53 protein-coding genes and 1 tRNA gene (1 of these 54 cut by a window edge) are annotated in these 57337 nt (G+C 61.8%); 13 read left to right on the forward strand and 41 right to left on the reverse strand.

Annotated features, from left to right (window positions below; all coding sequences use genetic code 11):
• Positions 1–250: 250 nt before the first annotated feature.
• From I2H36_RS11180 to I2H36_RS11230, 11 genes are all read right to left on the reverse strand, one after another.
• A tRNA-Lys gene (locus I2H36_RS11180) sits at positions 251–326 on the reverse strand.
• A gap of 146 nt (positions 327–472) precedes the next feature.
• Complete coding sequence (tgt, locus tag I2H36_RS11185; protein ID WP_196263987.1) at positions 473–1654, reverse strand: tRNA guanosine(34) transglycosylase Tgt; 1182 nt, start codon at positions 1652–1654, stop codon at positions 473–475.
• 58 nt (positions 1655–1712) lie between these two features.
• Positions 1713–2789 carry a tRNA preQ1(34) S-adenosylmethionine ribosyltransferase-isomerase QueA gene (queA, locus tag I2H36_RS11190; RefSeq protein WP_196263988.1) on the reverse strand — a complete coding sequence of 359 codons (1077 nt, stop codon included), beginning with the start codon at positions 2787–2789 and terminating at the stop codon, positions 1713–1715.
• 115 nt (positions 2790–2904) lie between these two features.
• Positions 2905–3372, reverse strand: a complete 468-nt coding sequence (locus tag I2H36_RS11195) for a peptidylprolyl isomerase (RefSeq protein ID WP_196263989.1) — start codon at positions 3370–3372, stop codon at positions 2905–2907.
• A 116-nt stretch (positions 3373–3488) separates the two neighbouring features.
• On the reverse strand, positions 3489–3995 hold the full coding sequence (locus tag I2H36_RS11200) for a cell envelope integrity TolA family protein (protein ID WP_196263990.1): 507 nt from the start codon (positions 3993–3995) through the stop codon (positions 3489–3491).
• Positions 3995–4543, reverse strand: coding sequence for a peptidylprolyl isomerase (locus tag I2H36_RS11205; RefSeq protein WP_196263991.1), 549 nt, complete (start codon positions 4541–4543; stop codon positions 3995–3997). The genes I2H36_RS11200 and I2H36_RS11205 overlap by 1 nt, the downstream gene beginning before the upstream one ends.
• Before the next feature lie 30 nt (positions 4544–4573).
• Positions 4574–5074: a pantetheine-phosphate adenylyltransferase gene (gene coaD, locus I2H36_RS11210; protein WP_196263992.1), complete on the reverse strand. Its 501-nt coding sequence runs from the start codon at positions 5072–5074 to the stop codon at positions 4574–4576.
• A gap of 273 nt (positions 5075–5347) precedes the next feature.
• Positions 5348–6751: a calcium-binding protein gene (locus I2H36_RS11215; RefSeq protein ID WP_196263993.1), complete on the reverse strand. Its 1404-nt coding sequence runs from the start codon at positions 6749–6751 to the stop codon at positions 5348–5350.
• 266 nt (positions 6752–7017) lie between these two features.
• A complete protein-coding gene (gene gyrA, locus I2H36_RS11220; RefSeq protein WP_196263994.1) occupies positions 7018–9795 on the reverse strand; it encodes a DNA gyrase subunit A in 2778 nt (925 codons plus the stop codon).
• Between the two features lie 1037 nt (positions 9796–10832).
• Complete coding sequence (locus I2H36_RS11225; RefSeq protein WP_210331048.1) at positions 10833–11582, reverse strand: SIMPL domain-containing protein; 750 nt, start codon at positions 11580–11582, stop codon at positions 10833–10835.
• A gap of 118 nt (positions 11583–11700) precedes the next feature.
• Positions 11701–12555 carry a PP2C family serine/threonine-protein phosphatase gene (locus tag I2H36_RS11230; RefSeq protein WP_196263996.1) on the reverse strand — a complete coding sequence of 285 codons (855 nt, stop codon included), beginning with the start codon at positions 12553–12555 and terminating at the stop codon, positions 11701–11703.
• A 69-nt stretch (positions 12556–12624) separates the two neighbouring features.
• Between I2H36_RS11230 and I2H36_RS11235 the strand changes: the two genes are divergently transcribed.
• Positions 12625–13263, forward strand: a complete 639-nt coding sequence (locus tag I2H36_RS11235; RefSeq protein WP_196263997.1) for a MarC family protein — start codon at positions 12625–12627, stop codon at positions 13261–13263.
• Here the strand turns inward: I2H36_RS11235 and I2H36_RS11240 are convergent.
• Both I2H36_RS11240 and I2H36_RS11245 read right to left on the reverse strand, forming a co-directional pair.
• Positions 13260–13631 (reverse strand): GNAT family N-acetyltransferase, encoded by a 372-nt coding sequence (locus I2H36_RS11240; protein ID WP_425523301.1) that lies wholly within the window; start codon positions 13629–13631, stop codon positions 13260–13262. The genes I2H36_RS11235 and I2H36_RS11240 overlap by 4 nt on opposite strands.
• Before the next feature lie 98 nt (positions 13632–13729).
• On the reverse strand, positions 13730–14848 hold the full coding sequence (locus I2H36_RS11245) for a M20 family metallopeptidase (protein ID WP_196263998.1): 1119 nt from the start codon (positions 14846–14848) through the stop codon (positions 13730–13732).
• Between the two features lie 194 nt (positions 14849–15042).
• On the opposite strand from I2H36_RS11245, the gene I2H36_RS11250 reads away from it, so the two are divergent.
• The gene (locus tag I2H36_RS11250; RefSeq protein WP_196263999.1) at positions 15043–16473 is read left to right on the forward strand and encodes a calcium-binding protein; all 1431 of its coding nucleotides are present in this window, start codon (positions 15043–15045) and stop codon (positions 16471–16473) included.
• Positions 16474–16539: 66 nt separating this feature from the next.
• Here the strand turns inward: I2H36_RS11250 and I2H36_RS20330 are convergent, their stop codons facing one another.
• The 5 genes from I2H36_RS20330 to I2H36_RS11275 form a co-directional block, all read right to left on the reverse strand.
• Positions 16540–19323: a cadherin domain-containing protein gene (locus I2H36_RS20330; protein ID WP_196264000.1), complete on the reverse strand. Its 2784-nt coding sequence runs from the start codon at positions 19321–19323 to the stop codon at positions 16540–16542.
• 206 nt (positions 19324–19529) lie between these two features.
• Complete coding sequence (locus I2H36_RS11260) at positions 19530–19757, reverse strand: DUF6894 family protein (RefSeq protein WP_196264001.1); 228 nt, start codon at positions 19755–19757, stop codon at positions 19530–19532.
• A gap of 228 nt (positions 19758–19985) precedes the next feature.
• The gene (locus I2H36_RS11265; protein ID WP_196264002.1) at positions 19986–20750 is read right to left on the reverse strand and encodes a sensor histidine kinase; all 765 of its coding nucleotides are present in this window, start codon (positions 20748–20750) and stop codon (positions 19986–19988) included.
• A gap of 244 nt (positions 20751–20994) precedes the next feature.
• The gene (locus I2H36_RS11270) at positions 20995–22101 is read right to left on the reverse strand and encodes a helix-turn-helix transcriptional regulator (RefSeq protein WP_196264003.1); all 1107 of its coding nucleotides are present in this window, start codon (positions 22099–22101) and stop codon (positions 20995–20997) included.
• Between the two features lie 293 nt (positions 22102–22394).
• Positions 22395–22928: a single-stranded DNA-binding protein gene (locus tag I2H36_RS11275; RefSeq protein WP_196264288.1), complete on the reverse strand. Its 534-nt coding sequence runs from the start codon at positions 22926–22928 to the stop codon at positions 22395–22397.
• Between the two features lie 200 nt (positions 22929–23128).
• Here I2H36_RS11275 and I2H36_RS11280 point away from each other — a divergent pair, with 200 nt between their 5' ends.
• Positions 23129–24463 carry a calcium-binding protein gene (locus I2H36_RS11280; protein ID WP_196264004.1) on the forward strand — a complete coding sequence of 445 codons (1335 nt, stop codon included), beginning with the start codon at positions 23129–23131 and terminating at the stop codon, positions 24461–24463.
• A gap of 206 nt (positions 24464–24669) precedes the next feature.
• Positions 24670–27666 carry an excinuclease ABC subunit UvrA gene (gene uvrA, locus I2H36_RS11285; RefSeq protein WP_196264005.1) on the forward strand — a complete coding sequence of 999 codons (2997 nt, stop codon included), beginning with the start codon at positions 24670–24672 and terminating at the stop codon, positions 27664–27666.
• A gap of 32 nt (positions 27667–27698) precedes the next feature.
• Here the strand turns inward: uvrA and I2H36_RS11290 are convergent, their stop codons facing one another.
• Both I2H36_RS11290 and I2H36_RS11295 read right to left on the reverse strand, forming a co-directional pair.
• Positions 27699–28763 carry an NAD(P)H-dependent flavin oxidoreductase gene (locus tag I2H36_RS11290; RefSeq protein WP_196264006.1) on the reverse strand — a complete coding sequence of 355 codons (1065 nt, stop codon included), beginning with the start codon at positions 28761–28763 and terminating at the stop codon, positions 27699–27701.
• 180 nt (positions 28764–28943) lie between these two features.
• Positions 28944–30059 (reverse strand): NADH:flavin oxidoreductase/NADH oxidase, encoded by a 1116-nt coding sequence (locus I2H36_RS11295; RefSeq protein WP_196264007.1) that lies wholly within the window; start codon positions 30057–30059, stop codon positions 28944–28946.
• A gap of 186 nt (positions 30060–30245) precedes the next feature.
• On the opposite strand from I2H36_RS11295, the gene I2H36_RS11300 reads away from it, so the two are divergent.
• The 3 genes from I2H36_RS11300 to I2H36_RS20430 all read left to right on the forward strand — a co-directional run bounded on the left by I2H36_RS11300 (position 30246) and on the right by I2H36_RS20430 (position 34135).
• Entirely contained in the window at positions 30246–30986 is a 741-nt protein-coding gene (locus I2H36_RS11300; protein ID WP_196264289.1) for a DUF4336 domain-containing protein, read from the forward strand.
• Positions 30987–31060: 74 nt separating this feature from the next.
• The gene (locus I2H36_RS11305; protein WP_196264008.1) at positions 31061–31870 is read left to right on the forward strand and encodes a class I SAM-dependent methyltransferase; all 810 of its coding nucleotides are present in this window, start codon (positions 31061–31063) and stop codon (positions 31868–31870) included.
• A 135-nt stretch (positions 31871–32005) separates the two neighbouring features.
• On the forward strand, positions 32006–34135 hold the full coding sequence (locus I2H36_RS20430) for an ATP-binding protein (protein WP_196264009.1): 2130 nt from the start codon (positions 32006–32008) through the stop codon (positions 34133–34135).
• Positions 34136–34230: 95 nt separating this feature from the next.
• Here I2H36_RS20430 and I2H36_RS11315 read toward each other — a convergent pair whose 3' ends face one another.
• Together I2H36_RS11315 and I2H36_RS11320 are read right to left on the reverse strand one after the other, a co-directional pair.
• A complete protein-coding gene (locus tag I2H36_RS11315) occupies positions 34231–34458 on the reverse strand; it encodes a DUF6894 family protein (protein WP_196264010.1) in 228 nt (75 codons plus the stop codon).
• Positions 34459–34542: 84 nt separating this feature from the next.
• Positions 34543–34953 (reverse strand): hypothetical protein, encoded by a 411-nt coding sequence (locus tag I2H36_RS11320; RefSeq protein WP_196264011.1) that lies wholly within the window; start codon positions 34951–34953, stop codon positions 34543–34545.
• A 471-nt stretch (positions 34954–35424) separates the two neighbouring features.
• Here I2H36_RS11320 and I2H36_RS11325 point away from each other — a divergent pair, with 471 nt between their 5' ends.
• Complete coding sequence (locus tag I2H36_RS11325; RefSeq protein ID WP_196264012.1) at positions 35425–37161, forward strand: right-handed parallel beta-helix repeat-containing protein; 1737 nt, start codon at positions 35425–35427, stop codon at positions 37159–37161.
• Between the two features lie 20 nt (positions 37162–37181).
• Here I2H36_RS11325 and I2H36_RS11330 read toward each other — a convergent pair whose 3' ends face one another.
• Entirely contained in the window at positions 37182–38306 is a 1125-nt protein-coding gene (locus tag I2H36_RS11330) for a GGDEF domain-containing protein (protein ID WP_196264013.1), read from the reverse strand.
• 194 nt (positions 38307–38500) lie between these two features.
• Here I2H36_RS11330 and I2H36_RS11335 point away from each other — a divergent pair, with 194 nt between their 5' ends.
• On the forward strand, positions 38501–39052 hold the full coding sequence (locus I2H36_RS11335; RefSeq protein WP_196264014.1) for a DUF2231 domain-containing protein: 552 nt from the start codon (positions 38501–38503) through the stop codon (positions 39050–39052).
• A gap of 142 nt (positions 39053–39194) precedes the next feature.
• Positions 39195–39404, forward strand: coding sequence for a porin (locus I2H36_RS20495; protein WP_210331049.1), 210 nt, complete (start codon positions 39195–39197; stop codon positions 39402–39404).
• 30 nt (positions 39405–39434) lie between these two features.
• Here the strand turns inward: I2H36_RS20495 and I2H36_RS11345 are convergent, their stop codons facing one another.
• Positions 39435–39758, reverse strand: coding sequence for a hypothetical protein (locus tag I2H36_RS11345; RefSeq protein ID WP_196264016.1), 324 nt, complete (start codon positions 39756–39758; stop codon positions 39435–39437).
• Positions 39759–40018: 260 nt separating this feature from the next.
• Complete coding sequence (locus I2H36_RS11350) at positions 40019–40840, reverse strand: hypothetical protein (RefSeq protein WP_196264017.1); 822 nt, start codon at positions 40838–40840, stop codon at positions 40019–40021.
• A gap of 462 nt (positions 40841–41302) precedes the next feature.
• On the opposite strand from I2H36_RS11350, the gene I2H36_RS11355 reads away from it, so the two are divergent.
• Entirely contained in the window at positions 41303–41458 is a 156-nt protein-coding gene (locus I2H36_RS11355) for a DUF1127 domain-containing protein (protein WP_196264018.1), read from the forward strand.
• A gap of 68 nt (positions 41459–41526) precedes the next feature.
• Here the strand turns inward: I2H36_RS11355 and I2H36_RS11360 are convergent, their stop codons facing one another.
• Positions 41527–42285, reverse strand: a complete 759-nt coding sequence (locus I2H36_RS11360; RefSeq protein ID WP_196264019.1) for a glucose 1-dehydrogenase — start codon at positions 42283–42285, stop codon at positions 41527–41529.
• Positions 42286–42370: 85 nt separating this feature from the next.
• On the opposite strand from I2H36_RS11360, the gene trmFO reads away from it, so the two are divergent.
• Positions 42371–43789, forward strand: coding sequence for a methylenetetrahydrofolate--tRNA-(uracil(54)-C(5))-methyltransferase (FADH(2)-oxidizing) TrmFO (gene trmFO, locus I2H36_RS11365; protein WP_196264020.1), 1419 nt, complete (start codon positions 42371–42373; stop codon positions 43787–43789).
• A 275-nt stretch (positions 43790–44064) separates the two neighbouring features.
• On the opposite strand, the gene I2H36_RS11370 is transcribed toward trmFO, so the two are convergent.
• The 5 genes from I2H36_RS11370 to yajC all read right to left on the reverse strand — a co-directional run bounded on the left by I2H36_RS11370 (position 44065) and on the right by yajC (position 48224).
• Complete coding sequence (locus I2H36_RS11370; protein ID WP_196264021.1) at positions 44065–44907, reverse strand: phytoene/squalene synthase family protein; 843 nt, start codon at positions 44905–44907, stop codon at positions 44065–44067.
• 1 nt (position 44908) lies between these two features.
• The gene (locus tag I2H36_RS11375) at positions 44909–45295 is read right to left on the reverse strand and encodes an Mth938-like domain-containing protein (protein ID WP_196264022.1); all 387 of its coding nucleotides are present in this window, start codon (positions 45293–45295) and stop codon (positions 44909–44911) included.
• A 4-nt stretch (positions 45296–45299) separates the two neighbouring features.
• Positions 45300–46238: a protein translocase subunit SecF gene (gene secF / locus I2H36_RS11380; RefSeq protein WP_196264023.1), complete on the reverse strand. Its 939-nt coding sequence runs from the start codon at positions 46236–46238 to the stop codon at positions 45300–45302.
• Positions 46239–46250: 12 nt separating this feature from the next.
• Entirely contained in the window at positions 46251–47858 is a 1608-nt protein-coding gene (secD, locus tag I2H36_RS11385; RefSeq protein ID WP_196264024.1) for a protein translocase subunit SecD, read from the reverse strand.
• An 87-nt stretch (positions 47859–47945) separates the two neighbouring features.
• Positions 47946–48224, reverse strand: a complete 279-nt coding sequence (gene yajC, locus I2H36_RS11390) for a preprotein translocase subunit YajC (RefSeq protein WP_196264025.1) — start codon at positions 48222–48224, stop codon at positions 47946–47948.
• 368 nt (positions 48225–48592) lie between these two features.
• Between yajC and I2H36_RS11395 the strand changes: the two genes are divergently transcribed.
• Entirely contained in the window at positions 48593–49468 is an 876-nt protein-coding gene (locus I2H36_RS11395; RefSeq protein ID WP_196264026.1) for an ATP-binding protein, read from the forward strand.
• 86 nt (positions 49469–49554) lie between these two features.
• On the opposite strand, the gene I2H36_RS11400 is transcribed toward I2H36_RS11395, so the two are convergent.
• The 10 genes from I2H36_RS11400 to I2H36_RS11445 form a co-directional block, all read right to left on the reverse strand.
• Positions 49555–50595, reverse strand: coding sequence for a peptidoglycan DD-metalloendopeptidase family protein (locus tag I2H36_RS11400; protein WP_343234439.1), 1041 nt, complete (start codon positions 50593–50595; stop codon positions 49555–49557).
• Between the two features lie 168 nt (positions 50596–50763).
• The gene (locus I2H36_RS11405; protein ID WP_196264028.1) at positions 50764–51450 is read right to left on the reverse strand and encodes a protein-L-isoaspartate O-methyltransferase family protein; all 687 of its coding nucleotides are present in this window, start codon (positions 51448–51450) and stop codon (positions 50764–50766) included.
• 13 nt (positions 51451–51463) lie between these two features.
• On the reverse strand, positions 51464–52225 hold the full coding sequence (gene surE, locus I2H36_RS11410; protein ID WP_196264029.1) for a 5'/3'-nucleotidase SurE: 762 nt from the start codon (positions 52223–52225) through the stop codon (positions 51464–51466).
• A gap of 3 nt (positions 52226–52228) precedes the next feature.
• Positions 52229–53590: a serine--tRNA ligase gene (gene serS, locus I2H36_RS11415; RefSeq protein ID WP_196264030.1), complete on the reverse strand. Its 1362-nt coding sequence runs from the start codon at positions 53588–53590 to the stop codon at positions 52229–52231.
• Between the two features lie 98 nt (positions 53591–53688).
• Positions 53689–54492 (reverse strand): twin-arginine translocase subunit TatC, encoded by an 804-nt coding sequence (gene tatC, locus I2H36_RS11420; RefSeq protein WP_196264031.1) that lies wholly within the window; start codon positions 54490–54492, stop codon positions 53689–53691.
• Positions 54489–55049 carry a Sec-independent protein translocase protein TatB gene (gene tatB / locus I2H36_RS11425; protein WP_196264032.1) on the reverse strand — a complete coding sequence of 187 codons (561 nt, stop codon included), beginning with the start codon at positions 55047–55049 and terminating at the stop codon, positions 54489–54491. Before tatB ends, tatC begins: the two co-directional genes overlap by 4 nt.
• A 72-nt stretch (positions 55050–55121) precedes the next feature.
• Positions 55122–55364 (reverse strand): twin-arginine translocase TatA/TatE family subunit, encoded by a 243-nt coding sequence (locus tag I2H36_RS11430; RefSeq protein ID WP_181052297.1) that lies wholly within the window; start codon positions 55362–55364, stop codon positions 55122–55124.
• A gap of 58 nt (positions 55365–55422) precedes the next feature.
• A complete protein-coding gene (locus I2H36_RS11435; RefSeq protein WP_196264033.1) occupies positions 55423–56547 on the reverse strand; it encodes an ABC transporter ATP-binding protein in 1125 nt (374 codons plus the stop codon).
• The gene (gene scpB / locus I2H36_RS11440; protein WP_425523302.1) at positions 56544–57263 is read right to left on the reverse strand and encodes an SMC-Scp complex subunit ScpB; all 720 of its coding nucleotides are present in this window, start codon (positions 57261–57263) and stop codon (positions 56544–56546) included. The genes I2H36_RS11435 and scpB overlap by 4 nt, the downstream gene beginning before the upstream one ends.
• A 13-nt stretch (positions 57264–57276) precedes the next feature.
• Positions 57277–57337, reverse strand: the 3' end of a protein-coding gene (locus tag I2H36_RS11445; protein WP_196264035.1) for a segregation and condensation protein A. Its footprint extends 740 nt past the window's final position; the window shows 61 of its 801 coding nt (coding positions 741–801); its start codon lies beyond the right edge, outside the window; it ends in the stop codon at positions 57277–57279.

Genomic DNA, 57337 nt, shown 5'->3' on the forward strand with positions numbered 1-57337 from the left:
GCCCTCCGAAAAAGCGACAGGAGAATGGAATCACGCCAACCCAGCCCAATCAATGCCCGACTAAATCAACACTATCTGGCTGATTACTGACGTTTTCTGATTCTGGCAGTAGGGTTCGACCTGCGGGTGAAACTGATGCGATAGCAGGGGAAAAGCTCACTCAGTCGAGCTTGCTTCCCATCCGCTTCCCAATCCGGTTTTCTGGGAAGCATGACCAAACCCATTCAGCAGCTAAGTGCTTGATAAAGTTTGGTGAGCGCGCTGGGACTCGAACCCAGGACCCTCTGATTAAAAGTCAGATGCTCTACCGGCTGAGCTACGCGCTCCCAGGGGTGAGCCCGAGATAGGGGGTCTTAGGTCCTAGGTCAATCGAAAAGCCCTGCCTTGCAGTCGTATTCCTCAGGCGCAGAGCCCTAAAGGGCTAAGGCCCGGACACTCTTTCGCGAGGAAACAGCTTGGTGTCGGCCTAAGCTTAGTCTTCCGCCGCCATGGCCGTATTATCGGCGTGCTGACCTACTTCCGCTTTACTGTCCCGCTCACCCTTGGCCCAGCCTTCCTTGACCTCGCCGATATAGCTTTCGAGGCGGCCATCGGTGATGGCCTTGCGCAGGCCGGCCATCAGTTCCTGGTAATAGGCCAGATTGTTCCAGGTCAGCAGCATCATCCCTAAGATCTCGTTGGAGCGGACGAGATGGTGAAGATAGGCCCTGGAATAGGTGTTGGAGGCCGTGCACTTCGATTCCGGATCGAGCGGGCTCGTATCCTCGGCGAAACGGGCGTTGCGCAGGTTCATGCGCCCGTGGCGCGTGAAGACCTGGCCGTGGCGGCCGGCGCGGGTGGGCATGACGCAGTCGAACATGTCGACGCCACGGCGCACCGCCTCGACGATGTCATCCGGCGTTCCCACGCCCATAAGGTAGCGGGGCTTCTCCCTGGGCATATGCGGCTCGACCGTTTCGATCATCCGCAACATGACTTCCTGCGGCTCGCCCACGGCAAGGCCGCCGATGGCATAGCCCTTGAGGTCGAGATCAGCGAGTTCCCGGGCGCTCTCAATGCGCAGCCGCGCCACTGCCCCGCCCTGGACGATGCCGAACATAGCCTTACCGGGCTGCTCGCCGAACGCGACCCGGCAGCGCTCCGCCCAGCGCAGAGACAGGCGCATCGCCTTCTCGGCCACGTCGTCGGGGCACGGCAGCTTCACGCACTCGTCGAGTTGCATCTGGATATCGGAGCCGAGTAGGCCCTGAATCTCGATGGAGCGCTCGGGCGTCAGCGCATGGGTCGAGCCATCGATATGCGACTGGAAGGTTACCCCCGTCTCGTCGATCTTGCGCAGAGCCGACAGGGACATGACCTGGAATCCGCCGGAATCCGTCAGGATCGGGTAAGGCCAGTTCATGAAGTGGTGCAGCCCACCGAGCCGGGCGACCCGCTCCGCGCCGGGACGCAGCATGAGGTGATAGGTATTGCCGAGCACCACGTCGGCGCCAAGCGCTTTCACCTGGTCGGGATACATGGCCTTCACGGTCGCGGCCGTGCCGACCGGCATGAAGGCCGGCGTGCGGATGACGCCGCGGGGCATCCGGATTTCTCCGGTGCGGGCCGTTCCGTCGGTTTTGTTGACGTTGAAGGTGAAGGTCTCGGTGGTCATTCAGAAGCTCGGTCTAAGAGTGGATCCCCTTCCGCACGCCGGGGACAGAGATGGAACATCAACGCCGGAACAGAAGACTCGCATCGCCATAGGAGTAGAAGCGATAGCCTGCCTCAATTGCATGTGCATAGGCCGCCCCCATGCAATCGAGCCCTGCAAACGCCGAAACCAGCATGAACAGGGTCGAGCGCGGGAGGTGGAAATTGGTCATCAGGACATCCACAGCCTTGAAACGGTAGCCGGGGGTGATGAAGATCGCCGTATCGCCCGAAAACGGCGCGATGGTTCCGTCCTCCTGGGCTGCGCTTTCCAGCAGGCGAAGGGACGTGGTGCCCACCGCAACGACGCGCCCTCCCCTGGCCCTTGCCTCGTTGAGCGCGTGGGCAGTCTCCTCCGAGACGGAGCCCCATTCCGCATGCATCCGGTGCTCTTCCGTGTCCTCGGCCTTCACGGGCAGGAAGGTCCCTGCTCCCACGTGGAGCGTCACGAAATGCCGAGTGACGCCGCGATTGTCGAGGCGACGGAAGAGATCGTCGGTGAAATGCAGGCCGGCCGTGGGAGCCGCAACGGCGCCTTCGTCCTTGGCATAGACGGTCTGGTAATCCGCAAGGTCCTTGTCGTCGGTCGGTCGCTTTCCTGCAATGTAGGGCGGCAGCGGCAGTTCTCCGAGCCGGGCGATCGCCTCGTCGAGAAAAGCTCCAGCGAAGGAGAAGCGCAAAGCCACGTCGCCCCCCTCGCCTTTCTCCTCCACTTCCGCATCGAGCCGCACGAGCTCGCAGGCAGTGCTCTCGGAATCCTCGCCGAAGCGGATCCGGTCGCCCACATTCAATTTTTTTGCCGGCCGCGCGAAGGCACGCCAGCGGTCGGCGCCCTCGCGCTTGTGCAGCATGATCTCGACACGAGCGGCGGTCTCTTCGCGCACCCGAAGACCGTAGAGCCTGGACGGGATGACCTTGGTGTCGTTGAGCACCAGCACGTCGCCTGGCTGCAGCAGATCCGGCAGGTCGCGGACGATACGGTCCTCAAGACCGGATGCCGGCCGGACGACGAGCATGCGCGCAGCATCGCGCGGCTCCACGGGGCGGAGCGCGATGCTGGTTTCAGGAAGGTCGAAATCGAATAGGTCGACGCGCATTAGCGGCTTTTCTCCTCGTCATGGCCGCACTTGATGCGGCCATCCACGTCTTAAAGCGACAAAACGTGGATGCCCGGGACAAGCCCGGGCATGACGGATGAAGGTTGACTAGGTCTCAAGCCGCGTCCGCCGCGACCTTCATGGAGACGATGCGATCCGGATCGCGCACGGGCTCGCCGCGCTTGATCTTGTCCACGTTCTCCATGCCTTCGGTCACCTTGCCCCAGACGGTGTACTGCTTGTCGAGGAAGCGGGCATCGTCGAAGCAGATGAAGAACTGCGAGTTCGCGGAATGCGGGGCGTTCGTGCGGGCCATCGAGCAGGTACCGCGCACATGCGGCTCGGCATTGAACTCGGCCTTCAGGTCAGGCAGGTCGGAGCCGCCACTACCTGTACCGGTCGGATCGCCCGTCTGAGCCATGAAGCCGTCAATCACCCGGTGAAAGACCACACCGTCGTAAAAGCCCTTGCGGGCGAGCGTCTTGATGCGCTCCACATGCCCTGGAGCGAGATCGGGGCGCAGTTCGATAACCACGCGGCCCTTGCTGGTCTCCATGATGAGAGTGTTCTCGGGATCTGCCATGTAAATCTCCTTGGAATGGCTTGTATTTAGGGGATGCGGCCGCCGGTCTCCAGAGCATCGGACCAAAAGTGAGTTCCGCTTCTCGGTAACGCAGACCTTCGGCTCCGCAGGTTGCGTTAAAGGGGCTGGAATCTTTCCGTGGCTGGGGAATCGACGAAGCGGAAGGTGAACGGGCGACCAGCCACCGCCGCTCCGAGCTTGTCCGTGAACGGCATTGGCGAGCAACGTACCAGGGCCTCCCGCACGGCTCGCGTGAAGGCGTCCCGGTTGGCCGAATCCGGTTCGCCCTCCCGATAATGGGTGATCATGGGTTTGCCGAGCACCTCGCCGTTTCGCTTGAAGCTGATGCGGATCGTCACTGATTGGCCGGTATAGCCTACGCTCGTCGGCCGCCAGCAGGCCTGCATCGCACGCACGATGTCGCTGAGGGTGTCGACCCGCGTCGGGACTTCCTCGCCATTCGGGGGATAGATAATGCCGTTGAAGCTCTGCGGCAGGGACGGAGGCAGCTCGCGCCGGTCGTCGGGATCGCCGAACAACCCCTGGGCAAGCGCCGGCGGAGCCGGGCTCAGGCCCAGGAGAAATACGGCGATCCACGCTCCGTATGATCGCAGGTCGCGCATCACTTCGCGTCGGCGGCGAGCTGCATCTTCACGATCTTGTCCGGGTTCGACACCATGCCGTTGGCGGCCTGATTGCCCTTCTTGATTTTGTCGACCACGTCCATGCCGGACACGACCTCGCCGAACAGCGTGTACTGGCCGGTCAGCGGGCCGCAACCATCATAGCAGATGAAGAACTGGCTGTTGGCCGAATCCGGACTCTGGGACCGGGCCATACCAACCGAACCGCGCTTGTACTGGGTCTGGGAGAACTCGGCCGGGATGTTGGGCAGGTCGGACTTGCCGGTGCCGGTACCGGTCGGATCGCCCGTCTGGGCCATGAAGCCGTCGATCACCCGGTGAAAGACCACGCCGTTATAGAAGCCGCGCTTGGTCAGAGCCTTGATCTGCTCAACATGCTTGGGAGCAAGATCCGGGCGCAGGCGGATGGTGATGCGGCCGTCCTTGGTGTCGAGAAAGACCGTATTCTGCGGGTCGGCGGCCTGCTGGGCGGCAACTGGTACGAGGCCGGCGAGCACGAGCGCTCCGGCTGCGAGCAAACGCTTCATGGATGGATGTCTCCCTGTGGATGATGAAACTTATGGCCGCTTGAATCTGGCCGCCAGGCGCTCGGCGACAAGCCCCGGCACGAAGGCCGAGACATCGCCGCCCATCCCGGCGATCTGCCGCACAAGCGTGGCGGTGATGGGGCGCACAGCGGGCGAAGCCGGGAAGAAGAGGGTCTGGACCTCCGGCGCCATGGTGGCATTCATGGAGGCCATCTGGATCTCGTAATCGAAATCCGTGCCGTCCCGCAGGCCCCGCACGATGAGGCTTGCGCCGTGCCGGCGGGCGGCCTCGACGGCCAGATCGTTGAAGGTAACGACCTCGAGCGCGACGCCCCTCGCCTGCAGCATCGGCCCGCAGACGGCCTGGAGCATCTCGGCCCGCTCCTCGGCCGGGAAGACGGGCGCCTTCGAGGAATGGACTCCAATGGCGATCACGATCCTGTCCGCCACGCTGCAGGCCTGGCGGAGAACGTCCAGGTGGCCGTTGGTGACGGGATCAAAGCTGCCGGTATAGAGGGCGGTGCGTGTCATGAGGCCAAGGCGTAGCCGGATTGGGGCCGCCCTGCAAGCCGTGCGGTGGCACACTGCGGGCCGGACGGGAGCGTGGAATATTCCAGCTAACCTAAAGTCAAGGTTTCAGGAGAGCACCATGATCTTCCGCCTCTGCATCGTATTTGCCACCGCCGTAGCCGTACTGAGCCCGGCTGCCCTGGCGAGCCTGAGTTAAGCGCAAGCAACGAAAAGCCAGCCTTCAAGAATACTCAAAGGCTGGCTCAATCCATATCTCCGTCTAATCTTCAATGATCAAATCACGAAGAAATCCTTGTAGGTCATGGTGAGCTTCTTGGAGAGCGTGGCGATCTCCACCGCCTTGCCCTTCCCCGAGCCGTCGGCATCGTAGTAGAGTACGCCCTTGGTCTTGTCGTAGACGATGTAGTCGTTCTTGTCCTTGGCCTTTGACCCAATGGTGAAGAAGTCTTTCTTCATCTGTGAAGGCTTCTGCTCCGAACCGCTCTTGCCGAGCTTGGCGAAGACCTTGTTGTCGAGCCAGATCGAATCGTCCTTCACCTTGAAGTCGACGAGTTTGTCCCGGTTCGTGTTCTTGTTAGCCTTGGTGTCGAACACGAAGATGTCGCGGCCCGCATCACCCCTGAGCGTATCGATGCCCGACCCGCCCCAGATCCGGTCGTTGCCCGCACCGCCATCGAGGTCGTCGTTACCTGCCAAACCTTTCAGGATGTCGTCGCCAAGCAGCCCTTTGAGGATGTCCTTGCCTCCCGAGCCATTCAAGGTATCGTTCCCATCCGTACCGGAGACGGGGTCCGGCTGCGGAGTAGGCTCAGGGCCGAAGCTGATGCTTGAGGTGGCCTTGGCAACACGTCCTCCGGCATCCTGCAGGGTGAACTCCACCTTGAGCGAGCCTGACGATGGAGGGGTAAGATCATATGAATAACTGATCGATCTGATAACTTCCTGGACATGTCCGACCGTGGCATGTCCGTTGAAGCTGAAGTGCAGGCTTCCTTCGAATGTTTCACGAAAGACGCTGCCGATCTCAACATTATCGTAGAAAAGCCTGTTCTCGCCCGCGGAATTCGTCCCCCCGATCTTCAGGTGCGAACTCAATTCCATGTCGAGAATATCGAAGATGCCGTGCTTTCCGACGAGCTTGACGACCAAGCTTTTCAGATGGCCCTGAGACGTGAGAGCGGCATTGGATCCCACATCGACGATCGCTTCGCCGCCCTTGTAGGAGATCGCGTCACCATCGAGCGCCGTCAGGACCGGCCCCGATGCCGTCGAAACCCCCGCGGCATCGGTGATGATATCAATGCCCTGGTCATAGAGAGCAACGCGCTGCTCTGGCGTCAGCGTGCCGTTTTGAATGCGGACATGGGTTCCGCGTACCGCAGGCTTGATCAAGCTCGCGGTGGCGAAGTCGGAGACATCGATTTCCGCATTGGCCGTCTCCGGCTGGATGACGAGATTGCCGATGAAGCTCTTCCCGAGCAGATTGATCTTCGATCCCACGATCATCACTTGATCGAGGTGCTCGGAACCATCGCTGTCGATGGTGGTCACGTCCGCCAGCTGATCCGCGCGGATGCGTATCTTCGCTACCTCGATAACGCCTTTGATGATTTCAATGTTCTTGAATGTCGTCAAAGTGGTGAAGTCGAAGGTCTGCGGGTAGAGAAGGTCTCTCAACTCCAAAGTGTCAATTCCACCACCACCATCGATCGAACCGCTGCTAAGCTCAGCTCCCCGCACCGAAAAGATCTGGGATTGATCGGTTCCTACAATATTGACCGGCATGTTACGCCCTTATAAAAAACAAGCTGCCCATGAAATGCTACACTGTTTCTTATAACGCAACCTTTATCGCTCCTCAAAGGTTGTGGCGCGGCATCGCATCACAAAAAACCCGCCGGCTTACGCCAGCGGGTTTCACAGTCTTGAACGAGTAGAAGATCTTACTCTTCCGCAGCCTCACCACCCTCGGTCGCGGCGTCATCGACGCCTTCGACCTCCTCGGCGTCCTCGCCCTCGATGTGCTCCACCGAGACCACCTTTTCCTTGTCGCGAGTGGAGAAGACAGTGACGCCCTGCGAGTTGCGGCCGACGACGCGGATGCCTTCGACTGGCACGCGGATCAGTTGGCCGCCGTCGGTGACGAGCATGATCTGGTCCGAGCTCTCCACCGGGAACGACGCCACCAGCTTGCCGTTGCGGCTGTTGACCGCCATGGCCGTGATGCCTTTGCCGCCGCGGCCGGTGATGCGGTACTCATAGGACAGCGTCCGCTTGCCGTAGCCCTTCTCAGACAGGGTCAGGATGCACTGCTCCAGCGCGCTCATCTCGGCATAGCGCTCCTGCGAGAGCGAGACGTTCTCGGCTGAAGCTTCCTCTGCCTCATCCGAGGCATCGGCATCCGAGCCCATCTGCTCGCCGGTGACCGCGCGGCGCATCTTGAGATAGGCCGCCCGCTCCTCGCCGGTCGCTTCCACGTGGCGCAGGATCGCCATGGAGATGATGTCGTCGCCCTGGGCCAGATTGATGCCGCGCACGCCCATGGAGTCACGGCCCTTGAAGACACGCACGTCCGTGACCGGGAAGCGGATGCACTGACCCTTGGCCGTGGTAAGCAGCACGTCGTCGTTCTCCGAGCAGATCTGCACATCGACGATATGCTCGCCTTCATCCAGCTTCATGGCGATCTTGCCGCCGCGATTGACCTGGACGAAGTCCGACAGCTTGTTGCGGCGAACCGTGCCGCGGGACGTGGCGAACATCACGTCGAGCTTGTCCCAGGACGCCTCTTCCTCGGGCAGCGGCATGATGGTGGTGATGCGCTCGCCCTGCTTGATGGGCAGCATGTTCACCAGGGCCTTGCCCTTGGCGTTCGGAGCCGCCAGCGGCAGGCGCCACACTTTCTCCTTGTAGGCCTGGCCCTCGGACGAGAAGAAGATCACGGGCGTGTGGGTATTGGCCACGAACAGGCGCGTAACGAAATCCTCGTCGCGCGTGGTCATGGCGGAACGGCCCTTGCCGCCGCGGCGCTGCGCCCGGTAGGTCGAGAGCGGCACGCGCTTGATGTAGCCGGCATGGGACACGGTGACGACCATGTCCTCGCGGGCGATCAGGTCCTCATCGTCGAGATCGGAATCCCAATCGACGATCTGCGTCTTGCGCGGCGTCGCGAAGGTGTTGCGGACATCCGTCAGCTCGCCCTTGATGATGCCCATGATGCGCTCGCGCGAGCGCAGGATGTCGAGATAATCCGAGATTTCGGCAGCAAGCTTCGACAGTTCGTCGCCGACCTCGTCCCGGCCCAGAGCGGTCAGGCGCTGCAGGCGCAGGTCGAGAATGGCACGGGCCTGGGTCTCGGAGAGACGGTAGGTGCCGTCCTCATTGATCCGGTGGCGCGGATCGTCCACCAGCGCGATCAGCGGCGCAATGTCGTGCGCCGGCCAGTCGCGGCCCATGAGGGCTTCGCGGGCGGCGTTCGGATCCGGCGCGGTGCGGATGAGGCGGATGACCTCGTCGATATTGGCGACCGCGATCGCCAGACCGCACAGCACGTGGGCACGCTCGCGGGCCTTGTTGAGCAGGAACTTGGTCCGGCGCGACACGACTTCTTCGCGGAAGTCGACAAAGGCCTGGATCAGGTCCTTCAGCGTCATCAGCTCGGGACGGCCGCCGTTGAGCGCCACCATGTTGCAGCCGAAGCTCGTCTGCAGCGGCGTGTAGCGATAGAGCTGGTTGAGCACAACGTCGGCCATGGCGTCGCGCTTGATCTCAATCACGATGCGCATGCCATCGCGGTCCGACTCGTCGCGCAGGTCCGAGATTCCCTCGATCTTCTTCTCGCGCACCAGCTCGGCGATCTTCTCGATCAGCGAGGCCTTGTTCACCTGATACGGGATCTCGGTGAAGATGATCGCCTCGCGGTCCTTACGGACCTCCTCGATCTCGGACTTGGCCCGCATGATGACAGAGCCGCGGCCCGTGGTGTAGGCCGAGCGCGCGCCGGCGCGGCCGAGGATCAGAGCGCCGGTCGGGAAGTCCGGTCCGGGAATGATCTCGATCAGCTCTTCCGCCGAGATGCCGGGATTATCGATGAACGCCAAGCAGCCGTCGATCACCTCGCCCAGATTGTGAGGCGGCATGTTGGTGGCCATGCCGACCGCGATGCCGCCGGCGCCGTTGACGAGCAGGTTCGGGAAGCGCGCCGGCAGAACCGACGGCTCGTCCTTCGACTCGTCGTAGTTGGGCGTGAAGTCGACCGTGTCCTTGTCGATATCGTCGAGAAGCGGCATCGCCGCCTTGGCCAGACGGGACTCGGTGTAGCGCATGGCCGCCGGCGGATCGCCGTCCACGGAGCCGAAATTGCCCTGCCCGTCCACGAGCATCAGGCGCAGCGAGAAGTCCTGCGCCATGCGCACCAAAGCGTCATAGATCGCGCTGTCGCCGTGCGGGTGGTACTGACCCATCACGTCGCCGACGATGCGGGCGGACTTCACGTATTTCTTGTCGGGCGTGTAGCCGTTCTCGTGCATCGAGTAGAGGATGCGCCGGTGCACGGGCTTGAGGCCGTCGCGCGCATCGGGCAGAGCGCGGCTCACGATCACGCTCATGGCGTAATCGAGATAGGAGCGCTTCATCTCATCGACGATGGAAATGAGCTTGATGTCGCTCGCCGGCTGGTCCCCGCCGGGGCCGCCGGGGCGGATATCGTTCGGATCGGTCAAGGTTGGTCTTTCTTAAAACGGTCTGCCCTTTCGCGAGAGGCGGCTTATCGATGCCGCTTCGTCAAGCCATTCGGCAGGCCCGCGAATCCAATTGAAATCAGGCTCTTACATGGGGGAGAACGCCGCGTTTTTCAAGCTTTTTGACGGGTTTTCCAGAGGCAACGGGAGGGCGAAAATCCGTTTACGTTTCAGCAACTTATTGTCTGACGACGCACTACTGAGCGCCAGCATGCGCCTGTGACCATTTCGCAGAGCTGCAGATGGGCTGAAAACCTGTCTGAGACGTTCCACTTAAATCATTGTTTTAATTGAGATCTGCCATACCGTCTGCCGGACGGCGCGAGCCGATCCGAGGTTGAGAATAGGATCAAGTGCCGGACCCTCCCGCTGTGATCTCTGCAAAGGCGGGGATCCAGAACCACGCCGTCTCAAGAGAGGGCGAGCAGCGTCGCGCCTGTGCCGCATCGTCAGTGGCTATGGATCCCGGACTCGGCTGTGCCGCCCTGGGATGGCGTGCTTTGCTGGGCTTGCGCTCCCGGATCGGCTTTGCCGTCCGGAGTGACGCGGGTGGTTGGGGTGTCAAACAGCCAGCACCTTTTGGCCCGCAGCCTAAGCTGCGAGCCTGAAGGTTGGTCGAGGGTGGCGCTCAGGGCAGCCCGGCTCGCTTTGGATGGAAGATGTAAGAGCCGAACTGCTCTTCGCGCACGGTTTGTTTCAGCGGACCTGGATCAAGCCAGGATCGGCCACCCGCGATCACAGGGGTGCGAGCCCTGCGGCGGGACCGTGTCTGCTCCCACACTGCGACGCCTCGCGAGCGCGCCCCTCACAGGAACAGATCTAAGCAACCTTATAGCCGAGCTTAGGACAACTGTCAAGAACAAATAGAGAACAAAATTTCGCCGTCATGGCCTGGCTTGTCTTGGCCATGATCGTCTCTAGGACCGTGGCGTCTCAAAGACATAGATCATCGGAACAAGACTTGGCCGACATTTATGATGCTCTTCTGAATGCCTTAAGCTGAAAAATGGGATTTGCCCTTACTTCTCGTTCTCACCGATGCGCCAAGTGACATTGACTGATGCTGAAAATTCCAAGGTAGCAGGCGGGACGATCTGGACCGTGTAAGGGCCATCCGCCCGTCTCAAAGGGAGATCAGCCATCCCGTCGATAGGCCGCGCCTCACCATCGGTGATGGCTATGATTTGTCCAAGCTTCAGATTCACAGGCTCCGCATAGGCTTGGGCCTGCTCACGAGCGTCCAGCATAGCAGCCCGACGCGCCTGATTGAGAGCGGCACGCTCGTTGCGTACATAAAACTGAACACTCGAAATCTCGAATAGACCGGTTTCCGCAAGCTTCGATATACTCTGGTTGAGTTTATCGAGTGACGACATGCCGACGGAAAAGGTGGTTACTGCTGTATAGCCCTCGACAAGCGACTCTGGACGTCTTCCTTGTGTGACTTCTGCTGGTGTCAACTGGCGCGGGACTCGCCGCTCATTGACCCTGAAATTACTTTTCTCGATGGTCAGGCCATCGGCCTGCAAGCCCTGCAACGCCTTTAAAGCGCGTGAGGCACGCTCCTCATGCTGCTTGGTTGCTGCGTCAAGCGTGCGTCCATCTGTCGAAACGGTTGCTCGGAAACCAGCTTCCTCGGGCCTGGCTTCATAAGTTCCTTTGCCGAGCACAGTTAGGACGGGCTGCGTCTCAGATTGCGCAAAACTCGGGATAGCAAGGGTGAGGACGGCAAGAACAGCAAGGCAGATTGTGCGAACCACGAGATTCATCCGATGAACAGCAGCATAGGTCGAGAGCTTTCAGTCATCTCAACTTATATGTAATTGGATTACACAACAACCGCTGTCATGCCTTGGTAGCCACAAGGCAAAATAACCCTAGAAGGATCTAAACCTTCAGCAGGATTGCCGTCGTATCGTCGCTAACCTTGAAGCGCGGGTAGAGCTTTCCATCCGGGTCGCGCTGGGTCTCGACCTCTCGCGCCAGCTTTGCCAAAGGCTCAAGGCCGGACGTGAGCGCTGCTTCTATCAGCGCCTTGGCATCCATAGCCCGATAGAGATCGACCAGGGCTGAGAAGCCATCTGACGCAAGCAGGATCACCGCGCCGTCCCCACAGGGCGCCGTCTCGTGTCGCAGGCGGTCGACGGCGTCCGGGTTGAGGCTCAGCAAGGCCTGCAGATTGCCGCCTTTCCGCTGCCGCTCGCGGCGCTCCCCGAGCCAGGCGAGGAAGACGGGCTCGGCGAGGATGGCCGTGGGCCGGGAGCCTGCCTGCCGCATCAGCTCGGCCGCCTTGGCGGCCTCCGCCTCGCGCAGGCCGGAGGCATCGCCAAGAACCTGCAAGGACCCGTCAGGCTGGCGGACATAAGCCGTGGTGTCGCCGAAGGTCCAGGCATCGAGCACGCTCCCTCTGCGGCGCACCAGCGTCATGGCCCCGAGCGGCCAGGCGACGAAATCCTCATGCCGCTCAGCAGGCGCGATGGCCCGATAGATCGTCCGGGCTTCCTCCATGACATGGCGCAGAAGGGTCACGCCGTCCTCCGCATGAGGCGCGAGGTCCGAGAGCCGCTCGTCCGCGAAGGTTGCGAGCCATGTGGCATCGCTGGCCCCGTGCATGACAGGCGTCGTCCCGGGAAAGATCGACGTGTCGATCACCCAGGCCCAATCGCCTGAGACGCCGCAGATGTCCTCATTGGGCTTGTCCGGATGACCCGGCCAGCTGATCCGATCCAAAACCGTGAACATTATCGCTCCGCCCCTCGCCAAACATCCTCGAGAACGCCATAACGCAAAGCTTGAAGGAAGGTCCAGCCGATGCTCCTCGACTATATCTCCGCCGCCCTGGTGACCATGCTCGTCACCCTCGACCCGCCAGCGCTTGCGCCGATCTTCGTCTCGCTGACCCGGGGGATGAACGCGGCGGAGCGGCGCCGGGTGGCCGTGCGGGCGAGCCTGATCGCCTTCGGCATCCTGGCCTTCTTCGGCCTCGGGGGCGAGGTTCTGCTGCGCCTGCTCGGCGTCGGCATTCCGGCCTTCCGCATCTCGGGCGGCCTGCTGCTGTTCTGGATCGCCTTCGAGATGGTGTTCGAGCGCCGCAACGAACGCAAGCAGCACACGGCCGACATCGCCATCACCGAGGACCACATCCGCAATGTCGCGGCCTTCCCGCTCGCCATCCCGCTCATGGCCGGGCCCGGCGCCATCACGGCCGTGATCCTGCTCGCCGGCCGCGCCAACGGCAACGTGGCCTATCTCTCGGCCCTACTCATCCTCATCGCGTTAGGGATTTTGATCTGCCTCGTGGTGTTCTCTGCCGCCGACCGCGTCTCCCGCTGGCTCGGCGTCACCGGCAACGTGGTCCTGACCCGGCTGCTGGGCGTGATCCTCGCTGGGCTCGCCGTTCAGTTCATCATCGACGGCGTGCTGGCGCTGATCCGCGACTGGGCGACTTAAGCCTGTCGCGCGGGGGCGTCCCTGGTCAGGATCGACATCCCATCGTCGATCACTTCGAGCATGGACCAGCCCAGCCGCTCGTAGAATGAGCGCCGGTGCGGTCCTGACAGGAGGTAGACCCGCCCTGCCCCGGAGCGGAACACGAATTCGGCAGCCCTTTCGACGAGTGCCGCGCCTATTCCCCGTCGCCGGTCTTCCGGCTCGACCCAGAGCGCCGCAACCCATGGGGTGTATTGCGGCCTCGTGTCCTCGTCAGAGGCAATGATCGAGACGGTGCCGACGAACCGATCCCCTTCATGAGCCACCAGGGCCGTGGGGATCGGGCCCGGTCCGAGGTTTTCCTGCACGAGACCCGTGAGCAGGCTCAATGGGTGACCCTTGTCTTTCCAGAAGGCACGCCAGACGCGATCCGCGACCGCCTTGGCGAAGTCCGGCCGGTCACGCAGATCGCTGATCGCGATGCTGCTCAGCGCAGGGTCTCCAGCAGGCGTGTCATGAGCCTTTGGCGCGGGGCAATGGAGGAGATGAGGCCGTACTCCTGGAGGGTGTGGGCGCCGTCTCCGTCGATGCCGAGGCCGTCGAGGGTCGGGATGCCGAGCGCTGCCGTGAAGTTGCCGTCCGATCCACCGCCGACCCGGGGCGCGGAGACGAGATCGAAGCCGATCTCGGCGGCCAGCGACTTGGCGTGGTCGAAGAGTTTGGACGTCGCCTCATTGCGCTCATAGGGCGGCCGGTTCATGCCGCCGGTGATAGTGATCTTGAAGTCTGGATTCTGGGGCTTCAGTCCCAGGATCGCCGCCGTCACAGACTCACCGTCCGCCACGGTCTCGACCCTCAGGTCCACCGGGAAGCGGCAATGCTGCGGAATGGTGTTCATCGCCGTGCCGCCGGATACCATGCCCACCGTTGTGGTGATGCCGCGCGCGTAATCGGTCATGGCCTCGATGGCCAGAATCTGGCGCGCCGCCTCGTAGATGGCATTGCGGCCGTCCTTGTGGCGCGAGCCTGCATGGGCAGGCCGGCCTTCCACATGCACGTCGAAGCGCCCGACGCCCTTGCGGGCCGTGACGATCTGGCCGCCGTCGCGGGCAGGCTCGGTCACGAGGGCATAGGCCGAGCGGCGCCCGAGTTCCTCGATCATCGGCCGGGTGATCGGCGAGCCGATCTCCTCATCCGGCGTCACCAGGAAGGTGATGGGCCGCGCTGCGGTACCCCGGCGCGCCACATCCTTGAACGCCTCGAGGCAGAACCAGGCCCCGCCCTTCATGTCGTAGATGCCGGGCCCATAGAGCCGATCACCCTCGACCCGCATCGGCAGATCGTGCTCGATGGTGCCGACCGGATGAACCGTGTCGAGATGCGACATGACCAAGATACCTGGCTCGCTCGTCTGAGGGCCAGCCCGCAGCATCAGCACATCGCCCAGGCCATCCGTGCCCGGAATGCGCTCGACCGCCACCGGCGCGTCCTGCATCTGCGCGACAACGAGGTCCATCATCAAATTGACGCCGGCCCGGTCGCTGGTCGGGCTCTCGGTGCGGATCCAGGTGAAAAGCGTGTCGAGGGATGGGGAGGAGCGGCTCATGATCTCTTCGTTCCGATCGGTCATTACCCTGGCTAATCTTCCCTGGCGGGAACATCAAGCCCGCGAACGGATCATGGTGGGCATGCATGTTAGGAAAGTACGTCCATATGACGCAGCTGTGCTTTCCCGCTACCTTATTACGCTAAGGTGAAGTAAAGGACGAAGCATAGCAGCCTCACAAGGTTTCAAGAAAAATGGCACGCAAGATTGGTTCTCTCAGCAGAAATTTTCTCGAAGGAACAAGTGTTTCCGACACGATCTACGGCGACAGCAGCGGCACCCGCAGTTCAGGCACTACCGCAGGCGATTCGCTTCATGGCTATCATGGTGCAGATTATCTTTACGGCGATGCAAGAACGCTCCGGCTGACGGCGCGAGCAGGCGGCGATTCGATTTGGGGTGGCTTCGACGGCGACACTGCCTATGGCGACGCGTATACCATGAGCTATTCGGCCAGGGGCGGTTCGGACAGGATCTGGGGCGAGTACGGCTACGACAAGCTCTATGGCGATGCCCGCACGATGTCCGGTTCCACACGGGGCGGCGCCGACAAGCTCTATGGCGGTTACGACAACGACATTCTGTTCGGCGATGCCTATACCATGTCGTCAACGGCGGTCGGAGGTTCGGACAGCCTTTATGGGGAGAACGACAATGACTCCCTCTACGGCGATGCACACAAGCTGACCGGCTCCGCCCGGGGTGGCGCAGACCTCCTGTCCGGCGGAAACCACGAGGACAGGCTCTATGGCGACGCCTATACTCTGGCAAGCCGCGCCATCGGCGGAGCGGACACGCTGAACGGCGACAGCGGAAAGGACGTTCTCTACGGAGATGCCCGCTCGCTCATCAACTCTGCCACAGGCGGAGCCGATACTCTCAAGGGCGGCAGCTCGGAAGACGACCTCTATGGTGACGGCTCTTCCATGCGCGAGTTCGCCATCGGCGGCAGCGACAGGCTCTATGGCGGCTCCAGTAACGACCGCCTTTATGGCGATGCCTATACGATGTCCGAGTATGCGATCGGCGGTTCCGACTATCTTTCCGGCGAGAGCGGCAACAACCTGCTTTATGGCGATTCCTACAGCATGATCGGCGCGTCGGCCGGCGGGAACGACTCACTCTATGGGAGCACAGGCAAGGATACGCTCTATGGCGATGCCGTGTCCCTGAATGACCAAAGCCGCGGCGGCCACGACTACCTCAATGGCGGCTCGGGCGACGATGTGCTCTACGGGGACGCTCAGGTCACGGGCGCTTATGCTGGATACGGAAACGATTCAATGTATGGCGGCGCTGGAAACGACCGCCTCATTGGCGACTCGTCCTACGGAGGGACGGGTGCGGATTACCTGAACGGCGGCAGCGGCAACGACACCATGGATGGCGGCGGTGGCCGCGATCTCTTCGGGTTCGACCTCTCGTCCGGCAGGGATACGATCCAGTACTTCCGGCCAGGAGAGGATCAGATCGACCTGCGAGCCTGGCGCTTCGCCTCCTTCGAGGCGCTGAGCATTGCTCAAAAAACGGACTATTCTGTCGTCTACCTGTCTGGGACAAGTCACTACATCAAGCTCGAGAAGGTCTTGAAAGCACAGCTTACAGCCGTCGATTTCATCCTCTGAACGAAAAGGCCCGGATACTCTCCGGGCCTTTTGCATATCTGCACGACGCAAGCGCCGGTCTATTCACTAGACCACGAAGAAGTCGTGGTAGTACAGTTTGGTCTTGTTGGTGATGGTGGCGATCTTTATCTGCGCCTTTGCGCCGGTGCCGTCCTGGTCGTAGTACAAGGCACCGGTCTTCTTGTCGTAGACGATGCGATCCTCGGCATCCTGGGCCTTCTTGCTCTCAGTGAACATGTCCGACTTGAACTTCTTCGGCTTGGAGAACGTGCCGGAACCCAGCTTGGTGAAAACCTTGTTGTCAAGGTAGATGCTGTCGTCCTGGTAACGGAAATCCATCACCTTATCGACATTGCTGCTCTTGTTGAGCCGGCTGTCGAAAACGAACACATCCTTGCCGCGATTGCCGGTGAGTTGATCGTTACCACCACTGCCGTAGATGGTGTCGTGGCCATTCTCGCCGCTGAGCACATCCGCGCGGGCGGTACCGCGGATGGTGAACGGGGTGGTCTCGCCCGTGTCATTGGTCACGGTGATGTTCATGTTCAGGCTCGTCACCCCGCCAAAGCCGTCGCTGGCCTGGATCGTCACCTGGTGCACGGGCTTGGTCTCGAAGTCGAGCGGACCATTGACCACGAGCTTGTTGCCGTTGATGGCGAACGAGCCGCTCGATCCAGGAACTAGGCTGTAGGTGAGCCTGTCACCGTCTGCGTCTGAGGCGGCCAGCGTACCCACTTCCACATTCCTAGGTGCGTTCTCCACGATGCTAGCCTGCGACAGGGACAAACTGGTCGGCGCAGCGTTTTTGAAAGCCTCAACACTATCCTGGAACTGAAGCACGCGCACGTTCTTCAGAACATCAATGCCATCCGCCCCAGTGACAGTCACATCGAGACTGCCGTCTGTCTTACGGTTGATCTGATATTGTGAGCGATTGCCGGAGAACACGGCCGTGTCCGACCCTCCTCCCCCGTCCAGGGTGTCGTTGCCGGCTCCGCCGATGAGAGTGTCGTTGCCGTCGCCGCCATGGAGGTCGTCATTCCCACCCGCGCCATTGAGAAGGTCCATGCCTTCCAAACCCGATAAGGCATTGCCCTGTCCATTGCCGGTCAGGGAGTCGCCGTAATTCGAACCCTGTAAGCCGCTGATCTCGATATAGACGTCACCCGCAGCAGCCTCGCCCCTGTTGAGCGCGCTGTTCGACAGGTTGGCCGTCACACCCGAGGTCGCATCCATGTAAGAGGCCCAATCGAGGCCGTCGTCGACCTCTTCACCACCAATCAGGGTATCGGCCCCACTACCGCCACGCAGGATGTCATCGCCTGCCCCGCCATGGATATGATCGTTGCCGCCGCCTCCATGCAGCACGTCGTTGCCGCCGAGACCAGATAGGGAATTGGCCTGTCCATTGCCGGTCAAAGAGTCTCCATGGTTTGACCCCTGCAAGTTACTGATCTCGATGTAGATGTCGCCTCTAGCTTCATTGTTGTCACCGACGTTATTATTGCGATCCGATAGATCCGCCACTACACCTGAGGCTGCATGTATATACGAGGCCCAGTCGAGACCGTCGTTCACTTCATCGCCACCGATCAGGGTGTCTGCCCCAAGACCGCCAATCAGAATGTCATCGCCACCGCCGCCGAGCAGCGTGTCGCTTCCGCCAGCGCCATTGATGATGTCATTCTCACTTGAGCCAATATAATGCTCTTCCAATCCAGAGCCCGTCCAGTTCATTCCGTCGCGGGAATCCAGGATTTGCGCGCGCAGGCTCGTTGATGCACCAGCGCCCTCATTATTCCATCCAACGATGAATCGCCCATCGATCAGCACCGTGATCGTCGGCTCGGTCTGCTTGTCCTCTACATCATTGTGAACCAGAAGCGGCTGCCCATCGGGCACGCCGTCGGACTTATATGTCCGGGCCCAGATATCGTTGTTCTGTCTGTAGGCAAGCGCAAAACCGCCGTTGGGCAGGGCAGCAATCACTGGGTCACGGATTTCAGAATTTGCCGCGACCAGATCATAGGCAGCCTGTGAATTGCCATTGGATCCGTAAACTATCGCCCTGACTTTGTGGATACTATTTTCTTGGATTTCTTTCCAGGCAACCATGAAGCGTCCACCCGGCAGAGCCGCCACAGATACACTATCCGTGAGCGGAGCTATATCGATCGAGCGATAAGTTACGCCTCCACCGGCTGAGTGAATCTGAACGAGAATTTGATCCAGTGCCGTGTCCAGGGCAGCCGTAATGAACTTGCCTTCAAGGGTCGATCCTGCCGGCGCGCCAACGATGGTAGCGCCCCCATACGATTGAAAGTTCGTACCGGGAAGGTTAAAATTCCGGGGCTCACCCTGTCCATCGAAGAATTGCGCGCCGACGCCCTCGCCGGCGCCGCCATGCTTAGCCATGACCACGAAGCTGTCGCCAAAGGATTCGATATGGGCCGCGATGTAGCCCCCCTCGGGAGGGCGCGAAACATCGTGGATCGCAATGCGCTCCGCAGACGTAGGGTTCCCATCCGCATCTAAGGTTCGCACCCTAATGTCGGAGTTACCCCCGTTTTCGAAGTCGAGCCAAGCAACGGCAAACCCACCATTTTTCAGAGCGGTGACAGCCGGAAACATTTGATTCGAGGGTGTTTCATCAACATCGTTAATTTTGAAACTTGGCCCTCTACCGGAGCCATCGGCATTGTAGAGCTGCGCATATACATCGAACTCGCCGTCGTTGAATTCGCTCCAAACCGCAACGAAGGTCCCATTCGCGAGTGCAGCCACTTGCAGATTGTACTTTTCGCCACCGCCGACATCTATGCGATCTCCCCACTTTGAGAGCGTAGCCATTACAAGTTCCTCCAGCTATCCCGACAGGGTCATAAATCTATATAACATTGCGTCAATCGTTCATTCTCAGATTTCTGAGAGTGCCGATGTGCGACGTCGCACAACCCTATGTCGTCGGAATATTCTACCCTAGATGGAAAGAATGAAGGGTTGGATGGCTTAGAACTGGAGTTCATATAGGGATATGAACTCGATACTACACGCGCTCAATGCTGTGCCGCATCCAGCGGGATCGACAGCAGGACCCTGCCCGCTTCATCGACGACCTCCAGCTGCCAGCCATGCCAGTCGACATCGTCGACTTCGCCTTCCTGCTTTAATTCCTGGATAGCTTTCAGAGCTTGGTAATGGGCTGCTTCGAGATCCGAGACCTCGATGCCGGTCTCGTCGAGGATCCGTTCGTGCGTGTGCACAAGATGAAAATAACAGTGCACGCCAGAGCAACCTCAGCGATGTTCACTCAACCTATGAACTACTCATAAATGAGCAGTTTCCATGCATTGACGCAAGGTAAGTTTTCAGTTTCGCATCGAGCTAGTTATCGGATCGAAGAGTTTCGTCCTGAAACACCGTCTCACCGATACAGCGCCCAAGCTTAACAATGAGCGTATCTTCACATCAAGCTTACAAATATTTTTTTCCTGAAGTTGGCGGGCTGAACATTATGGCTCACCATCCTGACCCGCCAATGAACCTTCCATGGGCAACATTACGGTGAAAGTCGAGCCTCTTCCCTCCTGGCTCACGACATGGATTTTCCCGCTATGAGCATTCACAATCTGATTGGCCAGGGCTAATCCCAGTCCCACGCCATTGACAGAGGTTGTGCGTCTTGAGCGAAAGAACGGTCGGAACAGGAGTGGCAAGTCCTCCTCAGGAATGCCAACGCCATGATCCTTAATAGCAATCGCGAAATTACCGCCGACGACAAACCCTTCAATTTCGATGGCGCTTTCGAGAGGGGAATACTTCGCCGCATTGCCGATCAGAAGCTCGAACACCTGCTCCAAGAGGAGAGGATCGCATCGGACGGATGCGCTCTTTCCCTTCTTGATCTTGAAGCGTCGTTCCGGCTGATGAGTGCGAACCTGCTCACATGCGATTGAAACCAGTTCGGTCCAGTCGCATTCACGCTGTTGAAGCTTGGTGCGTCCGTCCAGCTGAACCCGGCGGATCAAGGATTGAACCAATGCAGACAGTTGAGCCACAGCCTGTCTCATGCGGGTCGCCCGGACTATGATCTCGTCGGGTGTCATCTGACCAGCACTGTGAATCATCCGTTGCGCGGAGGAATCAACCTGGGTCAGCGGAGCAATGAACTGATGGGCGAGGAGCGACAGAAGATCCGGCAAAGGCACATCATGAGTATGGGTCGAAGGCTCCAGCTGGCGGGCCGCACCTCCTGGAATGCAGCTGACCTCTGGCATTGCATCTTCGAACTCAAACGAAGACGAACACCTAGGTCTTCTGACTATCGGTTCCGATTGAAGCCCCTCTGCCACGGCAGCACCTTCTCCCATCCGAGCCGGTTGAAATGGTTACCTTATGGGACAGGACACCACATCACCCATTCGGGTGAAATTCCCCTCTTTTCAGAGAGGCAAGTGCGATGAGAGAGGCAAGTGCGACAAGAGCGGCCTTCGAGGTTTTCTTTGCTGTTTGATCGCCAGTTCAGTCAGCAGATCGCAAGCGAAGCATGGTCTGACTGAGGGCCAACCTGATGAGTTCGGCTTGCCGCGATGTGTTGGTTTTGCTGAAGAGGCTACTCATTTGAGTTTTGACTGTATTGCGGCTCAAACCTGTCCGATTGCAGTAGTCGGCGACACTTTCGCCTTCACAGAGAGCTCGTAGAAGGCGCTCTTCGGCAGCCGTGAGTTTGTAAGCTGTCCGGAGACGCTGGAGCGAGGCTAAATCGTCAGCAACACGGCTCTGAACGACCAGGACTGCCCCAGGCGAACTTGACCAGAGCACATTTGAGGAAAGAGGATTAAGGAAAGCCTGGACCATCGTCCCATCACTCTGGTGGATCATGAAACTCGTGCCGGTACGGCTGTCGAGCACCTTTCGCACGAGGTCCGTGAAGTTTTGTCCTTGATTCAACTGAAGATGGAGCCGGCCCGCGTGAAGGCGAAAAGTCCCTTGATTACGCATTAGCCTGAGCGCTGCTGCATTCGTCTCAAGAACGACGCCTTGGCGGCTAACCAAGAAAACCGCTGCTTCGAGGTGTTCGAGAGCAATGCGCCCAGCGGATGCGGCAGCTTTGCCAAGTTCCAGCTTCTGCGTAAGTCGGGCTGCCCTGCCGACATGCGGCAGCAAACTTTGAACGAAGGCCACTTCCTCAGGCGTGAAGCGCCCCAGGCGCGACGACCGGTTGTAGCCTGCAACGATGCGTGCGTTTTCGTCTATCGGGATCCAAACACCACAAGCATGGTGGAAATCCTGTGGAGCCGCCCAGTCGTTATAGTACTCGCTCCTATGCAACTCATCCTTATCGACCATATTGACGTCCAAGACCACTTGAGCCGGCGGCACCTTCCCGATCAGCCGCGGGTAGAGAACACTGACCTTGTAATAGTAATCCTGATAGATCGAGAAATACCGCTCATCGAGACTATGGCTCAGGAAGAGCTTGGATTGCGGCGGCGGCAGACCAGAAACATACAAGCCATGGGCACTGTGGAGCAGAGCTCCGGTTCGGCGCCCAAAAAGATCCCAGCTACCAGGCTCCAGGGAGTAAATGATTTCGAGCAATTCGTTGTAAGCGTCATTGAGGTTCATGGGAGCCACCAGAACGAATGACGCAATTTGAGCGAAGGCGCGTTGAAAGAACAAGTCAGAACTGAAATTCTGACAGTGGAGAGATGCGCTGACGCTCTTACTTTTTGGTTCCTTCAACCTACAGTTTTGCTATCGAGGATAAGTCGACCTCCGGAACTGGGCGGATATCTCTTCTCCATCAGGATGCTTTCCGAGCAACGCGACCTCAAGAACTGTGCAATTCTGCAGCATATCGATCGTAAGTCACTGCAAAGGCTGCCCCAGAGGGCAGCCTTTGTATCAGAGCAGGACAACTAGAACGGGATGTCGTCGTCGAGATCGTTGTAGCGCGAACCGCCGCCGCCACCGCCGCTGCCACCGCTGCCACCGGCAGACGGAGCCGGACGCCGGTCCTGCGAGGGCGAGGATCGTCCGAAGTCGCCGCCACTTCTGATCTGGCCCGGCTCCTCGTCGCCGAACTCGGACCCGCCACCACCGCGGCTGTCCAGGATCGTCAGTTCACCGCGGAAGCGCTGCAGCACCACCTCGGTGGAGTACTTCTCCACCCCCTGCTGGTCGGTCCACTTGCGCGTCTGCAGCTGGCCCTCCAGGTACACCTTCGAACCCTTCTTCAGGTACTGCTCGGCCACACGGGCCAGGTTCTCGTTGAAGATCACCACCGAGTGCCACTCGGTCTTCTCCTTGCGCTCGCCGGATGCCTTGTCCTTCCACGTCTCGGAGGTGGCAATCCGCAGGTTAACCACCGGATCCCCGCTGCCCAGCCGGCGAACCTCCGGGTCGCGCCCCAGATTGCCTACCAATATCACCTTGTTCACGCTGCCCGCCATCGGAGCCACTCCTCATTCACATGGGGCTGTTGTGGGGCCGGAGGGAGCACGGAGCAAGCCGGCGCCTGAGTTCTGCACAGGCCTGTCCCCAGCTTAGGGATGCCGTTCCTTTCTGCGTCGTTAAAGGCCGCCAAACAATGCAAGCACCGGTTGATTTTAACATGATAACGTGTCAATTTTTCTCGGTTATGGAGGAATATATGACCACTTATCGCATTACGACGAAGAAAAAGGCTCTCAAGGGGACGACTACGGACGACTTCTTCTTCGGCTCGAAGTTCAAGGATATTTTAGACGGCCGCGCCGGCGACGACTACATCGTCGGGGACGACGGTATCGACAGCCTGACCGGCGGCGACGGCGACGACACCATCTATGGCGGCCTCGGCTCGGACAAGGCGCTCGGCGGGCTGGGCAGAGACAACCTGAATGGAGGCCTCGGCAACGACAAGCTCTATGGTGGCGAGCGCAGAGACTCTCTCAATGGTAACGAGGGCAACGACAGCCTTTATGGCGACGCCGGGAGGGATAACCTCACTGGGGCGGAAGGAAATGACAAGCTCTACGGTGGCGACGACGATGACCAATTGGTTGGAGACGATGGCAACGACCGCCTCGACGGCGGGAAGGGCGATGACGGCCTATACGGCGGGGCCGGTAATGACTTTCTGTCCGGCGGCGCTGGCGACGACTTCCTCGACGGCACCGACCCAACCCCCAGCACGGATCCCGAAAATCCGGTTGCCCCGAGCAAGGACAAGCTGCTGGGCGGCGACGGCAATGACAGGGTCGTCGTTGATGGTGGCGATAATGCCCTGGGGGGCAAGGGCATGGATACGCTTGTCCTCCAAGCCTTTGGGGGAGACACCGAGTATACAGTTTATTCCCTTAACTTCTCGAAGGTGACCGGTAAGTCTGCCGCCAAAATCGGCTATCTCGATATCAAGGCCGGCCAGTTTGAGAAGGTCGACGCCGATATCTACGATATGGATGTGGGAAGCATTATTACGGGTTCGAAGGGGCACGACTCGATCAGTGGATACGGCAGGTCCGGTATGATCAACGGCGGCTCGGGCAACGACAGCCTTTACGCTTATGGCTTCAATAGTGAGAACCCGGCCAATGGGATCGCCGTCAATGGTGGTGCGGGCGATGACATGCTGAGCGGCAGAGGCGATGTGACCCTCATCGGTGGCAAAGGCGACGACCAGTTCGCCCTGAATCAGTATTCGGACTGCAACATTGCGGACTTTACGGGGAAAGACGACTTCTTCGTCATCAACGCCAACAGCTTCACCCGACAGGATCCCATCCTGAAAAAAGAGGTCCCTCTCGTCTTCGATAGGGCCAATCTACTCCTCGTCGGAGCCGACCCGAAGGCTACCTCGGCCCTGGCGCAGTTCCTCTACGACACGGACGACGGCAAACTCTACTACGATCGCGATGGGATCGGGACGGAATCCGATCTTGATCTCGTGATGACCCTGGCCAATAAAGCCGCTCTCAAGGCTTCCGACTTCATCTTTGTGATCTGAGGCTCGCACCGACCCGAAGGCCCGCCATCGGCGGGCCTTTTTCCTTTCAAGGGAAATACTCTAGGCTCCGCTTGCCCTTCGTACCCCCTTTGTTCTAGGATCCTGCTCCTGGAATCATCCGCCGCATTGCGCTGGCGGCTGGGGCATCACATATGCGGTGGCCGGCCTGACGAGGCCGGAACTCCTCAAAAGGCTTAAGCTCGGCAATGGCTAAACTCGACGACCTGTTCAACCGCGCCAAGGCGGGCGATCCTAATGCGCGCGTGATCTCCGTGCGCGGGGCCCGGGAGCACAACCTCAAGAATGTCGACCTCATGGTCCCGCGGGACCAGCTCGTGGTGTTCACAGGGCTGTCCGGCTCCGGCAAGTCGTCGCTGGCCTTCGACACGATCTATGCCGAGGGGCAGCGCCGCTATGTCGAGTCACTCTCGGCCTATGCCCGCCAGTTCCTGGAGATGATGCAGAAGCCGGATGTGGACCAGATCGACGGGCTGTCGCCCGCCATCTCCATCGAGCAGAAGACCACCTCCAAGAACCCGCGCTCGACGGTGGGCACCGTCACCGAGATCTACGACTACATGCGCCTGCTCTGGGCGCGCGTCGGCATCCCCTATTCGCCCGCCACCGGCCTGCCCATCGAGAGCCAGACGGTCTCTCAGATGGTTGACCGGGTGCTCGAGCTACCGGAGAAGACGCGGCTGTTCCTGCTGGCCCCCGTGGTGCGCGGCCGCAAGGGCGAGTACCGTAAGGAGATCGCCGAGTTCCAGAAGAAGGGCTTCCAGCGCCTGAAGATCGACGGCGAGTACTACGCCATCGATGAGGCGCCTGCCCTCGACAAGAAGTTCAAGCACGACATCGACGTGGTGGTGGACCGCATCGTGGTGCGGGCGGACATCGCCGCGCGCCTGGCGGATTCCTTCGAGACCGCGCTCGAGCTGACCGACGGCATCGCGGTCGTCGAATATGCCGACGAAAAGGATGAGAAAGGCAAGCCCAAGCGCATCGTCTTCTCATCCAGGTTCGCCTGCCCGGTCTCCGGCTTCACGATCCCCGAGATCGAGCCGCGCCTGTTCTCGTTCAACAACCCCTTCGGCGCCTGCCCCACCTGCGGCGGCATCGGCCACGAGATGCGCATCGACGAGGCGCTCGTGGTGGATGAGACCCTGTCGCTCAAGCGCGGCGCCATCATGCCCTGGGCGAAGTCCTCCTCGCCCTATTACGGCCAGACGCTCGAGGCGATCACCAAGCACTTCAAGGCGTCCATGACGAAGCCTTGGGAGGAGTTGCCCGAGAAGGTGCGCGAGGTCATCCTCTATGGCTCGGATGGTGAAAACATCCGTATGGCCTATGACGACGGCATGCGGGCCTATGAGGTGAGGAAGCCGTTCGAGGGCGTGATCCCCAATCTCGAGCGCCGCTATAAGGAAACCGAGAGCGACTGGGCGCGCGAGGAAATCGGCCGCTTCATGAGCGAAACGCCCTGCGAATCCTGCGGCGGCAAGCGCCTGAAGCCGGAAGCGCTGGCGGTGAAGATCGCAGGCTCCGATATCGGCGACGCCACGGCGTTGTCCGTGAAGGACGCGCATGAATGGTTCAGTGCGCTGTCGAAGAAGCTCACCAAGAAGCAGAATGAGATCGCCGGCCGCATTCTCAAGGAGATCCGCGAGCGCCTGACCTTCCTGGTCGATGTGGGCCTGGAATATCTGACGCTCGCCCGCGCGTCCGGCACCCTGTCGGGCGGCGAGAGCCAGCGCATCCGTCTCGCGTCTCAGATCGGCTCCGGCCTCACGGGCGTGCTTTATGTGCTCGACGAGCCGTCCATCGGCCTGCACCAGCGCGACAACGAGCGCCTGCTCGGCACGCTCAAGCGCCTGCGTGATCTCGGCAATACCGTGATCGTGGTGGAGCACGACGAGGACGCCATCCTCCAGGCCGATTACGTGTTCGACATCGGTCCGGGTGCTGGCATCCATGGCGGGCAGATCATTGCCGAGGGCACGCCCGACGAGGTCATGGCGAACCCGAAGTCGCTCACGGGCAAGTATCTCACAGGCGAGATGTCCGTGAAGGTGCCGGGAAAGCGCCGCAAGCGCGATCCCAAGCGCATGCTGAAGGTCGTGGGTGCCAAGGGCAACAACCTTAAAGATGTGACGGCGGAGATCCCGCTCGGCACGTTCACCTGCATCACCGGCGTGTCCGGCGGCGGCAAGTCCACGCTCGTGATCGATACGCTCTACAAGGCAGTCGCGCGCAAGCTCAACAACGCGCTCGAACACCCCGCCCCGCACGAGCGCATCGACGGTCTGGAGCATCTCGACAAGGTCATCGACATCGACCAGTCGCCCATCGGACGTACACCGCGCTCTAACCCGGCCACTTACGTCGGCGCCTTCACGCCGATCCGCGAATGGTTCGCAGGGCTTCCCGAGGCGAAGGCGCGCGGCTATCAGGCCGGACGCTTCTCGTTCAACGTGAAGGGCGGGCGCTGCGAAGCCTGCTCGGGCGATGGTGTGATCAAGATCGAGATGCACTTCCTGCCTGACGTCTACGTCACCTGCGACGTGTGCAAGGGCAAGCGCTACGACCGTGAGACGCTGGAGGTGAAGTATCGCGAGAAGTCCATCGCCGACGTGCTCGACATGACGGTGGAGGAAGCCCGCGAGCTGTTCAAGGCCGTGCCATCGATCCGCGAGAAGATGCAGACGCTCGCCCGCGTCGGCCTCGACTACGTGCATGTGGGCCAGCAGGCCACGACGCTGTCGGGGGGCGAGGCGCAGCGCGTGAAGCTCTCCAAGGAACTCTCCAAGCGCGCCACCGGCCGCACCCTCTACATCCTCGATGAGCCCACCACGGGCCTGCACTTCCACGACGTCGCGAAGCTTTTGGAAGTGCTCCACGAGCTCGTGGATCAAGGCAACAGTGTGGTGGTGATCGAGCACAACCTCGAGGTCATCAAGACCGCCGACTGGGTGATCGACATGGGCCCCGAAGGCGGCAACGGCGGCGGGCGCATCGTTGCCCAAGGCACGCCCGAGGACATCGCCGAATCCAAGGAAAGCCACACTGGCCGCTTCCTCAAGGAGGTGCTGGAGCGCAGGCCTTTGAAGAAGGAGACTGCTTCGAAGGAAATCGCCAAGAAAGCTGCGGTGAAGAATGAGGCGCCGAAGAAAGACAAGAAGGTGACGCGTCAGGCGGCGGAGTAAGGCGGCTCAGCCGCCCGGCCTCAGACACATCGTTATCTGAGCTTGCTCAACGCCTCCTGGGCCAACGCCTTTGTCAGCTCTCCAGCGGGAAGCTCGCGGGCGAGGCGTGCTGCCTGGCCGGACCAGAGAGACATGAAATCGCTCGAGCCGAGAGGTTCCGTCTTCTGACGCAAGGGTACCAGAGCGCCACCTGCGAGAGGGAATTGCGGCGCGATCGGTGACATCGGACCGACCTCGCGCATGATCCGGTTGACGATGCCCCGCGCGGGACGTCCGGTGAAAACATTTGTAAGCGCCGTCTGGTCGTCCTTCGCACTCTTGAGCGCCTGCCTGTGGGGCGACGCAATCGTCGCTTCCGGCGTGAACAGATAGGCCGTTCCGATCTGCACCGCCGATGCGCCAAGGGCGAAAGCCGCCACGATGCCACGGGCATCGGCAATGCCGCCCGCTGCGATCACCGGGACCTTCACTGCATCGACGACCTGCGGCACCAAGGCCATGGTGCCGACCTGGGATGAGATGTCATCCGAGAGGAAGATGCCGCGATGACCCCCGGCCTCGAAACCTTGCGCGATGATCGCGTCAGATCCGCCGTCCTCCAGCCAACGCGCCTCATCGACGGTGGTCGCGGAGGACAGGACCTTGGCGCCCGTGTCCTTCACGCGTTTCAACAAGCCCGGCTGGGGCAGTCCGAAATGAAAGCTCACGACGTCAGGCCTGAACTCCTCCACGAGGCTCAGGTAGCCCTCGTCGAAGGGTGCGCGTGTCGATGGCGGGGTCGGCATTTCGGGATCGAGGCCGAATTCGAGATAATAGTCCTTGAGGCGGTCCTTCCATGCGGCGTCCTGGCCGGCATCGCCAACAGGCGCACGATGGCAGAAGAAATTGACATTGATGGGCTTGCTCGTGTTCTTCCGGATCCGGGTCAGTTCCTCCCTCGCCTTGTCGAGGCTCAGCAACGCACAGGGGAGAGATCCTAGTCCGCCAGCCTCAGAGACGGCAATCACCATGTCGGAGAGGTTGGCCCCGGCCATGGGAGCCTGGATGATGGGAAGTTCGATGCCCAGAAGATCTAGAATGCGTCGGTCTTTCCACATGACTGCCACCTTCTTTGCGCTGTGAGAATGCGGTGCTCCAGTGCTAGGCCCGATGCAAACCCCACACAAGGGCACAACCTTCACACTCTGACCGGCATTCCGCCATCAGTTGACGCTGAAGACAGGGAGCCTCGCGTCGGGAGCGGGCGATAGGGACAATGGGTGAGGCTTTGACTGCCCTCAATCATCCGCCCGCACATCAAACAGATTCGGGAATTGCCGCGGCTGCGAACGCAGGTACTGGTTGGGGGCTTTTACGGCGGCGCCGAAGTGCGCAGCGGCGTGCCAAGGCCAGCGCGGGTCGTAGAGGATGGCGCGGGCCAAGGCGATGAGATCGGCGTCGCCCGTGCTAAGAATGGCCTCGGCCTGCACGAAATCGGTAATAAGACCCACAGTGATAACCGGCATCGACGTCGCTGCCTTGACCGCACGGGCGAGCGGGACTTGGTAGCTCGGTCCGACCGCAATCCGCTGCACAGGTGTAACCCCGCCGCTCGACACGTGGATGGCGCTGCATCCGCGCGCTTCGAGCGCCTTGGCGAATTCCACCGTCTCCTCGATGGTCCAGCCGCCCTCGGCCCAATCCGTGCCCGACACGCGCACCGTCACGGGGCGATCCGCAGTGAACGCGGCGCGGACGGCATCGAAGACCTCGAGCGGAAAGCGCATGCGGTTCTCGAGCGAACCGCCGTATTCGTCCTCGCGCCGATTGGACAGAGGCGAGAGGAACTGGTGCAGCAGGTAGCCGTGCGCCGCATGAACCTGTACGGCATCTAGGCCAAGCCTCGCGGCGCGCCGGGCTGCATCGGCAAAGGCATTCCGCACCCGTACGAGCCCCTCTTTGTCCAACGCCGTCGGAGGAGACTCACCGTCGGAATGGGGAAGGGCTGAAGGCGCCTCCGTCTGCCACCCCTGGGGATGATCAGGCGGAAGCTGCGTCCCGCCTTTCCAGGGCACTTCCGTGGAAGCTTTGCGCCCCGCATGGGCGAGCTGAATGGCCACCGGCATGTCGGACCAGCGGCGGATCCCGTCCAGCACGCGCCGCATGGCGGCTTCGCATTCGTCCGAATACAGGCCGACATCCGCATAGGTGATGCGGCCTTCAGGGGTCACGCCCGTAGCCTCGATCGTCAGGAGCGCAGCGCCCGAGAGCGCGAGCTGGCCCAGATGGATCATATGCCAATCGGTCATGCAGCCGTTTTCGGCGGAATACTGGCACATGGGCGCGATCACGATGCGGTTGACGAGTTCCGTCTGCCCGATCCGAAACGGCGTGAAGAGTATTGCCTGAGTCATCGATTGTCTCCGGGACCGGGTCGCTGCCGCCATGTATGAGCCGCCCTCCCTCAAACGCACGACAGGTCCAAAAGGTCGGTAGCGCGAGGCGGGATCCGGCAGTGAAGGAGAAGACCAAACAAGGCCGGACGAACCTTCTCACCGGGGCGAGGCATTATAACCGTGAAACGCTTGAAAGGCTCGCAGATGGCCAGTGAAGACGTCACCTACCCTCCCCTCGACGTGCTCAAGCCCGTCGCCGAGAACCTCTGGATCGTCGATAGCGGACCACAGGAGGCGATGGGGCTGAGCCTGCCGGTGCGGATGACGGTGATCCGATTGGGCAATGGCGATGTCTGGCTCCATTCGTCCACGCGCTACAACGCGGAACTGCGGCGCGAGATCGAGACGTTGGGGCCCATCCGACATCTCGTCGCGCCCAACGTTGCACACTGGACCCACCTCAAGGGTTGGCAGGGCGGCTGCCCGGCCGCCAAGACATCGGCTGCGCCTAACCTCCGGCACAGGCCACAGGTGCGGAAAGCAGGTGTCCGGTTTGATCGCGACCTGACGGATTCTGCGCCGGATGACTGGGGTGGCGATATTGAGCAGGCCGTCATCCCGGGCGGCGCGGGCTTTCGGGAGGTCGCATTCCTGCACCGGCCCACGCGAACCCTCATCCTGACGGACCTGATCCAGAACCTGGAGCCAGAGAAGCTGCGGCTGGGAACCCGCCTCTTCGCGAGGCTCACCGGCGTCGATGCACCCGACGGCAAGGCCCCGGCCTATCTGCGCTTTATCGTTCGCCTGCGCCGGAAGGAGGCGCAGGAGGCGGTCGCCCGGATTGTCGCGTGGAACCCGGAGCGGGTCATCTTCAGCCACGGCCGGTGGTTCGACCGCGATGGAACGGCAAACCTGAAGCGTGCCTTCGCCTGGCTGCTGGAATAACCCTCTGCCCCTTCTGCGCCATTGCCCCTCCGCATCCAAGGGACGATCATCCCGGCTTTCCAGGGGAGGAGGCGATGAGCGCCACCGATGCAGCCTTCAAAGGCTCCATTCCGACGATCTATGAACAATATCTCGGTCCGCTGCTCTTCCAGCCCTTCGCTCGGGATCTGGCAGGACGTCTGGCGGACATCACGCAGGGCCGCATCCTGGAGACGGCGGCCGGAACCGGCATTGTGACCCGTGCCCTGGCCAAGACCCTGCCGCCGCAGGTCGAGATCACTGCGACCGATCTCAACCAGGCCATGCTCGACCTCGCCCAGTCCAGGCTCCAGGCTCCGAACGTGCGCTGGCTCCAGGCCGACGCTCAAACCCTGCCTTTCGAGGATGGCAGCTTCGATGCGGTCGTGTGCCAGTTCGGCGTGATGTTCTTCCCCGACAAGCTGGCCGCCTATCGCGAAGTCCTGCGCGTACTGAAACCCGCCGGCCGCTTTCTGTTCAACGTCTGGAACTCCCTCGACCTCAACCCTGTCAGCCGCATCGTGTCCGAGACTGTTGCGAAAGCCTTTCCCGACGACCCACCCCGGTTCTTCGAGCGGGTGCCGTTCGGCTATTTCGACCCTGATCGCATCCGCGGCGAGGTTCAGCAGGCGGGCTTCGAGAATGTGGAGATCGATGTGGTCGACAAGGTCAGTCAGGCGCCTTCCCCACGGGAGCCTGCCATCGGGCTCTGCCAGGGCACGCCCCTGCGGTCCGAGATCGAAGCCCGCGCCCCTGGTCGGCTTGAGGACATCACGACCAAGGCCACGGAAGCGCTCGTCGGCCATTTCGGCTCGTCGCCGGTCGACAACCGCATGAGCGCGCTTGTCGTAAAGGCTTGGCGATAGAGGGGCGCATCCTGCTTCGGGCGGTAACATTGACCCGCACCCTTGACACTTCTTTGCACTACTATATCTGCCGGGCCTGACGGACGCTCAAGTTCGAGAGACTCTCGCAAAGCCATGCAAGGAAGGTCTTCGTTTGTGGGTCGCGTAACGCCGAAGAGCCGCACCGTTTTATGGCCTTTGCAGTTGCTGCTGGTTGCGAGCTTGCTCGGCCCTGCCCTGTTTTTCGCCTATACTGCCTGGGAGGATTACCGCCGCATCCGCGAACACGCGGACGAGCGGATTGAGCGTGCTCTGGACGTGGTTCAGGAGCACAGCCTCAAGGCGTTTCAGACCATCGAGCGCACGATGGCCGAGACGAACGAGGTGCTGCGCGGCCTCACGCCAGAGCAGATCCTGGCCGAGGAGGTCCGCCTCCAGGGCCGCCTGCGGCGCACTCAGGATGCCCTCCCGCACATCGAGGCGATCTGGGTCTTCGACAAGGCCGGACACCCGCTCGTGTCGAGCACCATCCTGCCCGTGCCCCGCGACCTCGACAACTCGGAACGCGACTACTTCAAGGTGCAGGCCGAACAGGACGCGGGCACCTATATCGGCAGGACGATCACGTCCAAGGTTGGCAACATCCGGTTCTTCGTGGTGAGCCAGCGCCGCCCGACCCAGGACGGTAGCTTCGACGGGATCGTGGCGGTTTCCGTGCGTCCCGAGTATTTCCGTGATTATTACGGACGGATCTCCCGGGCCCTTGCCGATTCCATCAGCCTGATCAGATCCGACGGGGAGTTCCTTGCGCGCTACCCGTCGCGGGGCAACGAGCCCCTCCAGCTCACCCCTGGCAACATTCTCCTGCCGGCCATTCAAAGCAGCGCGCAATCGGGATTCATCACAGCTGTCTCTCAAATCGACACCATCGAGCGCCGCATCGGCTATCGCAAGATCCCGGATTATCCAGTCTATGTAACCACCGGCATCGAAACCGCCAGCGTGTGGCGTGAGCTCTGGTCAGAGATGGGCCAGCTCCTGGCCTTTGGCCTGCCGGCGACCCTAGGCCTGTTTGCCATTAGCCTGCTCGCCCTGCAGCGCACCCGCAGCTTTCATGCGGAGGTGGAGCGGCGCGAGATGGCGGAGGCTGCTCTCAAGCAGGCACAAAGGCTTGAAGCTGTGGGCCATCTCACCGGGGGCGTCGCCCATGACTTCAACAATCTGCTGATGGTTGTCAAAGGGAGCGTCGACCGGCTGCGGCGCTACCCCATGGAGGAGCGGCAGAAGCGATCCCTCGACGCCATCGACACGGCAGCTGGCCGCGGGGCAAGCCTCGTGCGTCAACTCCTGTCTTTCTCACGGCAGCAGACGCATGAGCCCGAGGTCGTCGATCTGTCGCAATATCTGCTCGACCTGCGGGACATGCTGCGCTCGTCTCTGCGCGGCGACATCGCCATCGACATGCGGTTGCCACCCGATCTGTGGAACACCAAGGTCGACCTCAACGAACTCGAACTCGCCATCCTTAACATCGCCGTCAATGCGCGCGATGCCATGCCCGATGGCGGACGGCTGCTGATCGAGGCCTGGAACCTGACCCTGCGCGACCCGGATGTTTTGGGCCTTCAGGGCGAATTCATCGCGCTCAGCCTCACGGACACGGGCAGCGGCATCCCGGAAGACGTGCTGCCCCATGTGTTCGAGCCGTTCTACACGACCAAAGCCGTCGGCAAAGGAACCGGCCTCGGGTTGAGTCAGGTCTATGGCTTTGCCAAACAATCGGGAGGAACGGCAACCGCCCTTGCCGAGGCCGGGCGCGGCACCACGATCACGCTCTATCTGCCGCGCACCATCGAGGCTGCGACCGACGCGAGCGCACCGATTCCGGAACCTCCGGTTCGAAGCGGCAATGGCCACATTCTCCTGGTGGAGGACAACCCTGACATTGCCGAGGTCACCCGCCTCAGCCTTGAGGAGATCGGGTTTCGGGTCACGCATGCGGCCGATGCCCGTGCTGCCCTGATGGTCTTCCGGTCCGGCACGCGAATCGACCTTGTGTTCAGCGATATCGTCATGCCAGGGGATCTCAATGGCGTCGATCTGGCACGGATCATCCGCAGCGAGCAGCCTTCCCTGCCGGTCCTTCTCGCCACTGGCTACAGCAATGTCGCTCAAGCGGCCATGGATGACGGGTTCACTATCCTTCGCAAGCCCTATGACACGGCAGAACTGTGGGCATCCATCGACAAGATTCTGGGTTTGGTGGCGCTTAAGGCCATAGCCTAGGGTATCTTTTGGCGAAGTGGACCTGGTTCGCCGTCAAGAATGCGGCAAGATCTCCAGCTCTAATCTTTAAGGCAAAGCTGCAGTGATCCGGCAGGTCAATGCACCGTTTCCATGAGCTGCACGGAGTGGAGAAGGGTTCCAAGGGGGCAGACGATGTCGAGCCGCCACCCTGACCAATCGTCCACCTCGGGGCCGATCTCCGCCCTCAATTCCTTGATGGCGAGCAGTGCCTGGGCCTTGGCGCTCTCAAGGTCATGGACCTCGATTCCGGCATTATCGACGATCTCGTCATGACGGCTCACGAGGTGGAAGAAGCAACGCATGTCAGATCATCCACCCACGCGGAAAGGATGCAAACTGCTAGCGGGTTTTGCCGGCGAAGTGAAGAGACCTTTCAGTCCTTCCCCTTATTCGCCTTTCGCTGCAGCCTCTCCTTCAATGGGGTGAAGGTTCTCCAAAGACACCCAGCCGATATCCGGACGGGGTACGGGCACCAGATAGGCACGGCCCGCCTCGATCCGCTCGATCCGGCACGTGATGGCCCTCTGATCGCCCGGGGGACGGTAAACCACGGTCGCTCCAACTTCGATCTTGTCAGGATGAGGCGAGGCATTTGCGGCATGCGGCGGTCGTGCCTCCGGAGCAGGATCATGCCCTGCCCTCACCCGCTCGAGCGCTGCAATGGCAAGCTTTGCCCGGTCCCGGTACCGTTCGCTGACCGGCCTTAGGAGCGCGCCGCGTGTCCGTCCCGGATACCATGAGACGCCGCCCGCCTTGGCCAGTTCCTCTGCAACGGCTTCAATTTCTTCGTCTGTCACACGTACCCCCGTGATGGTCAGCCCAACAAACCGTCTCACAATTTGAACGAAAAGACATTAACGCAGAGTAATAAACAAGTTCTATTTCTCCAGCTAAGATCTTATTCGATCACATCTTCGCTTTTGAAGAACCACAGCGCCCGATTACCTCGGCGCATACCAGCCGACAGCCAGGCGGATCGATGGACCTTTCGGCGCGAAGAGCAGCAGGTTTCCGAATTCATGTGAGCGATTAGTGCGGAGGACAGGCAAGGCCACCCGAACCGAGGCTAAGTGCCAAGGAATGCTGGAGTAGTTACAGCACAATGCACACGGCAGGATCCGAACGACACACTTCTAGTGTGATTCAATCCTTGTTACTGGACATGATGGTTACCCCCAAATCCATCACATGCTCAAGAATATCCTCTGAAAAGCGCCACAAACACATTTAAGCATGCTGGCTCGGTTTCCAGATGAAGGATGTTCAGCATGGCTCCCGTCATCGACGCGTCAACTTTCGGTGCCTTTGCCAACGATGGCATTGATGATACCGCCGCCATCAATGCCGCCGTGAAGAAAGCGCATGCGGATTATGTCAATAATCCGTCCGCAGGTCGAGTGACAGTCATGCTGCCGGCAGGCACGCTGCTCGTCAAGGGAAGCAGCGATAAGAGCGATGGTGCCGTCTCCATGCTCAGCGGAACGGCGCTTCAGGGCGCCGGCATGGGCCAAACGATCCTCAAGGTGGCCGATGGGTGGTCAGGCGACATCACGGGTGTGGTGCGAACCCCATTCAACGAAGTCACCTACGATGTCGGTGTCTTCGATCTCTCGATCGACGGCAATCGCGATGCGACTCAGGGCAAGATCGACGGCTTCTATACGGGCGTGAGGCCCGGAAGCACGCAGCAGGACCGCGACATCCATGTATCGCGCGTGGAGATCCTGGATTGCTCAGGCTATGGTTTCGACCCGCACGAGCAGACCCTGCGCTTGACCATCGAGAACAGCGTGTCCCACGGCAACGGGCTCGACGGGTTCGTGGCGGACTTCATCGTCAACGGCACCTACCGGAACAACGTCGCCTACAACAACGACCGGCACGGCTTCAACGTCACGACCACGACCACCGAGCTGCTACTCCAGAACAACATCGCCTATGGCAATGGATCCACCGGGGTGGTGGTGCAGAGGGGATCGGAGAATATCCCGTGGCCCAGCGATATTCGAATTGTCGGCGGCCAATATTACGGCAATCAGAAGGAGGGCGTCCTTCTCAACATGGCCGATAACGTCACCATCAACGGGGCCACGATCTACGGCAATGTGAGCAGCGGCGTGAGGATCGAGGGCTCCACCGACACAATCGTTCAGAACAGCCGCATCTTCAACAACGCTCAGGGCGCCGACAACCAGTTCGACGAAATCAGCATCCGCATGCGGGTGGATGCGAAAACCGGGAACACCTATTACTCCGTGAACACTCAGATCCTCAACAACACGATCTATTCCGACGGCGCCATCGATGCCCGCTACGGAATCCGGGAGGAGCGCACGAACACGGCCGGGGGGCCCACCCATATCACCCTCTTCGGCAACACCATCTACGGCATGGACTCGGGAGCGATCTACACGTTGGTCCAGAAGTGGATCGGCACGGCTGGGGCCAATGTATTCCGCGGCACTTCATTTGACGAAGACCTGAGCGGACGGTCCGGCAACGACATCATCCGGGGCATGGGCGGCAACGATTACGTCTTGGGCGATGGAGGCCATGACCGGCTCTATGGCGACAATGGCCGGGACTGGCTCTTCGGCGGCAACGGCAACGACCGGCTCAATGGCGGGCTTGGAAACGATACCTTGATCGGCAATGCGGGTCGCGACGTTTTCGTCTTCAACACAAGGCTGGGGTCGTCCACCACGGACCGTAAGGTCAATTTCGATACCATCAATCTGTATAGGGCGAAGGACGACTCGATCTGGCTCGATAATGCCATCTTCCGGAAGCTCGGGTCCGGCAGCGCCAGCAAACCGCAGAAGCTGGATGCCGACTTCTTCAATGCGGGCAACAGACCCAAAGACGCAGACGACTATATCAACTACAACAAGAAAACAGGCATCCTGTCGTACGATCCTGACGGGTCCGGATCCCGCAAGCCCTTGGAGTTCGCGCAGTTCAAGAAAGGGCTCGTCCTGAGCCACCATGAGTTCTTTGTGATCTGAGGCTAGGCGAGAGAGTCAGCTTACGCCACCACGACCACGTTCCGACCATTCTCCTTGGCACGGTAAAGCGCACGGTCCGCATGCCGCAGAAGATCCTCGGGCGTGGCTTTGTGGATAGTCGCGCAGCCGATGCTCACGGTCACCTCCTCGGCTTTTCCGAGGGCAGCCCTCCCAGCTTCGGAAAAGGCATGGCGGATCCTCTCTGCCAGAGCGGCAGCGTCCTGGGCTCCGACCGGAAGGATAGCCGCGAATTCCTCTCCCCCAAGTCTGCCGAAGGTCTCCTTGGGCAGGTTGTCGGCAATCGTGCGCGCGAAGACGCTGAGAATGCGGTCGCCGACCGCATGGCCGTAGCGATCGTTGATGGCTTTGAAATTGTCGAGGTCGAACAGCAGGCAGCTGGCTGGTCGGCCGTTCAGGCGGTTGAGCAGCCGGGACGCGGTCTGAAGGAAAGCGCGCCGGTTGGGAATTCCCGTCAGATCGTCGACGAGAGCCGCCTGCTTGTACTCAAACTTCAAGCGCTCCTTCGCCATAGACAGAAACATGAAGGCGAGGGTTGGTCCGATCACCACCAGGAAGAGGGCCATTTCCGAGGACCAGCGCCGGGCAAATGTATCGATCCAGGGGACCGATGTGAGGGAAACGCCGAGCATCCCGCGAAAGAGGTTGAACACGGCAAGCCCGGAAAGGAGAACGACCGCGACCCGCTGCGAGGCGAGCGTCTGCAGCGGGTGACGCATCAGCTCCCAGGCGCACAGGGCCGAATAGGCAGCTGTCAGCGCGGATGTCAGGATCAGGCGATAGCCCTGCGAGTCGTGGATGAACGGGAACGCGCACACCCAGATGGCAACACCTGCCCCGCCGTGAAGCAGAATGCCCGGGCGCTCGTTGAAGACCCTGCATCCAACATAGAGAGCGCCGTAAGATAGGATGCCGAGCGCGTTCGCCAACAGGAGAACCCAATAACCCGGTGGTTTCTCCCCCAGGTTAGCCCAGCCGATTCCGATTGCGATCAGCCAGAAGGCCGCTCCCCACCAGGCCTGGGCGCTCAGCCTGCGGCTCAAGGTCCATGAGAAGATCAGCAGCGTGCCGAGGACGCACGACAGCAGGATGAAGGCGACGGTAAGGGTAGCGGGGTCAAGAACCATCGGAGCAGCTGTCCTGCGATTGGTCAGGAGGCCGCAGAGATGAGTCCCGCAGGACATTTCCCCACGGAATGCGGGGCTACGCTATCCATGATCGTTGCCCGAATGTCCAGCCGCAACGGGTGTGACGTATGAACCGGAACGAAGGATTGGCCCGGGCATTTTTCTTCAAGCCAAGCATGAACAGGAGCGGTGTCATGGGTCGGTATCATCGTCATGGGGTGCAGAGCACGGCAGCCATCGCGGGACATCCGCTTCACCACATGCTGATCGTCTTCCCGGTCGCCTTTCTGATCGGAGCACTAGGGACCGACATCGTTTTCATGGCAACTCAAGACCAGTTCTGGGCTCAATGCTCCTACTGGCTGCTCATTGCCGGCATTGTCACCGCCCTCGTGGCCGCGGTTCCCGGCATGATCGATTTTGTAACCATCGACCGGGTCCGCAATATCTGGATTTCATGGGCTCATATGGTAGACAACCTGGTCGTCGTTGCCCTTGCCCTAATCAATGTGGGGGTGCGCTCGGGCGATCCTGCCGCAGGCGTTCAGGGCTGGGGCATCTGGCTATCGAGCATTCAGACCGCCCTGCTGCTCTTCAGCGGCTGGCTCGGCGGTGAGATGGCCTACCGTTATGGCATTGGCGCCATTCAGGATTACAGCCCCAAGGTCGAGCAGTTTCATGTGGAGGTAGACCGCGCGGACGTGGCGGAGCATTACGGCCGCCGGAGCGGGTCGGGCGGGCTCTGAGGACTGCCGTCATTCATCACTTGTTTCCCGGAGCGGAGCCGCTAAGCTCCGTTTCATGAAGCCCGTTTCCACCCTTGTTCTGATCGGCGTAGCGCTGACGAGCCAAGCGCAGGCCTCTTCTCCCTGTCCTCCTGGTTTTTCCATGCTCCAAGCCTCGGATACGTGCGTGCGGATCAGCGGCACCGTCCGAGCCGATGCCCTTGTCGGGTCAGGGCGACAGTTCGGATCCAGCTCGTATCGGACCCAGTCAGGCGCCCACTTGCAGATGGATGTGAGAAAGCAGACCGAATACGGCCCCTTGCGAGCCGTGATCGCCGTTGGAAATCTGCATCGCGACAGGGGCCAAGAATAAGGGCGCCCAAGGCGCCCTTATGTCGACAGGTTAGTAGTCGTAATTATCGTAGTATTCTTCCCGGTAGTAAGTCCGCCTCGGAGCTTCGTAAGTCCGATAGGCAGGCCGCTCATAAGTGCGGTAAGCAGGGCGGGCCGTTGCGGCAAGCGCGCCGCCCAGGATGGCGCCCGTCACGCCGGCTGCGATGGCAGCGTTGTTATTGTTGCGGCGCTGCACGACATAGCGCTCAGCCTTGTGGTTCTTGGCATGTCCGTAAGCATGACCCCTGCCCTTACCTGGGCGGGCGTCGACGGAACCGCTGAAAGAAGTTACGGCCAGAAGGGCTGCGCTGATGACAACAAGAGCTTTCTTCATGGATCTACTCCTGAACAGTTTCGTATATAAAATTCATTCTAGGGAAACGGTTCCAAAAATCGCACTCGGGTGCAAGCCTGAAAAATTTTACCTATCCATAATACAGCGCATATCTTCCTAGTAACCGCATGTTTTTCTACTCTATTCTTCCTAAATCATAAGCATTCTGCTCTGAATAACTCCTACTTCTCAGATCGACTATAAGAACACTAAAAGAGGGCCGGCGGTCCGGCCCTCTTTCCTAAATCCTGGCGACCTAGTTACTCGCTGGTGCTCGTGCTGCTCCCCGACGAGGAACCGCCCTGCTGCGGACGAACGGTCGTGGAGGAATTGGTCGAACCGGACATATTGTTACCCGAGCTGCTGTTCACATCCGTACGGCTACGGGTCGAGACGGTGCCGGTCGTCTCCGGAGCGCTCGAACGGGTCCGGCTGGTGGAGACATTCACATCGTTGGGACGGCGCTGCTCGATGGATACGCCAACGCTCGGCGAGGTGTCCTGCGTCCGGCGGATGGTCGTGCGGCGATTGACCGAGACGCTTGGCTCATTGACCTCTTCGTAGCGGCGCACGGTCCGGCGACGGACCTCCACCGGCTCGTCGACAACCTGATAACGCCGCTTCTTGGACACGACCTTGTTGGTCTTCTTCGTCTTCTTCACTGCCACTTTCTTGGTGGGCTTCTTCTTGACCACAGTGCGGTGCACCTCGGTATCCGGCTCATCGATCGTCGTCACGCTGCGGCGGCGGGTGACGGAGACGCTCGGCTCCTCGACTTCACGCACCGTGCGAGAGCGAACGGATACGCCAGAGCGCTCGCGGGTCTCGATGCCGACCCCGACCCGGGTGCTACCCTCTTCGCGGGTGCGGACATTAGTCTGCGTGCCGGAAGAATCGCTGCGGGTCGCGCCGGTCGTCTCCGTCCGGCTGCTGGTTCCCGACTTGTTGCGCAGCAGGTTGTTCGAATCCGAGGACTGCGACTGGGATGTCGTGCTGGTGCTGGTATTGGTCTGAGTCGATGTCTGGGCATAGGCCGCGCTACTCAACAAGAGAAGGGCGGCTCCTAGTGCGATTTTCTTCACTGGACCATCTCCATTACTGTAAAGGTGCGTGGTGAACGCAGACCTACGGAGACTGTTCCAAGGAGGGCGCAAGCAACTTCGGTTACCTACGAAGTCGTTCCGCAAGATGAACATTTGTTCAAAATGCTACATAGGCGCATGATTGCTTATAGGACCATCAGATAAGAAATTTGGACTCCAATACATTCATGAAGACTGTGGAGAGCCTCATCGGGCCATTTCGAGAGGCAGGCAACACGGCCAAGCTCTGAACCGCGCCGCGCCAAACACACGCTCATCGACGACGAGTCATGCTTGATGAGCACTGCCGTTAACCTGGCATTAGCTCGCTATGCTACTAAAGCATAACTGCCCTACATTATTACCACTCCTCTTCGGCGCTGCACACACTTATATCGGCACTGCACACGCAAGAACAAAAGCCACCGACCACAGGGGTCGGTCACTGATCAGGAGATTTTCATGTTCGTGTCCTACATTCTCTCTAAGTTCCGCGCCTATATGCGTTATCGCGATACTGTCCGCGAGCTCTCGCTCCTGTCGGACCGTGAACTCGACGATCTCGGCATCTCGCGCTTCCAGATCGAGAACATCGCTCGCGAGCACGCAGTCGCGTAAATTTTTGCTGCATGGCAGCACGAGGCCCTCGCCCGCCCTTTGGCGGGCGTTTGCTTGTCTGGAACCCGTCAGCGCCCGCCCGAGACCGGGATATTCGCGCCCGTGATGTAGGACGCGGCATCCGACATCAGGAACAGCACCGCCTCGGCAACTTCTCCTGTTTCGCCGATCCGGTTCATCGGAATATTCGGACGCAGCCGCTCCAGCCGGCCAGCGTCCTGGGTGCTGCGCTCGTGGATCTCGGTCTTGGTCATGCCGGGCGAGACCGCGTTGACCCGGATGCCCTCCGGTGCCAGCTCCTTGGCCATTCCGATCGTGAGCGAGTCGATGGCCCCCTTCGAGGCGGCGTACCAGACATATTCGTTGGGGCTGCCGAGAGAGGCCGCCACCGACGAGATGTTGACGATGGTCCTGGTACTGTCGCCCGGGCTCTGCGGCAGGCGCCGAGCCGCCTCTCGTGCCACCCACAGGGCGCCCAGGACATTGATGTCGATGCAGTCCCGGATCGTCTCGGCGGAGGTCTGCGCCAGCTTGCCGGATTTGCCCGTGATCCCCGCGTTGTTGACCACATGCGAGATCGGCCCCAAGGCCGCCTCGGCCTCGTCGAACAGGCGAACCACGTCGGCTTCAACGGCCACATCGCCCTGACAAGCGACTGCTCTTGCCCCGGCAGAACGGCAGGCGGCAAGAACCTGCTCGGCAGCCTCACGCTCTGAGCGGTAGGTGATGGCGACATCGTAGCCGCGCTCAGCCGCAAGCTGCGCCACCGCAGCCCCTATGCCGCGGCTTCCGCCTGTAATAAGGACGACCGGACGCCTGGATTGCATGCGTTGAATGCCTTTCCAAAAGTAAACCAGCTCAGCTTGACCAGGGCTCTCGAGGGAGTCAACAAAGCCGCTCGGGAGATTGACCATGAGCACCATCGAACCCATCCACGTCATCGGCGGCGGCCTCGCCGGTTCGGAAGCTGCCTGGCAGATCGCCCAAGCCGGTGTCCCCGTCGTGCTGCACGAGATGCGTCCCGTCCGCGGCACCGATGCGCACAAGACGGACGGCCTAGCCGAACTCGTGTGCTCCAACTCCTTCCGCTCGGACGATCCCGAGGCCAATGCGGTCGGCCTCCTGCACCAGGAGATGCGCTCCCTCGGCTCGCTGATCATGGCCAAGGGCGATGCCAACCAGGTGCCCGCCGGCGGCGCCTTGGCCGTCGATCGCGAGGGTTTTTCGGCGGCCGTCACGGCCGCGCTCGAGGCGCATCCCCTCATCACCATCGAGAGGGGCGAGATCGCGGGCCTGCCGCCGGAAGAATGGTCCTCGGTGATCGTCGCCACCGGCCCTCTCACCTCGCCGGCTTTGGCGCAGGCGGTCCTCGATCTCACGGGCGAGACATCGCTCGCCTTCTTCGACGCCATCGCGCCCATCGTCTATCGCGAGTCCATCAACATGGACATTGCCTGGTTCCAATCGCGCTACGACAAGGTCGGACCGGGCGGCACGGGCAAGGACTACATCAACTGCCCCATGACCAAGGAGCAGTACGACGCGTTCATCGACGCACTGATCGCCGGCGACAAGACCGAGTTCAAGGAATGGGAGGCCAACACCCCCTATTTCGACGGCTGCCTGCCCATCGAGGTCATGGCCGAGCGCGGCCGCGAGACCCTGCGACATGGCCCGATGAAGCCAGTCGGACTCACCGACCCGCGCAATCCCGACAAGAAACCCTACGCCATCGTGCAGCTGCGCCAGGACAATGCGCTCGGCACCCTGTTCAACATGGTGGGCTTCCAGACCAAGCTGAAATACGGCGCTCAGAGCGCGATCCTGCGCATGATCCCCGGCCTGGAAAATGCCGAGTTCGCACGCCTCGGCGGCATTCACCGCAACACCTATCTGAACTCGCCGAAACTCCTCGATCCGACGCTCCGCCTGAAGGCCATGCCGCGCCTGCGCTTTGCCGGCCAGATCACCGGCTGCGAGGGTTATGTGGAGAGCGCGGCGGTGGGACTGATGACCGGCCGCTTCGCCGCGGCCGAGCGGCTAGGCCGTCCCATCCAGCCCCTGCCCCACACCACGGCGCTCGGCGCGCTCATCAACCACATCACGGGCGGACACATCGAGACCATCGACGAGGGGCCGCGCTCCTTCCAGCCGATGAACGTCAATTTCGGCCTCTTCCCACCGCTGGATTTCACGCCGAAGGCCGAGGACGGCAAGCGCCTGCGTGGACCGGCCAAGGCCGTTGCCAGGAAGAAGGCTCTGACGGACCGGGCGCGGGCGGATCTGGGGGCGTGGATGTCGGATGGCGTGCTGCCTCAGGCTGCGGAGTAAGCGCTGACTGTCACCCCGGACGGCTAAAGCCGATCCGGGATTGCTTTCAGTATCTGCTTCCCGAACCTCAACACTGTCATCCCCGCGTAGGCAGGGATCAATAAATACGGCGTCTCAAGACGAGGCGATCAACGTCGCGCCGTTTTTTCTGCATCCTCAGCGGTTATGGATCCCGGGCTCCGCTGCGCGGCCCCGGGATGACAGTGCTGGGCCGGGTTTGCGCGATCCCTGATCTGCTTCACCGTCCGGGATGACGCTGGAGAGTAACGCACTCTTCAAAACGGCCCGTGCCAGAGCGACCAGATCCGCCGCCATTGCGGCAGTTCCACCACCGTGTGGAAGGGATCGTAATCACGCCGCTCCATGGCCTTCAGATAAGGCTCCACCAGGGCCACCGGCTGGAAGGCCGGCTTGGCGGCGTTCGGGATCGTGGTGCGCAGCGCGCGCGCCTGATCGAGATGCCTGCGGGCGACGGCGCGCAGATCGGCAAGCGCCCCTTGGAGACCCGGCCCGCCACGGCCTGTCACGATGTCCTCGCGCACCACGCCGTGTTTGGTCAGAATATCCGCCGGCACATAAACCTGACCTTGCCGCGCATGAATCGGAAACGCGCGCAGCAAGCCCGCGATGGCATAGGCCACGCCCGCATGTCCGGCAGCATCGGCGGTGCCGGGATTTGTGCCGTCCGAGAGGATGAGGCTCGCAAGCTGGATCAGGCTCGACGAGGTCTCGCCGCAATAACCTTCCAGATCGTTGAGGCTCGGCATCGGATCCTCGTAAAGATCGAAGATCCTGGCGTCGATCAGGTCAACCAGCGATTGGCGCGGCAGGCGGAACTGAACGATGGTGTCGTCGAGCGCAGCCGCCACGGGATTGGCCCGCACATCGCCTCGCGCTTCGCCCTGTAGGGCATCGCGCCACCATTGCAAGCGGATCTCGCCGACGAGCGCCTCGCGCACTGCCTCGCGCACGCGGGCGATCTCGAAGTTGAAGGCATAGAGCGCGTAGAGATGCGGCCGCTTGTCGGCGGGCACGAAGAGGCTCGCCCAGTACCGGTCCGGATCGGCCTCGCGCACGAGCCCCTCACAATGGGCGAAGTTGGAAATCGCTTCCGCCATCTTAAAGAACGGCGATCAGGGCGGCGCCAACCTTGCGGTTTTCCGCGAGCAGGATGTTGTAGGTGCGCGCAGCCGCCCCGGTCTGCATCACGTCGAGCCCGATCCCTGCCTCGCGGAATCGCGTGCGGAACGCAGCCGGCAGCGCCGCGATGTCGATACCCGTGCCGAACAGCAGGAGCTCAAGGGCATCGCCCTCGGCGAAGATCGGATTGAGCGCCTCGTCCGTCAGATCGGCCATGGACGCGACCGGCCAAGCCTTGATGCCGGACGGCAGCGCGAGCAAGGAGCCGCGATGGGACATGTCCGCGAAGCGGAAGCCGCCATTGCCATAGGCATCGAGCGGGTAGCGGCCCGGCAGGAACCCGTCATAGACGCGGCCAGAGCTCATGACCTTACTCCGCAGCGGCGGCCCTGCCCTCCGAAACCTTCACGCTCTCCGATCCGCGCAGGCCGATATAGATCAGCATGGGAGACGAGATGCAGATGGCCGAATACGTACAGATGACGACGCCGTAGAGCATGACCTGCGCGAAGCCCTGGATCGCCTGGCCGCCGAACAGCACCAGCGCCAGAAGCGACAGCGCCGTGGTGGTCGCCGTCATGATGGTCCGGGACATGGTGGTGTTGATCGACAGGTTCAGCAGCTCTTCCGCCGGCATCGTCTTGTAGCGACGCATCAGCTCGCGGGTCCGGTCGAACACCACCACGGTTTCATTGAGCGAATAGCCCACGATGGTCAGGATCGCGGCGATCGACGTCATGTTGAACTCATGCCGCGTAATCACGAAGAAGCCGATGGTGAGCACGATGTCGTGCAGCGTGCCGATGATGGACGCCACCGCCAGCTCGCGCTCGAAGCGGAACCAGAGATAGAACAGAACCGCGATCACCGAGAGCACGATGCCGATGGTGCCGGACTGGACAAGTTCGCCCGACACGCGCGGACCGACCGTCTCGACGCGACGGAAATCGTACTCATTGCTGAAGGTATCGCGCGCCTTCTGCACCACGGCCGTCTGCGCGGACTCTCCCCCGGCTTGGATGGGGAAGCGCAGGGAGACCTCGCCGGCCGTGCCGAACTCCTGCACCTCCACATCACCGAAGCCGAAGCTCTCGGCGGTCTGGCGGATCTGGGCGACATTGGCCTGACCGGACTTGGCCTGGATCTCCATGAGCGTACCGCCCTTGAAGTCGATGCCGAAGTTGAGTCCGATGGTCAGGAGCATGATCGCCGTTGCGACCGAGACAAGAGCCGACAACGGAAATGAGAAGCGCCTGAAGCGCATGAAGTCGAAATGGGAGTTTTCGGGCCAGAGGCGAACGAGGCGCACGATACGCACTCCTTAAAACGGAAGAACTTTGGGACGCATCCACTGATACCAGAGCGCAATCATCATGCGCGTCAGGGTGACGGCGGTGATCACCGTCGTCAGGATGCCGAGAATGAACACGACCGCGAAGCCGCGCACGGGACCTGAGCCGAGGAAGAACAGGATCACGGCGGCAATCGCCATGGTGCTGTTGGAATCGACGATGGTGGCAAAAGCCCGGTCGAAGCCTGCCTGGATGCCCGAAACGATGGACCGCCCGGCATGGACCTCTTCCCGGATGCGCTCGTAGATGAGCACGTTCGAGTCTACCGCCGTACCGATGGTCAGCACGATACCGGCGATGCCCGGCAGGGTGAGCGTTGCCTCCAGCGCCGACATGAGTCCAAAGATCAGACCGACGTGAACCAGCAGGGCGATATTCGCGATGAGACCGAACACGCCATAGGTCGCGAACATGAAGATCACGACGAAGATCGCCGCCACATAGGTGGCCATCTTGCCGGCTTCGATGGAGTCGCGTCCGAGGCCGGGACCGACGGTGCGCTCCTCGACGATGGTGAGCTTGGCCGGCAGCGCGCCGGAGCGGAGCAGCACAGCGAGATTGTTGACCTGCTCGACCGTGAAGTTGCCGGAGATCTGGCCGGAACCGCCGGTGATGGGCGACTGGATCGTCGGAGCCGAGATCACCTGATTGTCGAGCACAATGGCGAGCTGGCGCCCGAGGTTCTCCGTCGTTGCCTGTCCGAAGCGCTGCGCGCCGCGAATGTTGAAGCGGAAATTGACGATGGGCTGACGGGTTTGAGAATCGAAGGCCGGCTGCGCATCGGTCAGGTCGCCGCCCTCGGCGATGATGCGGCGCTCGACAGGAACCCGCTGGCCGCCGGCATCCTGCATGGGCAGCATATCCACGTCGGTGGCGCCTTGTTGCGCAAGCAAACGGAACTCGAGATTGCCGGTCTCGCCGAGCAGCGCCTTGAGCTGCTGCGGATCCTGCAGGCCGGGCACTTGGACGAGAACGCGGTCGGCGCCCTGGCGCTGGATGCTCGGCTCAGTCGTGCCGGTGGAATCGATGCGGCGGCGGATGACCTCGATGGACTGGTCGACGGCGCGGCGCACGCGCTCGTTGACGCCGATTTCCGTATAGGCCAGCGTGATCACGCCGTCAGGGGTCGTGTTGATCTCGATGGAGTTGCCGCCAGCCTGGCCGAGCACGGCATTGCCGGTCGGCTGCGACAGCTCCCGCAGGCGCGGCAGGAGCCGCTCGCGGTCGGCCGCATCCGGCACGCGGATCTGGACACCGCGCTGCACTGTCTGAATGCCGTTCTGAGATGAGACGCGGGTATCGCGCAGGATGCGGCGGACGTCGTCACGCAGGGTCGTGACCTGCGTTCGCATCAGGTCCTGGGCATCGACCTCGAGCAGAACGTGGGACCCGCCCTGCAGGTCGAGACCCAGCACGATGGCGCGGGACGGCACGATCCAGGACGGCACCCAGCTCGGAATGGCATTCCGGAAGGCCTGACGCTGCTCGCGGGTCATGGTGCTCGGAACCGCCAGGAGCAGGCCGATCAGGATGATCCCCACCGTGGCGATGATCTTCGGTCTCGAGAAGCGCAGCATCGTCAGCTCAACCTTTCACACTCTTTTGCCGCAGCGGGCTGCGGCGGACCGGCCTACCCGCGCACGGAGGGGCCGGCCTTGTCTCACTCAGGCCTTGACCGGCTCGCTCTTGGAGCGGACGTCGGAGATCATGGCCCGGGCCACCTTCACCTTCACGCCGTCGGCGATCTCGACCTCGATGTCGGCCGCATCCTCGGTCACCTTGGTCACCTTGCCGATGATGCCGCCGGAGGTGACGACGGTGTCGCCGCGGCGCACGTTCTTGATCATCTCCTGGTGGGTCTTCACCCGGCGCTGCTGGGGCCGGATGATCAGGAACCACATGATGACGAATATGAGGATGAACGGGACGAATTGAAGGATCATCTCCATTCCGCCCCCCGCGGGGGCCCCTTGTGCGTAGGCGGGTGAAATGAACAAGCGGCTCTCCATGGATAAAGGCGCGTGGCAGGCCCTTTTCAGGCCTACCCGCGCCGGACGGGATACAAAGCGTGGCGGACTATACCCATCGACTCCGCGAAATCAATGAAGTTGCAGGCATATCGTGCGGAAAAGTGGCCCCGGTTTTCCGCGCCCAACGATATGCCTTTCTAGGAAGAAAGCATCGGATTAACCCCAAAAGTGGCTCCCACTTTTGGGTCCGATGCTCGCTTTCCCAAGGCTCCTTCCATGGACCGTTTGACGCTTTTTGCGCTAAGCAAACTCCTCACCCACCGCGGATGGCACTGTTTCTTATGTCTGCAGACCTGAATTCCCCTGAGTCCCTGGCTCTTCTGGCCCGCATTGCCGATGCCCTGGAGCGTCTTGCGCCCTTTAGCACCGCTCACGCTGATGTGACGGCGGCGGACGCTTTCGTCTGGCAGGCGGCAGGGCGAAGGCTCTCTCCGGTGCCAAAGGTGAACCGGGTCGAGATGAGCCTCCTGCGGGGCATCGACCGGGTGCGGGACCAGCTCGCCGAGAACACCGGGCGCTTCGCAAGGGGGCTGCCGGCCAACAACGCCCTGCTCTGGGGCGCCCGGGGCATGGGCAAGTCGTCCCTCGTCAAGGCGGTCCATGCGGAAATCAACCACACGCGGCCCGACGGCTCCCGCCCCCTGAAGCTCATCGAGATCCACCGAGAGGACATCGAGACCCTGCCCGACCTCATGGGGCTGCTCAGGGGCGACCCGCACCGCTTCATTGTATTCTGCGACGACCTGTCCTTCGACGCGGACGACACCTCCTACAAGTCGCTCAAGGCCGTACTGGAGGGCGGAATCGAGGGTCGTCCGGATAACGTGATCTTCTACGCCACGTCCAACCGCCGCCACCTGCTGCCGCGCGACATGATGGAGAACGAGCGTTCGACGGCGATCAATCCAGGAGAGGCCATCGAGGAAAAGGTCTCGCTCTCCGACCGCTTCGGCCTCTGGCTCGGCTTTCACAAATGCAGCCAGGACGAGTATCTCGACATGGTCTTCGGCTATGTCGACCATCTAGGCCTGCAGGCCGACCGGGACGCGATCCGCGCGGAAGCCCTCGAATGGGCGACCACCCGCGGCGCCCGCTCGGGCCGCACGGCCTGGCAGTTCATCCAGGATCTGGCGGGACGCCTGGGTAAGGCGATCTGAAACGACAAAGGGACGGTGGCTGAGCTCCACCGTCCCCTCATTTGACCGGCCTCGAAGTTGAGATCCGGCCTAAACTTTTTCCGTGATCAGCCGCCCAGATGCTTCAGCGGATCGACGGGCTGGGCTCCCTTGCGGATCTCGAAGTGCAGCTGCGGCGAGGTCACGTTGCCGGTCTGGCCGGAGGTCGCGATCACTTGGCCGCGCTTCACTTGCTCGCCACGCTTCACGTTCAGCGAGCCATTGTGGGCATAGGCCGAGACGAAGCCATTCTCATGCTTGATCAGGACGAGGTTGCCGTAGCCTTTCACCTCGCTGCCCGCATAGGTCACCGTGCCGGCCTCAGTCGCCTTCACCGGCGTGCCTTCGGGAACGGCGATGTTGATGCCCTCATTGCCGCCGTTGGCGCCGAACCCGGCGATGACGCGGCCGCGAGCCGGCCAGCGGAAATCACCCGACACGCTGGCGGTCGCCTCGGGCTCCGGCGCGGGAGCCTTGGCGGTTTCCGGTTGCGCTGCAGGGGCAGGAGCCGCCGGCACCGGGGCGACGTTCTTCACCGCCTCAGGCTGGGTGAGCGCCGCCACCTTGGGCTGCTCGACGACCGGCTTCGGCGCGGAGACGAGCGGCTTCGGAGCTGTGACGAGAGGCTCATCGACGGCCGAGGCGACCTGCATTGGGGCCGACTTAGCAGCCGGAGCAGCGGGGGCCGGCGCCTGCGCCGTCGTGGCCATGCCGGGGCGAACACGTCGGGCGGGTTCGGCGGCAGCGACAGGTGTCGAGGCGGCCGGCACCTTGGACGTGTCGACGAGGCGGAACTTGGGCTGAGATGCAGGCTGGGCGGACGCGGTCTGGACGGCCGGCATAGGGCGCGGCTGAACGGATGCGGGAGCCGAGGCGATGCGGGTCGGCTGCGACAGAGGCTGGGCCTGCACCGGCGGCAGGGACTGGGCGTGGACCGAAGCGGTCGGCATCGGGGCGGCCGCGTAGGATGGGGAAGCCTGAGGCTGCGACGAAGCCGTTGCGCCAGTGTCCATGCGCTCGCTGGCGGCGAATGGATTGGAGAAGGGGTTCTCCGCGAACCGCGCGCTATCGGTACTGCATGCCGCAGCGGCACTCCCGATCAAAGCCACCAGGGCGATCCGAGACACCGCAGCCCAATGTCCAGAACTCACACGCAAACGCATCACTCAACCCCAACCGAACGCAACTCGATGGAGCCATTAAAAGCCTGTTCAGGTTAAGCAACGGTTGATGGCACGCAGATTGTTGTAACCGTGTCCAAAAATTTTTCGAATCAGTCAGAGAGTTGCCGCAATGCCGGTGACGAGGGGCGAAATTCGCAAGGAGGCACCAAGGCTCTGCGTCATTTCTCCGTCGGCATCGCGCTCGATCTTTACGAGACGGGGCATACCCTCGACGGTCAGCGTACCCACGAGGCGCCCCCCGGATCCCAGGAGCGGCATCAGCGCTTCCGGAAGCTCCGGGCGCGCGCCGTTCAGCAGAATACGGTCGAACCGGTCGCGCACCCGCGCGGCAAGCCCGTCTCCCACTTCCAGGCGAACCTTACCGGCTTCGACGATCTTGAGGTGCTGTGCTGCCGCGGCCGCCAGAGTGTTGAAGCGCTCAACGCTCGTGACCTCCGCTCCAAGGCGCGCCAGAAGCGCCGTCACGTAGCCGCTGCCTGTGCCGACCTCCAGCACCCGCTGGCCGGGCTGCACGCCCAGCGCCAGCAGCATGGCGGCCACCGTCGCAGGGCCGGTCATCGTCTGGCCGCAGGGCAGCGGCAGGGCGACGTCAGTGCGGGCGAGATCGGTGAAGCGACGCGGGGCGAAAATCTCGCGCGGCACGAGCTCCATGGCTCGCAGGAGGGCCGTGTCGCGGATGCCTTTGGCCCGCAACGACAGGATGAAGGACGCAGCCCCAATCGCCGCCTGCTCGCCGCGGACATCGTCCGCCTCTGGCAGGTAAGGCAGATCCTGGTTCATCGGATCCGCATCCTCAGCCGAAGGCCTGCGCGTAGCGGGTCAGGGTCGGCTCGTCGGTCATGTCGATGCGCAACGGAGTGACGGCGATGCGCCGGTTGGCGATGGCCCAGAGATCGGTACCATTGCCGGGCGTGAACGGACGACGCTCGAAGGCAATCCAGAAGTAAGGGTTGCCGCGCCCGTCGCGGCGTTCGTCGAGGCGCAGAAGCTCCTGCGTGCGCTGGCCCTGATTGACGAGTGCCGTGCCCTCGACCTCATCCGGCTCGCAATCAGGGAAGTTCACGTTGACGAGAATGCCCTTGTCGATTCCGGCCTCAAGAATCCTGCGAACGACCTTGGGGCCGTGATGCTCGGCGCATTGCCAGCGCGGCGCATCACGCGTCGAGGGGCCGTAAGCCTGGGAGAGCGCAATGGACGGAACGCCGAGGATCGTGCCTTCGATGGCGCCAGCCACTGTGCCGGAATAGGTCACGTCCTCGGCCACGTTCTGCCCACGGTTCACGCCGGAGAGCACGAGATCGGGCTTGGCATCCCGCATGAGGTGGCGCACGCCCATGATCACGCAATCGGTGGGCGTGCCTCTGACGGCGAAGTGCCGGTCGGAAATCTCGCGCAGACGCAGGGGATCGTTGAGGGAGAGCGAGTGGGCGACGCCGCTCTGATCGGTCTCGGGCGCGACGACCCAGACATCGTCCGACAGCGCGCGGGCGATGGCCTCAAGGGTTTTCAGTCCCGGAGCGTGGATGCCGTCGTCGTTGGTGCAGAGAATGCGCATGCTTTAAGCCTGACGCTCGATGCGGGTGAGACCGCCCATATAGGGCTGCAACACCGACGGGATCGTGACGCTGCCATCCTCGTTCTGGTAGTTCTCCAATACCGCCACCAGCGTACGGCCGACCGCGAGGCCAGAGCCGTTGAGCGTATGCACGAAGCGCGGCTGCTTCTCGCCGGCGGCGCGGTAGCGGGCATTCATGCGCCGGGCCTGGAAATCCGAGCAGACGGAGCAGCTCGAAATCTCGCGATACATCCCCTGCCCCGGCAGCCAGACTTCAATGTCGTAGGTCTTGGTCGAGGAGAAGCCCATGTCGCCCGTGCAGAGCGTCATGGTGCGGAACGGCAGCTCCAGCTTCTTCAGCACGTTCTCGGCGCTGGTCAGCATACGCTCGTGCTCGTCGGCCGAGGTCTCCGGCGTGGTGATCGACACGAGTTCGCATTTCACGAACTGATGCTGACGGATCATGCCGCGCGTATCCCGGCCGGCAGAACCGGCTTCGGCGCGGAAGCTCGGCGTGAGCGCGGTAAAGCGCAGCGGCAGCTCTTCCTCGGACAGGATCTGCTCGCGCACGAGATTGGTGAGCGTCACCTCGGCGGTCGGAATCATGCCGTAGCGGGTATCCTTGATCATCTTGGCGATCGCGTCCTGCGGCTGACCTCCGAGAGCAGCAGCAACGACCTGCTCAAGCGAGTTGCCTGGGAAGGCCCAGAACTGGTCGTCCTCGAACTTCGGCAGCTGCGCGGTGCCGAACATGGCATCGTCGCGCACCAGCAACGGCGGGTTCACTTCCGTGTAGCCGTGCTCATCGGTGTGCAGGTCGATCATGAACTGGCCGAGCGCTCGCTCCAGGCGTGCGAGGCTCGCCTTGAGCACGACGAAACGCGAGCCGGAGAGTTTCGCCGCCGTCTCGAAGTCCATCAGGCCGAGCGCCTCGCCGATCTCGAAATGCTGCTTGGCGCTGTTCGACATGCGAGGCGTGCCGACGCGGTGGCGCTCCACGTTGCCATGCTCGTCGGCGCCGACCGGTACGTCCGCTTTAGGGATGTTCGGGATCGCAGCCAGGGCATCGAAGAGAGCCTTCTCGGCCACACGCTCGGCCTCCTCCAGCTCCGGCATCGTCTCCTTGATCCGGGCCACCTCGGCCATTAGCTCACTCGCCCGCGCCTCGTCCTTCTTCGCCTTGGCCTGGCCGATCTCCTTGGACATGGCGTTCCGGCGCTCGGTAGCGGCCTGCAGGGCGGAGATCGCGCTCTTGCGCTGGTCGTCGAGGGCAATCAGGTGGGCGGACAAGGGCTCCATGCCCCGGTTCCGGAGGCCTTGGTCGAAAGCCGCGGGGTTCTCGCGGATGGAACGGATGTCGTGCATGGGATGAGGACCTGCTTCGTCAGGCAGCCCCGCCCCGATGACAGGACCGCCCTTCAACTCTTGCCAAGGATGGCGGCCGGTTGTGAAGGCTTTGACGCCTATTCCTCTGCCGCGCGCGCGGCCTCGGCTTCCGCACGCTTCTTCTCGACCATGCGGACGGAGAAGATGGATGCCTCGTAAAGAAGCAAGGTGGGGACCGCAAGGGCGAACTGGCTGATCACGTCCGGCGGGGTCAGAACCGCCGCGATCACGAAGACGATGACGATAGCGTAGCGCCGCTTGTCCTTCAGGAACTGCGAATCGATGATTCCGGCCCGGGCGAGCAGGGTCAGGATCACCGGAAGCTGGAAGCAGATGCCGAACGCGAAGATCAGGGTCATGATCAGCGACAGGTACTCGCTGACCTTCGGCAGGAACTCGATGGTCGGGCCGCTTTCGGTCGCAAGCTGCTGCATGCCCACCGAGAAGCGCATGAGCAGCGGCATGGCGATGAAGTAGACGCAGGCCGCGCCCACCGTGAAAAGGACTGGCGTTGCGAACAGGTAAGGCACGAAAGCCCGGCGCTCGTTCTTGTAGAGGCCCGGCGCCACGAACTTGTAGATCTGAACGGCAATGACCGGAAAGGCCAGGAAGCCCGCACCGAAGGCCGCGACCTGGATCTGGGTGAACAGGTACTCCAGGCCGTGGGTGTAGACGAGATGCGCCTTCTCGGGCGAGCCGACCGCGAGGACGTAAGGCCAGACCAGCGCGTTGTAGATATATTTCGCGCCGGCAAAGCAGACGAAGAAAAGCACGACGAACGCGACCAGCGCCTTGATGAGGCGCGAGCGCAGCTCGGTCAGATGCTCGATCAAAGGCGCGCGCGAAGCCTCGACCTCGTCCTGTTCAACGGCAGTGGTCATCCGACTTTCGCGTCCGGTTTTTCTGACAATTGTGCGGCAAGAGCAGCCTGCTGGGCCTCGTATTCGGCTTCGCGCCGCAGGGACTCGGCGATCTCCATTGCCGGATCGACGGTTGGCGGAAGCGGCAGGTCGATGAGCGGATCGGCGGGCGCCGGCTCCCGTCCCTCGACCACGGCCTGCACCGAAGCGTCAGACGGCGCTTGAACGATCTCCGGGGCAACCTCTGGAGTGTTTTCCGACTCAGGCGCCTTCTCCGGGTTTGCAACAGGCGCCTCGATGGAGGTCTTCAGCTCGTCCCGAATCGTCTGGATCGGGTTGAAGCTCGTGTTGAGAGATGGAACGGACTCGTTCACGCTCTGGAGCTGCTTCTTGACCTCGTCGAGTTCGGCTTCCCGCATGGCCTCGTTGAACTGGCCCTGGAACTCCGCCGCCATGCGGCGGACCTTGGCGGTCATCTGCCCCACGGTCCGCAGGGCCTTCGGCAGATCCTTCGGGCCGATCACGATCAGCGCGACGGCGCCGATCACCATGATCTCACCCCAGCTCATGTCCAACATGACGTGGCCTCGAACCTGCCCTTAGTACTCACGCGTACTGATCCGCTGCATGAAGCGGCGTCTGACGAAAGCTTAGCCGACCTTGTGATCAGTCGTGACGGTGGTGGTCGTCGTGCCGTTCTGGTGATCGATGGTGCGAACCGGCTCGGAGGGCTGCACCGGCTTTGCCGGGGTGTCGTCCTCGGACATGCCCTTCTTGAAGGCCTTGATGCCCTTCGCCACGTCGCCCATCATGTCGGAAATCTTGCCGCGTCCGAACAGCAGGACGACGATCAGACCCACAACAATCCAGTGCCAAATACTCGTGCCACCCATGGCATTCCTCCTGCGTCCCGAAGGGCGCGGCGTTTAAGATAATGAACTTGCCGCCAACCTATGCGTCGGACGCGGCGAAAACAAGGACATCCTTCGTATCGACATCGATGCCCACATCCTGTCCCTCCCTCACGTCAACGGGATCGTGAACACGGGCCTGGAGCGGACGGTCGACGCCCTGCACGTCGATGTGGACCAGATCGACCTCCCCGAGGAAGCGGCGTGAGACCACCCGGCCGGGCAGACAAAAGCCCGCCGGCCTCAGCTTCACCCCCTGCGGGCGCACGCAGACGATGGCGGGGCCATCCGACAGGTGCGGGGCTGGGAAAACACCAACCGGACAGCTGACCTGGCCGTTTCGGACCACGCCGTCGAGTTCGTTGAAGTCGCAGAAGAACCGGGCGGCGAAGAGATTGGCTGGCCTCCGGTAGATTTCCTCGGCCTCGCCCTGCTGAATGATCCGGCCTGCCCGCATCAGCACGATCCGGTCGGCAATCCGCATCGCCTCCTCCGGGTCGTGGGTCACCACGATGGTGGTGGCGCCGGTCTCCCGCAGGATGGCCACGGTCTCGTCGCGGATCGCGTCGCGCATGCGCCGGTCGAGGTTGGAGAACGGCTCGTCCATGAGGAGAACGCCCGGGCGGGGCGCGATGGAGCGGGCCAGCGCCACCCGCTGCTGCTCGCCGCCCGACAGGGTGTGGGGGTACTCGTTGGCGTAGTGCTCAAGTCCGACGCGGGACAGGGCCCGGCGGGCCGCGACCCCGGCCTCGGAGGCCGAGAGGTCCTTCAGGCCGAACATGATGTTCTGCAGGATCGTCATGTGCGGGAACAGGGCATAATCCTGGAACATCAGCCCGATGCCGCGTCTCTCCGGCTCCACGAAAGCGCGCGGTCCGCTCGCCTCAAGGCCGTCCATGAGCACCCGGCCTGAGGTCGGAGCCTCCACGCCGGCCGCAATGCGCAGCAGGGTCGTCTTCCCGCAGCCGGAATGGCCGAGCAGGCAGACGATCTCGCCGGGCTTGATGGTGAGCGAGACCCCGTCGAGGGCGCGCTGACTGCCATAGGCCTGGACGATGTTCTCGAAGGTGAGCTGCGCCGGGATCGAGGCGCCCGCCGTGCCGCGCTGGCCCCATCGGGGCAGACGGAACCGGTCTCGGGCGGAGCCGGCTGGCCTGTCGGTCATTCCTCGCCGGCCTCGGTCTGGTGCATGTCCAGAGGTTGCAGGAGCTCGTCCTCGAGAGGATCCTCATCCTCTCGCAGGGCATCGGCATCGGAGGGCACCGGCACCGAGAAGTCGGAGGGAACGCGGCCTTCGATGAAGCCCGCGCCCTTCAGCTCCTCGAGGCCCGGCAGATCCTCGATGGCATCCAGCCCGAAATGCTCCAGGAAGGCCGGCGTCGTGCCGTAGGTGACCGGGCGCCCCGGTGCCTTCCGGCGGCCGCGCAGGCGGATCCAGCCCGTCTCAAGGAGCAGGTCGATGGTGCCTTTCGATGTGGCGACGCCGCGGATCTCTTCGATCTCGGCCCGGGTCACCGGCTGGTGATAAGCGATGATCGCCAGGGTCTCCATGGCGGCGCGGGAGAGCTTGCGCTGCTCGACTACGTCGCGAGCCAGCACGAAGGACAGGTCGCTCGCCGTGCGGAAGGTCCACTTCCCCGCCACCTTGACGAGGTTGACGCCCCGCATCGCGTAGAGCTCGGTGAGGTCCTGCAGGATCTTCTCCACATCCGCGCCTTCCGGCAGGCGGCCGCTCAGATCCTCTGTACTCAGCGGCGCGGCGGAGGCGAACAGCAGCGCCTCGGCGATGCGCATGGCCTCACCGTGATCGGGCACATGATCGGGCCCTTGGCCGATCTCGGGAGCCTCATTGTCCATCGTCTCGGGGACTTCTTCCTGCATGTCGGGCAGCATCCTAAACACCTGCCTCGGCCGGGTCGGCGACGGGCTTGACCCAGACCGGAGCGAAGGCCTCG

Source organism: Microvirga terrestris (assembly GCF_015694425.1).
Classification (GTDB): domain Bacteria; phylum Pseudomonadota; class Alphaproteobacteria; order Rhizobiales; family Beijerinckiaceae; genus Microvirga; species Microvirga terrestris.

Excerpts from the sequence above, each read along its gene's own strand:
- tgt (WP_196263987.1), bottom strand. The coding sequence starts at position 1,654 with ATGACCACCGAGACCTTCACCTTCAACGTCAACAAAACCGACGGAACG.
- queA (WP_196263988.1), bottom strand. The coding sequence starts at position 2,789 with ATGCGCGTCGACCTATTCGATTTCGACCTTCCTGAAACCAGCATCGCG.
- I2H36_RS11195 (WP_196263989.1), bottom strand. The coding sequence starts at position 3,372 with ATGGCAGATCCCGAGAACACTCTCATCATGGAGACCAGCAAGGGCCGC.
- I2H36_RS11200 (WP_196263990.1), bottom strand. The coding sequence starts at position 3,995 with ATGCGCGACCTGCGATCATACGGAGCGTGGATCGCCGTATTTCTCCTG.
- I2H36_RS11205 (WP_196263991.1), bottom strand. The coding sequence starts at position 4,543 with ATGAAGCGTTTGCTCGCAGCCGGAGCGCTCGTGCTCGCCGGCCTCGTA.
- coaD (WP_196263992.1), bottom strand. The coding sequence starts at position 5,074 with ATGACACGCACCGCCCTCTATACCGGCAGCTTTGATCCCGTCACCAAC.
- I2H36_RS11225 (WP_210331048.1), bottom strand. The coding sequence starts at position 11,582 with ATGAATCTCGTGGTTCGCACAATCTGCCTTGCTGTTCTTGCCGTCCTC.
- I2H36_RS11230 (WP_196263996.1), bottom strand. The coding sequence starts at position 12,555 with ATGTTCACGGTTTTGGATCGGATCAGCTGGCCGGGTCATCCGGACAAG.
- I2H36_RS11235 (WP_196263997.1), top strand. The coding sequence starts at position 12,625 with ATGCTCCTCGACTATATCTCCGCCGCCCTGGTGACCATGCTCGTCACC.
- I2H36_RS11245 (WP_196263998.1), bottom strand. The coding sequence starts at position 14,848 with ATGAGCCGCTCCTCCCCATCCCTCGACACGCTTTTCACCTGGATCCGC.
- I2H36_RS11250 (WP_196263999.1), top strand. The coding sequence starts at position 15,043 with ATGGCACGCAAGATTGGTTCTCTCAGCAGAAATTTTCTCGAAGGAACA.
- I2H36_RS20330 (WP_196264000.1), bottom strand. The coding sequence starts at position 19,323 with ATGGCTACGCTCTCAAAGTGGGGAGATCGCATAGATGTCGGCGGTGGC.
- I2H36_RS11265 (WP_196264002.1), bottom strand. The coding sequence starts at position 20,750 with ATGCCAGAGGTCAGCTGCATTCCAGGAGGTGCGGCCCGCCAGCTGGAG.
- I2H36_RS11270 (WP_196264003.1), bottom strand. The coding sequence starts at position 22,101 with ATGAACCTCAATGACGCTTACAACGAATTGCTCGAAATCATTTACTCC.
- I2H36_RS11275 (WP_196264288.1), bottom strand. The coding sequence starts at position 22,928 with ATGGCGGGCAGCGTGAACAAGGTGATATTGGTAGGCAATCTGGGGCGC.
- I2H36_RS11280 (WP_196264004.1), top strand. The coding sequence starts at position 23,129 with ATGACCACTTATCGCATTACGACGAAGAAAAAGGCTCTCAAGGGGACG.
- uvrA (WP_196264005.1), top strand. The coding sequence starts at position 24,670 with ATGGCTAAACTCGACGACCTGTTCAACCGCGCCAAGGCGGGCGATCCT.
- I2H36_RS11290 (WP_196264006.1), bottom strand. The coding sequence starts at position 28,763 with ATGTGGAAAGACCGACGCATTCTAGATCTTCTGGGCATCGAACTTCCC.
- I2H36_RS11295 (WP_196264007.1), bottom strand. The coding sequence starts at position 30,059 with ATGACTCAGGCAATACTCTTCACGCCGTTTCGGATCGGGCAGACGGAA.
- I2H36_RS11300 (WP_196264289.1), top strand. The coding sequence starts at position 30,246 with ATGGCCAGTGAAGACGTCACCTACCCTCCCCTCGACGTGCTCAAGCCC.
- I2H36_RS11305 (WP_196264008.1), top strand. The coding sequence starts at position 31,061 with ATGAGCGCCACCGATGCAGCCTTCAAAGGCTCCATTCCGACGATCTAT.
- I2H36_RS11315 (WP_196264010.1), bottom strand. The coding sequence starts at position 34,458 with ATGCGTTGCTTCTTCCACCTCGTGAGCCGTCATGACGAGATCGTCGAT.
- I2H36_RS11325 (WP_196264012.1), top strand. The coding sequence starts at position 35,425 with ATGGCTCCCGTCATCGACGCGTCAACTTTCGGTGCCTTTGCCAACGAT.
- I2H36_RS11330 (WP_196264013.1), bottom strand. The coding sequence starts at position 38,306 with ATGGTTCTTGACCCCGCTACCCTTACCGTCGCCTTCATCCTGCTGTCG.
- I2H36_RS11335 (WP_196264014.1), top strand. The coding sequence starts at position 38,501 with ATGGGTCGGTATCATCGTCATGGGGTGCAGAGCACGGCAGCCATCGCG.
- I2H36_RS20495 (WP_210331049.1), top strand. The coding sequence starts at position 39,195 with ATGCTCCAAGCCTCGGATACGTGCGTGCGGATCAGCGGCACCGTCCGA.
- I2H36_RS11345 (WP_196264016.1), bottom strand. The coding sequence starts at position 39,758 with ATGAAGAAAGCTCTTGTTGTCATCAGCGCAGCCCTTCTGGCCGTAACT.
- I2H36_RS11355 (WP_196264018.1), top strand. The coding sequence starts at position 41,303 with ATGTTCGTGTCCTACATTCTCTCTAAGTTCCGCGCCTATATGCGTTAT.
- I2H36_RS11360 (WP_196264019.1), bottom strand. The coding sequence starts at position 42,285 with ATGCAATCCAGGCGTCCGGTCGTCCTTATTACAGGCGGAAGCCGCGGC.
- trmFO (WP_196264020.1), top strand. The coding sequence starts at position 42,371 with ATGAGCACCATCGAACCCATCCACGTCATCGGCGGCGGCCTCGCCGGT.
- I2H36_RS11370 (WP_196264021.1), bottom strand. The coding sequence starts at position 44,907 with ATGGCGGAAGCGATTTCCAACTTCGCCCATTGTGAGGGGCTCGTGCGC.
- I2H36_RS11375 (WP_196264022.1), bottom strand. The coding sequence starts at position 45,295 with ATGAGCTCTGGCCGCGTCTATGACGGGTTCCTGCCGGGCCGCTACCCG.
- secD (WP_196264024.1), bottom strand. The coding sequence starts at position 47,858 with ATGCTGCGCTTCTCGAGACCGAAGATCATCGCCACGGTGGGGATCATC.
- yajC (WP_196264025.1), bottom strand. The coding sequence starts at position 48,224 with ATGATCCTTCAATTCGTCCCGTTCATCCTCATATTCGTCATCATGTGG.
- I2H36_RS11395 (WP_196264026.1), top strand. The coding sequence starts at position 48,593 with ATGTCTGCAGACCTGAATTCCCCTGAGTCCCTGGCTCTTCTGGCCCGC.
- I2H36_RS11405 (WP_196264028.1), bottom strand. The coding sequence starts at position 51,450 with ATGAACCAGGATCTGCCTTACCTGCCAGAGGCGGACGATGTCCGCGGC.
- surE (WP_196264029.1), bottom strand. The coding sequence starts at position 52,225 with ATGCGCATTCTCTGCACCAACGACGACGGCATCCACGCTCCGGGACTG.
- serS (WP_196264030.1), bottom strand. The coding sequence starts at position 53,590 with ATGCACGACATCCGTTCCATCCGCGAGAACCCCGCGGCTTTCGACCAA.
- tatC (WP_196264031.1), bottom strand. The coding sequence starts at position 54,492 with ATGACCACTGCCGTTGAACAGGACGAGGTCGAGGCTTCGCGCGCGCCT.
- tatB (WP_196264032.1), bottom strand. The coding sequence starts at position 55,049 with ATGTTGGACATGAGCTGGGGTGAGATCATGGTGATCGGCGCCGTCGCG.
- I2H36_RS11430 (WP_181052297.1), bottom strand. The coding sequence starts at position 55,364 with ATGGGTGGCACGAGTATTTGGCACTGGATTGTTGTGGGTCTGATCGTC.
- I2H36_RS11435 (WP_196264033.1), bottom strand. The coding sequence starts at position 56,547 with ATGACCGACAGGCCAGCCGGCTCCGCCCGAGACCGGTTCCGTCTGCCC.
- scpB (WP_425523302.1), bottom strand. The coding sequence starts at position 57,263 with ATGCAGGAAGAAGTCCCCGAGACGATGGACAATGAGGCTCCCGAGATC.